Origin of the sequence: Methylorubrum podarium, assembly GCF_040270385.1 — a bacterium.
Taxonomy (GTDB): Bacteria; Pseudomonadota; Alphaproteobacteria; order Rhizobiales; family Beijerinckiaceae; genus Methylobacterium; species Methylobacterium podarium.
On record NZ_JBELQE010000094.1, the window covers coordinates 1 to 56633 of the forward strand.

At 71.0% G+C, this 56633-nt stretch carries 52 protein-coding genes (1 of these 52 running past the window's edge); 31 read left to right on the forward strand and 21 right to left on the reverse strand.

The window, feature by feature from the left end; genetic code table 11:
- Positions 1–111: 111 nt before the first annotated feature.
- The 6 genes from ABS772_RS18735 to ABS772_RS18760 all read left to right on the forward strand — a co-directional run bounded on the left by ABS772_RS18735 (position 112) and on the right by ABS772_RS18760 (position 6383).
- Positions 112–528, forward strand: a complete 417-nt coding sequence (locus ABS772_RS18735) for an HIT domain-containing protein (RefSeq protein ID WP_350396327.1) — start codon at positions 112–114, stop codon at positions 526–528.
- 10 nt (positions 529–538) lie between these two features.
- Positions 539–1498, forward strand: coding sequence for an NAD(+) diphosphatase (gene nudC, locus ABS772_RS18740; RefSeq protein ID WP_350396328.1), 960 nt, complete (start codon positions 539–541; stop codon positions 1496–1498).
- 146 nt (positions 1499–1644) lie between these two features.
- Positions 1645–2487: a tryptophan synthase subunit alpha gene (gene trpA / locus ABS772_RS18745; protein ID WP_350396330.1), complete on the forward strand. Its 843-nt coding sequence runs from the start codon at positions 1645–1647 to the stop codon at positions 2485–2487.
- A 136-nt stretch (positions 2488–2623) separates the two neighbouring features.
- The gene (gene accD, locus ABS772_RS18750; protein WP_238254910.1) at positions 2624–3544 is read left to right on the forward strand and encodes an acetyl-CoA carboxylase, carboxyltransferase subunit beta; all 921 of its coding nucleotides are present in this window, start codon (positions 2624–2626) and stop codon (positions 3542–3544) included.
- A gap of 174 nt (positions 3545–3718) precedes the next feature.
- Positions 3719–5044 (forward strand): bifunctional folylpolyglutamate synthase/dihydrofolate synthase, encoded by a 1326-nt coding sequence (locus tag ABS772_RS18755; RefSeq protein ID WP_238254911.1) that lies wholly within the window; start codon positions 3719–3721, stop codon positions 5042–5044.
- Positions 5045–5474: 430 nt separating this feature from the next.
- Entirely contained in the window at positions 5475–6383 is a 909-nt protein-coding gene (locus tag ABS772_RS18760; RefSeq protein WP_238254912.1) for an outer membrane protein, read from the forward strand.
- A gap of 186 nt (positions 6384–6569) precedes the next feature.
- Here ABS772_RS18760 and trxA read toward each other — a convergent pair whose 3' ends face one another.
- On the reverse strand, positions 6570–6890 hold the full coding sequence (gene trxA / locus ABS772_RS18765; RefSeq protein WP_012456650.1) for a thioredoxin: 321 nt from the start codon (positions 6888–6890) through the stop codon (positions 6570–6572).
- Positions 6891–7224: 334 nt separating this feature from the next.
- Between trxA and ABS772_RS18770 the strand changes: the two genes are divergently transcribed.
- The gene (locus ABS772_RS18770) at positions 7225–8520 is read left to right on the forward strand and encodes a PQQ-dependent sugar dehydrogenase (protein WP_350396331.1); all 1296 of its coding nucleotides are present in this window, start codon (positions 7225–7227) and stop codon (positions 8518–8520) included.
- A 6-nt stretch (positions 8521–8526) separates the two neighbouring features.
- Here the strand turns inward: ABS772_RS18770 and ABS772_RS18775 are convergent, their stop codons facing one another.
- Genes ABS772_RS18775 through addB form a run of 3 tightly spaced genes read right to left on the reverse strand, consistent with a single transcriptional unit; the run spans position 8527 to position 16165 of the window.
- Positions 8527–9564, reverse strand: a complete 1038-nt coding sequence (locus ABS772_RS18775; protein WP_350396332.1) for a hypothetical protein — start codon at positions 9562–9564, stop codon at positions 8527–8529.
- 41 nt (positions 9565–9605) lie between these two features.
- Positions 9606–13031 carry a double-strand break repair helicase AddA gene (addA, locus tag ABS772_RS18780; protein ID WP_350396334.1) on the reverse strand — a complete coding sequence of 1142 codons (3426 nt, stop codon included), beginning with the start codon at positions 13029–13031 and terminating at the stop codon, positions 9606–9608.
- Positions 13028–16165, reverse strand: coding sequence for a double-strand break repair protein AddB (addB, locus tag ABS772_RS18785; protein ID WP_350396335.1), 3138 nt, complete (start codon positions 16163–16165; stop codon positions 13028–13030). The genes addA and addB overlap by 4 nt, the downstream gene beginning before the upstream one ends.
- A gap of 226 nt (positions 16166–16391) precedes the next feature.
- On the opposite strand from addB, the gene ABS772_RS18790 reads away from it, so the two are divergent.
- On the forward strand, positions 16392–17828 hold the full coding sequence (locus ABS772_RS18790) for a phospholipase D-like domain-containing protein (protein WP_350396336.1): 1437 nt from the start codon (positions 16392–16394) through the stop codon (positions 17826–17828).
- Here ABS772_RS18790 and ABS772_RS18795 read toward each other — a convergent pair.
- Together ABS772_RS18795 and ABS772_RS18800 are read right to left on the reverse strand one after the other, a co-directional pair.
- Complete coding sequence (locus tag ABS772_RS18795; RefSeq protein ID WP_350396337.1) at positions 17722–18498, reverse strand: endonuclease/exonuclease/phosphatase family protein; 777 nt, start codon at positions 18496–18498, stop codon at positions 17722–17724. The genes ABS772_RS18790 and ABS772_RS18795 overlap by 107 nt on opposite strands.
- Before the next feature lie 79 nt (positions 18499–18577).
- On the reverse strand, positions 18578–19369 hold the full coding sequence (locus ABS772_RS18800; protein ID WP_350396338.1) for an enoyl-CoA hydratase: 792 nt from the start codon (positions 19367–19369) through the stop codon (positions 18578–18580).
- 143 nt (positions 19370–19512) lie between these two features.
- Between ABS772_RS18800 and ABS772_RS18805 the strand changes: the two genes are divergently transcribed.
- The 11 genes from ABS772_RS18805 to ABS772_RS18855 all read left to right on the forward strand — a co-directional run bounded on the left by ABS772_RS18805 (position 19513) and on the right by ABS772_RS18855 (position 34631).
- Complete coding sequence (locus tag ABS772_RS18805) at positions 19513–20124, forward strand: nitroreductase family protein (RefSeq protein WP_350396340.1); 612 nt, start codon at positions 19513–19515, stop codon at positions 20122–20124.
- A gap of 143 nt (positions 20125–20267) precedes the next feature.
- Positions 20268–21887 carry an AMP-binding protein gene (locus ABS772_RS18810; RefSeq protein WP_350396375.1) on the forward strand — a complete coding sequence of 540 codons (1620 nt, stop codon included), beginning with the start codon at positions 20268–20270 and terminating at the stop codon, positions 21885–21887.
- Between the two features lie 61 nt (positions 21888–21948).
- Positions 21949–22428, forward strand: a complete 480-nt coding sequence (locus tag ABS772_RS18815; RefSeq protein ID WP_350396341.1) for a hypothetical protein — start codon at positions 21949–21951, stop codon at positions 22426–22428.
- A gap of 212 nt (positions 22429–22640) precedes the next feature.
- A complete protein-coding gene (gene ahcY, locus ABS772_RS18820) occupies positions 22641–24047 on the forward strand; it encodes an adenosylhomocysteinase (RefSeq protein ID WP_238255854.1) in 1407 nt (468 codons plus the stop codon).
- 494 nt (positions 24048–24541) lie between these two features.
- A complete protein-coding gene (locus ABS772_RS18825; RefSeq protein WP_350396343.1) occupies positions 24542–27067 on the forward strand; it encodes a sensor histidine kinase in 2526 nt (841 codons plus the stop codon).
- Between the two features lie 156 nt (positions 27068–27223).
- On the forward strand, positions 27224–28846 hold the full coding sequence (gene tsaE, locus ABS772_RS18830; RefSeq protein ID WP_350396344.1) for a tRNA (adenosine(37)-N6)-threonylcarbamoyltransferase complex ATPase subunit type 1 TsaE: 1623 nt from the start codon (positions 27224–27226) through the stop codon (positions 28844–28846).
- Between the two features lie 32 nt (positions 28847–28878).
- On the forward strand, positions 28879–29625 hold the full coding sequence (locus tag ABS772_RS18835) for a nucleotidyltransferase family protein (protein ID WP_350396345.1): 747 nt from the start codon (positions 28879–28881) through the stop codon (positions 29623–29625).
- A 59-nt stretch (positions 29626–29684) separates the two neighbouring features.
- Entirely contained in the window at positions 29685–30134 is a 450-nt protein-coding gene (locus tag ABS772_RS18840) for a tellurite resistance TerB family protein (RefSeq protein WP_350396346.1), read from the forward strand.
- Positions 30135–30709: 575 nt separating this feature from the next.
- Positions 30710–32752, forward strand: coding sequence for an ATP-binding protein (locus tag ABS772_RS18845; RefSeq protein ID WP_350396347.1), 2043 nt, complete (start codon positions 30710–30712; stop codon positions 32750–32752).
- A gap of 218 nt (positions 32753–32970) precedes the next feature.
- Entirely contained in the window at positions 32971–33174 is a 204-nt protein-coding gene (locus ABS772_RS18850) for a DUF3311 domain-containing protein (protein WP_350396348.1), read from the forward strand.
- Entirely contained in the window at positions 33171–34631 is a 1461-nt protein-coding gene (locus ABS772_RS18855) for a sodium:solute symporter family protein (protein WP_350396349.1), read from the forward strand. Before ABS772_RS18850 ends, ABS772_RS18855 begins: the two co-directional genes overlap by 4 nt.
- 25 nt (positions 34632–34656) lie before the next feature.
- Here ABS772_RS18855 and ABS772_RS18860 read toward each other — a convergent pair whose 3' ends face one another.
- The 5 genes from ABS772_RS18860 to ABS772_RS18880 form a co-directional block, all read right to left on the reverse strand.
- Positions 34657–35541 (reverse strand): metallophosphoesterase family protein, encoded by an 885-nt coding sequence (locus tag ABS772_RS18860; RefSeq protein WP_238257426.1) that lies wholly within the window; start codon positions 35539–35541, stop codon positions 34657–34659.
- Positions 35538–36491 carry a diacylglycerol/lipid kinase family protein gene (locus ABS772_RS18865; RefSeq protein ID WP_350396350.1) on the reverse strand — a complete coding sequence of 318 codons (954 nt, stop codon included), beginning with the start codon at positions 36489–36491 and terminating at the stop codon, positions 35538–35540. Before ABS772_RS18865 ends, ABS772_RS18860 begins: the two co-directional genes overlap by 4 nt.
- A 70-nt stretch (positions 36492–36561) precedes the next feature.
- Positions 36562–37080 carry a DUF3016 domain-containing protein gene (locus ABS772_RS18870; protein WP_350396351.1) on the reverse strand — a complete coding sequence of 173 codons (519 nt, stop codon included), beginning with the start codon at positions 37078–37080 and terminating at the stop codon, positions 36562–36564.
- The gene (locus ABS772_RS18875) at positions 37077–37292 is read right to left on the reverse strand and encodes a hypothetical protein (protein ID WP_012456626.1); all 216 of its coding nucleotides are present in this window, start codon (positions 37290–37292) and stop codon (positions 37077–37079) included. Before ABS772_RS18875 ends, ABS772_RS18870 begins: the two co-directional genes overlap by 4 nt.
- A gap of 197 nt (positions 37293–37489) precedes the next feature.
- Positions 37490–38056: a ComEA family DNA-binding protein gene (locus tag ABS772_RS18880; RefSeq protein WP_350396353.1), complete on the reverse strand. Its 567-nt coding sequence runs from the start codon at positions 38054–38056 to the stop codon at positions 37490–37492.
- A gap of 344 nt (positions 38057–38400) precedes the next feature.
- On the opposite strand from ABS772_RS18880, the gene ABS772_RS18885 reads away from it, so the two are divergent.
- A complete protein-coding gene (locus tag ABS772_RS18885) occupies positions 38401–39594 on the forward strand; it encodes a patatin-like phospholipase family protein (protein WP_238257422.1) in 1194 nt (397 codons plus the stop codon).
- 122 nt (positions 39595–39716) lie between these two features.
- Here ABS772_RS18885 and ABS772_RS18890 read toward each other — a convergent pair whose 3' ends face one another.
- The 5 genes from ABS772_RS18890 to ABS772_RS18910 form a co-directional block, all read right to left on the reverse strand.
- A complete protein-coding gene (locus ABS772_RS18890; RefSeq protein ID WP_350396354.1) occupies positions 39717–39965 on the reverse strand; it encodes a hypothetical protein in 249 nt (82 codons plus the stop codon).
- Between the two features lie 223 nt (positions 39966–40188).
- Complete coding sequence (locus ABS772_RS18895) at positions 40189–40317, reverse strand: TFIIS helical bundle-like domain containing protein (RefSeq protein WP_238256264.1); 129 nt, start codon at positions 40315–40317, stop codon at positions 40189–40191.
- Between the two features lie 98 nt (positions 40318–40415).
- Positions 40416–41585: an MFS transporter gene (locus ABS772_RS18900; protein ID WP_350396356.1), complete on the reverse strand. Its 1170-nt coding sequence runs from the start codon at positions 41583–41585 to the stop codon at positions 40416–40418.
- Positions 41586–41660: 75 nt separating this feature from the next.
- Complete coding sequence (locus tag ABS772_RS18905; RefSeq protein WP_350396376.1) at positions 41661–42659, reverse strand: GNAT family N-acetyltransferase; 999 nt, start codon at positions 42657–42659, stop codon at positions 41661–41663.
- Positions 42660–42872: 213 nt separating this feature from the next.
- On the reverse strand, positions 42873–43259 hold the full coding sequence (locus ABS772_RS18910; RefSeq protein WP_350396357.1) for a DUF2267 domain-containing protein: 387 nt from the start codon (positions 43257–43259) through the stop codon (positions 42873–42875).
- Between the two features lie 149 nt (positions 43260–43408).
- Between ABS772_RS18910 and ABS772_RS18915 the strand changes: the two genes are divergently transcribed.
- From ABS772_RS18915 to ABS772_RS18955, 9 genes are all read left to right on the forward strand, one after another.
- The gene (locus tag ABS772_RS18915) at positions 43409–44968 is read left to right on the forward strand and encodes a helicase HerA-like domain-containing protein (protein WP_350396358.1); all 1560 of its coding nucleotides are present in this window, start codon (positions 43409–43411) and stop codon (positions 44966–44968) included.
- 43 nt (positions 44969–45011) lie between these two features.
- On the forward strand, positions 45012–45347 hold the full coding sequence (locus ABS772_RS18920) for a hypothetical protein (RefSeq protein ID WP_350396359.1): 336 nt from the start codon (positions 45012–45014) through the stop codon (positions 45345–45347).
- Positions 45337–45762 (forward strand): helix-turn-helix domain-containing protein, encoded by a 426-nt coding sequence (locus ABS772_RS18925; protein WP_350396360.1) that lies wholly within the window; start codon positions 45337–45339, stop codon positions 45760–45762. The genes ABS772_RS18920 and ABS772_RS18925 overlap by 11 nt, the downstream gene beginning before the upstream one ends.
- Positions 45763–45937: 175 nt before the next feature.
- Positions 45938–46330 (forward strand): 50S ribosomal protein L21, encoded by a 393-nt coding sequence (rplU, locus tag ABS772_RS18930; RefSeq protein ID WP_238257107.1) that lies wholly within the window; start codon positions 45938–45940, stop codon positions 46328–46330.
- Between the two features lie 49 nt (positions 46331–46379).
- On the forward strand, positions 46380–46646 hold the full coding sequence (rpmA, locus tag ABS772_RS18935; RefSeq protein WP_238257106.1) for a 50S ribosomal protein L27: 267 nt from the start codon (positions 46380–46382) through the stop codon (positions 46644–46646).
- A 187-nt stretch (positions 46647–46833) separates the two neighbouring features.
- Positions 46834–47433, forward strand: a complete 600-nt coding sequence (locus ABS772_RS18940) for a GNAT family N-acetyltransferase (protein ID WP_238257105.1) — start codon at positions 46834–46836, stop codon at positions 47431–47433.
- The gene (locus ABS772_RS18945; protein ID WP_350396361.1) at positions 47430–47909 is read left to right on the forward strand and encodes a hypothetical protein; all 480 of its coding nucleotides are present in this window, start codon (positions 47430–47432) and stop codon (positions 47907–47909) included. The genes ABS772_RS18940 and ABS772_RS18945 overlap by 4 nt, the downstream gene beginning before the upstream one ends.
- A 31-nt stretch (positions 47910–47940) precedes the next feature.
- Positions 47941–48975, forward strand: a complete 1035-nt coding sequence (gene obgE, locus ABS772_RS18950; RefSeq protein WP_350396362.1) for a GTPase ObgE — start codon at positions 47941–47943, stop codon at positions 48973–48975.
- 148 nt (positions 48976–49123) lie between these two features.
- On the forward strand, positions 49124–49567 hold the full coding sequence (locus ABS772_RS18955; RefSeq protein ID WP_238257102.1) for a hypothetical protein: 444 nt from the start codon (positions 49124–49126) through the stop codon (positions 49565–49567).
- Positions 49568–49639: 72 nt separating this feature from the next.
- Here ABS772_RS18955 and ABS772_RS18960 read toward each other — a convergent pair whose 3' ends face one another.
- Positions 49640–50557 (reverse strand): LysR family transcriptional regulator, encoded by a 918-nt coding sequence (locus ABS772_RS18960; protein WP_238257101.1) that lies wholly within the window; start codon positions 50555–50557, stop codon positions 49640–49642.
- A gap of 100 nt (positions 50558–50657) precedes the next feature.
- On the opposite strand from ABS772_RS18960, the gene ABS772_RS18965 reads away from it, so the two are divergent.
- Together ABS772_RS18965 and ABS772_RS18970 are read left to right on the forward strand one after the other, a co-directional pair.
- Complete coding sequence (locus ABS772_RS18965) at positions 50658–50855, forward strand: toxin-antitoxin system TumE family protein (protein ID WP_350396377.1); 198 nt, start codon at positions 50658–50660, stop codon at positions 50853–50855.
- Positions 50852–51208, forward strand: a complete 357-nt coding sequence (locus tag ABS772_RS18970; RefSeq protein WP_350396363.1) for an HVO_A0114 family putative DNA-binding protein — start codon at positions 50852–50854, stop codon at positions 51206–51208. The genes ABS772_RS18965 and ABS772_RS18970 overlap by 4 nt, the downstream gene beginning before the upstream one ends.
- Before the next feature lie 37 nt (positions 51209–51245).
- Here the strand turns inward: ABS772_RS18970 and ABS772_RS18975 are convergent, their stop codons facing one another.
- The 4 genes from ABS772_RS18975 to ABS772_RS18990 form a co-directional block, all read right to left on the reverse strand.
- Positions 51246–51536: a formate dehydrogenase subunit delta gene (locus ABS772_RS18975; protein WP_350396364.1), complete on the reverse strand. Its 291-nt coding sequence runs from the start codon at positions 51534–51536 to the stop codon at positions 51246–51248.
- 222 nt (positions 51537–51758) lie between these two features.
- Entirely contained in the window at positions 51759–54611 is a 2853-nt protein-coding gene (gene fdhF, locus ABS772_RS18980) for a formate dehydrogenase subunit alpha (RefSeq protein WP_350396365.1), read from the reverse strand.
- Positions 54612–54623: 12 nt separating this feature from the next.
- Complete coding sequence (locus ABS772_RS18985) at positions 54624–56183, reverse strand: formate dehydrogenase beta subunit (RefSeq protein WP_238256994.1); 1560 nt, start codon at positions 56181–56183, stop codon at positions 54624–54626.
- Positions 56180–56633 carry the 3' portion of a formate dehydrogenase subunit gamma gene (locus tag ABS772_RS18990; RefSeq protein ID WP_238256995.1) on the reverse strand. Its footprint extends 20 nt past the window's final position, so only the last 454 of its 474 coding nucleotides appear in the window; its start codon lies off the right edge, out of view; its stop codon occupies positions 56180–56182. Before ABS772_RS18990 ends, ABS772_RS18985 begins: the two co-directional genes overlap by 4 nt.

Below are 56633 nucleotides of genomic sequence, written 5' to 3' on the forward strand. Positions count from 1 at the left end.
CTCTGCCGAAAACCGGCCGCCACTTTTCGGGCCGGTGCCGGTCTCCCGCCTCGCACCGGCTCTGCCGAAAACCGGCCGCCACTTTTCGGGCCGGTGCGCTAGATCCCCGGCATGACCGACGCCTTCTCCATCGATCCGCGGCTCGCCGCCGACACCCACCCCGTGGGCGATCTCGCCCTGTGCTCCGTCCTGCTGATGGACGACGCGCGCTTTCCCTGGCTGATCCTGGTGCCGCGGCGGCCGGGCTTGAGTGAGCTCACCGACCTCGCCCCGGAGGAGGCAGGCCTCGCCTTCGAGGAAATCCGTCTCGCGGTCGGGGTCGTGCAGGCGCTCGCCCGGCCGGACAAGGTGAACGTGGCGAGCCTCGGCAACGTGGTGCCGCAGCTTCACATCCACGTCGTCGCCCGCTTCCGCTCGGACCCGGCCTGGCCGGGGCCGGTCTGGGGGGTCGGCGAGCGCAGCCCCTATCCGCCGCACGCCCGCGCCGCCCTGCTCGAACGGGCCGCCGCCCTGTTCGTGGCCGCCTGAGGCGCACGCCATGACCGGCTCGCCCGACACCACCGGCCGGGACGCGCTCGCCTACGCCGCGAGCCGCCTCGTGCGCCACTCCGCCGAGTTCGGTCCGCCCCCCTCCCTCGCCGGGGCCGGACCGGAGGCCCGCCTCGTGCTGATGGCGGGCGAGGCGGTGATCCTGCGCGCCGACCCGCACCTGACCGGGACGGCCCTCCTGACACCGGACGAAGCGGAGCGGGCGGGCGAGCGCGCCGTCGAGATCTTCCTCGGCCGGGTCGAGGAGCGGCCGGTCTTCGCCGGCGCGGTCACGGAGGAGGCGGCCTCCCTGTTTCCGGCGCCCGGCTACCGCGCCCTCGACCTGCGCGCGCTCGTCGGCGAGGGCGCGGTCGCCCGCGAGGAGCAGGGGCTCATCGCCACCGCCAAGTCGCTGCTGGCCTGGCACGCGCGGCACCGCTTCTGCGGCAATTGCGGCAGCCCCACCGTCGTCGCCGCCGGAGGCTTCCGGCGGGAATGCGGAGGGTGCGGGCTGCACCACTTCCCGCGCACCGATCCGGTGGCGATCATGCTGGTGCGGCGGGGCGATGCCTGCCTGCTCGGGCGCGGCCCGCACTTCAAGCCGGGGATGTATTCCTGCCTCGCCGGCTTCATCGAGCCCGGCGAGACGGTCGAGGACGCGGTGCGCCGCGAGACCCGCGAGGAGACCGGCGTCGCGGTCGGCGCCGTCGCCTATCACGCCTCGCAGCCCTGGCCGTTCCCGGCCTCGCTGATGATCGGCTGCGTGGCGGAGGGGCTCACGGAGACCGTCCGGACCGATCCCGACGAGCTGGAGGATGCGCGCTGGTTCTCGCGCGCCGAGGTGGCGCGGATGATCGCGGGCGCTCACCCGGAGGGGCTGACCGTGCCGCCGCCGACGGCCATCGCCCACCTGCTGCTGCACGACTGGGTCGAGGGCGTCATCGCCGCCGCGCCGCGTCCCCAGGCGTGAGCGCCGCGCGCTCGCGCTTCACGGACGCGAGCGGATGGTGTAGGCGCCCCCACTTGGCCGGGAAACCAGCCCTGCGCGGCGGCCCGGTCCCGGGGACGCCGCGTCCCGGGCAGCAAAGGCCGGACGTGCCGCCGGGAGCGAGAACCATGACCGCCCGCATCGATGCCGCCTTCGCCCGCTGCCGCGCGGAAGGACGGGCCGCCCTCGTCACCTACGTCATGGCGGGCGATCCCGATCCGGAGACCTCGCTCAGAGTGCTCGAAGCCCTGCCGAAGTCCGGCGCCGACATCGTCGAGTTCGGCCTGCCGTTCACCGATCCCATGGCCGACGGGCCGGCGATCCAGGCGGCGGGCCTGCGGGCGCTGAAGGCGGGCCAGGACCTGAGCGGCACGCTGGCCCTGGTACGCCGCTTCCGCGAGGGCGACGACCGGACGCCCGTGGTGCTGATGGGCTACTACAACCCGATCCACACCTACGGCGTGCCCCGCTTCCTGGAGGATGCGCAGGCCGCCGGCATCGACGGCCTCATCGTCGTCGATCTGCCGCCGGAGGAGGACGAGGAACTCTGCCTGCCGGCCCGCGAGAAGGGCCTCGCCTTCATCCGCCTCGCGACCCCGACCACCGACGACCGGCGCCTGCCGGCCGTGCTCGCGAACACGGCGGGCTTCGTCTACTACGTGTCGATCACCGGCGTGACCGGCACCGCCACCCCCGATTTCGGTAAGGTCTCCCAGGCGGTCGGCCGGATCGCGGCGCAGACCGACCTGCCCGTCGTCGTCGGCTTCGGCGTCAAGACCGGCGCGCACGCCGCCGAGATCGCCCGCGGCGCCGACGGCGTGGTGGTCGGGTCGGCCCTGGTCGACGCGCTGGCCCGCAGCCTCGAACCCGGCGATCGCGCCGGCGACGGCACGGTGGAGGCGGTCGCCGGCCTCGTGCGCGAGCTGGCCGAGGGCGTGCGCAGCGCCGTCAAGGCGCCGGCCGGAGCCTGAGCGTCCCTCATCCGCCGCTTCCCGCCCGCGGGCGCCTCGATCCGGGAATGCCGTCGGCATCAGGGCTTGGCATCGGGGCGGCGGCGATCCGATATCAGCATGCAAGTGAACGCGGTCAGACAGGGAGTCCGACGCCATGGTCGAGCCGATGAACTGGATCTCGGAGGTCGTGCGGCCCCGGATCAAGACGCTGTTCAAGCGCGAGACGCCGGAGAACCTCTGGATCAAGTGTCCCGACACCGGCCAGATGGTCTTCCATAAGGAAGTCGAGCAGAACCACTGGGTCATCCCGGGCTCCGAGCACCATCTCAAGATGAGCGCGACGGCGCGCCTGAAGATGATGTTCGACGAGGGCACCTGGATCGACGTGCCGCTGCCCGAGGTCGCGGCCGACCCGCTCAAGTTCCGCGACGAGAAGCGCTACGCCGACCGCCTCAAGGAGGCACGGGCCAAGACCGGCATGCCGGACGCCTTCAAGATCGGCTTCGGCCGCGTCGGCGGCCTGCCGATGACGATCGCGGCCCAGGAATTCGGCTTCATGGCCGGCTCGCTCGGCATGGCCGGCGGCGAGGCCTTCGTCCGCGGCGCGGAGACGGCGCTGGAGAAGCGCACCCCCTACATCCTGTTCGCGGCCTCCGGCGGGGCGCGGATGCAGGAGGGCATCCTCTCGCTGATGCAGATGCCGCGCACCACCGTGGCCGTGCGCCGGCTCAACGCCGCGCGGCTGCCCTACATCGTGGTGCTGACGAACCCGACCACGGGGGGCGTGACCGCCTCCTACGCCATGCTCGGCGACGTGCATCTGGCCGAGCCCGGCGCGCTGATCTGCTTCGCCGGCCCCCGCGTCATCGAGCAGACGATCCGCGAAAAGCTGCCGGACGGCTTCCAGAGGGCCGAATACCTGCGCGAGCACGGCATGGTCGATCAGGTCGTGCACCGCCACCAGCTCAAGGAGACGATCAGCCGGCTCTGCGGCCTGCTGATGAATGTGCGGCAGGCCCCTGCCGGAAAGCCGCCGGCGCCGCCGGCCCCCGAGCCGCTGCCGGACGCGGCCTGAAACGCCGTCCGCTTGCTCAACGCGGCCAGCGTTCGAGCAAGCCCGCGCGGCGCTTGAGGAAGGCACCCGTCGCGCCAACGCGATGGGTGCCCGCCGGAACCGAGATCCGTCGTCCCGAAGGGATCGGTCGGATGTCGAACGAGAACAATCCGCGACAGAAGGTCTTCGCGCGAGATGGAATCCTCCGACGCGCTCATGGCGCGCTTCCTCGCCCTGCATCCGCGCACGATCGACCTGTCGCTCGGGCGCATCGAGCGCCTGCTCGCGGCCCTCAACCATCCCGAGCGGCGGCTGCCGCCGGTGATCCATGTCGCGGGCACCAACGGCAAGGGCTCGACCATCGCCTTCATGCGGGCGATCGTGGAGGCGGGGGGCTTGGCCGCCCACGTCTACACCTCGCCCCACCTCGTGCGCTTCCACGAGCGCATCCGGCTCGGGGGCATCGGCGGCGGCCATTACGTCGCCGAGGACCGGCTCGCCGACGCCTTCGCCCGCTGCGAGGCGGCCAACAAGGGCGACCCGATCACCGTCTTCGAGATCACCACGGCGGCGGCCCTGCTGCTGTTCTCGGAGAGCCCCGCCGACGTGCTGCTGCTCGAAGTCGGCCTCGGCGGACGGGTCGACGCCACCAACGTCATCGACCACCCGGCCTGTGCCGTCGTCACCCCGATTGGGCGCGACCATGCGGAGTATCTCGGCGACACCGTCGAGGCGGTGGCGATGGAGAAGGCCGGCATCTTCAAGCGCGGCTGCCCGGCGGTCATCGCCGCCCAGGACTATGCCGGCGCGGATGCCGTACTCTGCCGCCAGGCCGAGCGTGTCGGCGCGGTGCCGGTGCGGGTCGGCAACCAGGAATTCTCCGTCCACGAGGAGAGCGGGCGGCTCGTCTACCAGGACGAGACCGACCTGTTCGACCTGCCCCGCCCCCGGCTGGCCGGGCGCCATCAGTTCACCAATGCCGCCACCGCCATCGCGGCCCTGCGCGCGGCGGGATTCGGCGATATCGGCACGGCGGCCCTCGAAGCGGGCCTGCGCAACGTCGACTGGCCGGGCCGGCTCCAGCGACTCGTGCGCGGCGCGCTCGCCGAGCGGATGCCCAGGGACGCCGAGCTGTGGCTCGACGGCGGCCACAACGCCGACGGCGGACGCATCCTCGCCGCGGCGATGGCCGATCTCGGCGAGCGCAGCGACGCGCCGCTGGTCCTGATCGTCGGCCTGCTCGGCACCAAGGACGCGGAAGGCTTCCTGAAGAATTTCGTCGGCCTCGCCCGCTCGCTCATCGCGGTGCCCATCACCGGCCAGGTGGCCGCGCGGCCCGCCGAAGAGGTGGCGGGAATCGCCCGCACGGTCGGCCTCCCGGCGGAGGTCGCCCCGAGCGTCGAGGCGGCGGTCGAAGGCCTATCGGATACGATCTTCGAGCGTCCGCCCCGCGTCCTGATCTGCGGATCGCTCTATCTGGCGGGGGCCGTCCTCGAATCCAACGGCACGATCCCGACTTGACAAGATGTCCGCCCGACGAGGGCGGATCGGCGACAGACGAAGACGCCGAGTCCTGCGTCGAGGGCAACACATCGGCGGCGCGAGACGATCGAGCCGAGATCGCGAAAGCCCGGCTCGACTTGCCCGAATCTCGCGACGACGCTCCCCCGTCGAGCCGCCGCGCGGCGCTAGATCGTCATCGCCCCGCGCTCATCCTGAGCCTGGCCCGTCGATACCGTCAATCGACCGGCCGCCCCGCCCCGATGTCCTGAGAATCGGCGCGCCCAAAACCTCCGCCGTCCCGCGAAGTCTGGTTTCGGCATCGCTCGGAAGGGGTTGCAACCACTCCTCAGCCGGTTTGTCGCGCGGCGGGTGTGACCCGCCCGCTACATCTCGCGCTGAGGAAATGGTCTAGCTTGCCGGCGATCGGGTTTCTGCTGGGGATCAACAAATGAAAAAGCTTCTCACCTCTCTTGCCGCCTTCACGGCCCTGACCGCCGCCGCTTCCGCCGCCGACCTGCCGCGCCGCGCCGCTCCGCCGGTCTTCACGCCCGTCCCGGTGTTCACCTGGACCGGTTTCTACGCCGGTCTCAACGCCGGTTACGGCTTCGGCGTCGAAGACTCCCTGGCTCCGACGCAGGTTGTCACGATCGATCGCCGCGTCGTCGGCGGCCCGGTCGGCGCGATCGCCGGCTTCGCCTTCGACAACGGCGGCCGCAGCGACGGCTTCGTCGGCGGTGGTCAGATCGGCTACAACTATCAGTTCACCCCGGGCTCGGGCGTCGTGATCGGTATCGAAGCTGACGCGCAGTACGCCGACCTCGGCGGCCGCTTCGGCCGTAACGGCGGCTGCGGCACCGGCGGCATCGCCTGCGCCGTCACCCCGGGCGGCTTCGTGCAGCCGGGCGTGACCCTGATCAACCCGACCGGTCTCCAGGGCCTCGACTTCTTCGGCACCGTCCGCGGCCGTATCGGTTACGCCTTCGACCGCGTCCTGTTCTACGGCACCGGCGGCTTCGCCTACGGCAGCTTCGGTGGCGGCCGCGCCGTCGACACCGACGACTTCAAGACCGGCTACGCGGCTGGCGGCGGCGTCGAGTACGCGCTCCCGACCGACTCGTTCCTGAACTTCTTCCGCTCCTCGGCGGTGACGCTCAAGGTCGAAGGTCTGTACGTGAACTTCGACGGCAACAACAGCCGCTACGGCTTCGCCAACGCCAACGGCGTGATCGTGACCGCGACCCCGCTGGCCGCCGTCGGCCCGGGCACCTCCTCGGTCATCCTGAACAACACCGCCCGTCGCGACGTCGATTTCGCCGTCATCCGCGCCGGCCTGAACTACAAGTTCGGCAGCTACTAAGCCGAACCTCCGATAAGGGTCTCGAAACCAGGAAGCCCGGCCGCAAGGCCGGGCTTCTTGCGTTTCGAGGATCCGCCGCGGCCGCCCGCCCGGCGCTGCAGACAACGCGGCGGCCGGCGCGCATGAAAAAGCCCGGCCTCGCGGCCGGGCTGTGTCGGTCCGATCCGCCGGGAAGGCGGCGTGGCGTCAGGCGCTCGCCTGGATCCAGCGGGACAGGTCGCCCTTGGGGGCGGCACCGACCTTCTGGCTGGCGAGCTTGCCGTCCTTGAAGATCATCAGCGTCGGGATCGAGCGGATGCCGTAGGTCGAGGCGATGCCGGGATTCTCATCGACGTTGACCTTGGCGATCTTCACCTTGCCCTGGAGATCGACGGAGATCTCCTCCAGCGCCGGGCCGATCTGCCGACAGGGGCCGCACCACTCCGCCCAAAAATCCACTACGACGGGCTCGGCGGACTGCAGAACGTCCTGCTCGAAGCTCGCATCGGTCACTTTCACGGTCGCCATCGTACGTCCTTTCGACACGCGGTCCCACGCGGGCCCATGGCAGGCCCCAGCATGGTCGGCGCCTTGGAGTGGGTTCGGCGCCTCACGGTCGCTGAGAATTGGCGACGCCCCACCGCCCGGTCAAGGCGTCGCGCCCCGGCCGCGGGTCTGACGCGCCGAACCCACATGGATGGGCAGCCGCTCGTCCCCGCAATCCCCGCCCGCAATCCCCGCACCCGCGATCCCCCCGCGAAGCCGCCGCCTTCGGGCGCCTGCGGCGCCGCGACCCTCGCCGTGGGCCGCCCGCGCCCCATTTGGCGGGCAGGATCGGCGACCCGCACAAGGATCAATCGACGTGACGCGCACCCTTTCCCTTCTGCTCGCCACCGTCGCGGCCCTCGGCCTCGATGCCTCCGCCTACGCGCAAGCGCCGTCCGGCCAGGGCGGCGAGGACACGCGCGCCCCGCGCATCCAGGGCGAGTCGTTCCAGGCCCCGGCCGCGCCGAGCGCCGGAACGTCGATTGCCGAGAAGGAGCCGCCGAACACCGATTACAAGCCGCTCCTGCCGAACCAGACGCGGGCGCCCGAGCCCGCGCAGAAGGCCGAGATCGAGACCGCGGTCGTGGCGAAGGGCCTGGACAGCCCCTGGGCGATGGAGTTCCTGCCCGACGGGCGCATGATCGTGACCGAGAAGGCCGGCAAGATCCGCATCGTGGCCAAGGACGGCACGGTGGGGCAGCCGGTGGCGGGGGTGCCGAAGGTCGATTCGCGGGGGCAGGGCGGTCTGCTCGACATCGCGCTGAGCCCGAGCTTCGCGGCCGACCGCACGGTCTATTTCAGCTACAGCGAGCCGCGGGACAAGGGCAACGGCACGACGGTGGCCAAGGCCAAGCTGGTCGAGAGCGACGGCAAGGCGCGGCTCGACGAGTTCAAGATCATCTTCCGCCAGATGCCGACCTATGACGGCGACAAGCATTTCGGCTCGCGCCTCGTCTTCGCGCCGGACGGCAAGCTGTTCGTGACCGTGGGCGAGCGCTCCGACAAGCAGACCCGCGGCCAGGCGCAGGACCTGACCAGCGGCCTCGGCAAGGTCTTCCGCATCGACACCGACGGCAACGCGCCGAAGGACAACCCCTTCACCGGCGGCGAGAAGGCCAAGCCCGAGATCTGGTCCTACGGCCACCGCAACGTCCAGGCCGCCGCCCTGGACAACCAGGGCCGGCTCTGGACCGTGGAGCACGGCCCCCGCGGCGGCGACGAGCTGAACCGGCCGCGCCCCGGCCTCAACTACGGCTGGCCCGTCGTCACCTACGGCATCGAGTATTCCGGCGAGAAGATCGGCGACGGCCAGACCCAGGCCGGCGGAACCGTGCAGCCGGTCTACTACTGGGATCCGGTGATCGGCCCTTCGGGCATGGCGCTCTACGACAAGGATCTGTTTCCGGCCTGGAAGAACCAGTTCCTCATCGGCGGCCTCGTCAGCACCGGCCTCGTCCTGCTGAAGCTCGACGGCGACAAGGTCGTCACCGAGGAGCGCATTCCGCTGGAGCACCGCGTCCGCGACGTGCGGGTCGGTCCGGACGGCGCCGTCTACGCGGTGACGGAGGATGACGGCCAGATCGTCAAGCTGACGCCGAAGAAGAGCAGCTGAGGCGCCTCAGAGCCTTCCCTCACCGAGGGAAGGCCCCGCTGGCCAGACGAGGACATCATCGAACGCAAGTTCCCGCCGCATCGCGCCGCGGAGGATGGCCACGGTCAGAGCGATCGTCAGGCCCATCTGGCCATCTTCGCTCTGCCGGATGCGCTCCACGGCGTCTGCGAGCAGGGTGTCGAGCGGGATGGCATCGGGATCAGAACCCTTTGCATCAGGGTTTTCAGCGGACCGCGCGATTGCGATCGGTCCGACGAGTCGATCGCGGCGATCAGGGAAGGTGCTGTTGGGGCGTTGCGACTCGCGCGCCATCTCCCAGATTCGAAGCGCCTCCCAGAAAACGGTATCCTTCTGCGCTTCCGCGAGAATTTCGGCCATCCGCGTCTGAAAGCGCTCAGCGGAATTCCTCAGCTGTTCGGCCTGCCGAATTCGTGCAGCTCTTTCCTCTTCCTGGCGCGCCTTTTCGCGCTGCCAGTCCGCCTCCGGCAGGAACGTTACGCCCGGCTCTCGACCGTCGCGCCAGTACAGGAAGCCGGCTGCTTCGCGGCGAGCCAGTCGCAAGCGTTCGTAGAACGCCGGGGTGACGACGGCTCGGCGATCATCAAACGGCATCGGCTCCCTCTGACCGCTATCGATCCAATCAGAGATCGCAGGTTCCAATCCGTACGGCCAAGATGAGGAGCTGTGTGTCTCGCCGATTCCATGCATAAGATCATATAGAGCGAGGCGTGGATTGCGGTCGAGGAGGCCTTGGTAGCTGCCTTTCCACGCCTGCCATCTGCGAAGCAGGCCCAGGGAGATGCACTTACGATGGTTCTCTCCTGCGTTGGCAAAATTGAAAGCGCTTTCCGCTTCAATCGAAAATGGAGAAATGTAGCGCTCTATTGAAGCAAGTTGGTCGTACGTGTCGAGTGCCAATTTCTCGAACTGCTCACGCGCCTCATGCTCGTTGGCTGTCAACGAGAAGTACAATTCCAGTCTCGCACGCTGCTTCTTCAAGAACTCTTCGCGGGGGAGCCGTTCGGCTGGCACGTCATTCCGCATCCGTTTTCGTCCCGCATCGGCGGCCTCTCGTCAGAGGCTTTTCACTCCACCCGCCGCACCACGGGCCCCGAGGTCCAGACCAGCAGGGCCGTGATCCGGTGCTCGGGCCAGATCGCGGCGGCGAGCCGGGCGTAGAGCGCGACCTGCGCCGCCTCGCGCTCCGGGAGCGGCGCGTCGTCCGCGGGCGGGCGGCCGGTCTTGAAATCGCACAGGATCACCCGGCCGTCCTCCACGACGAGGCGGTCGATCCGGCCGGTGACGTCGCGCGCGATGCCATCGACGAGGATCCGCCCCGACAGGGCCACCTCGGCCCGCGCCTGCGCCGAGAACAGCGGCGCGAGATCCGGCGCCTCGATCAAGCGGAGCACCGCGCGCACGAGCTCCTTGCGCTTGCCCTCCTCCAGGGCCGGCGCGCGGGCGCGGGTGAAGCGCTCGGCAGCTTCCGCCCGGCGGGCCGGCTCGATCCGCGGCAGGTGTTCGAGGAGCAAGTGGATCAGGGCGCCGCGGCGGCGGGCCTCGGCGTCGCCCAGGCGGCGCCGGGGCTGGCGCTGGCCATCGGCCGCGCCGAGCGCACCGGAGGGACTCAGGGGCGGGGCGGCCTCGGCCTCCGGCGCGGCGTTCGAGAACAGCCAGTCCGGAACCGCTTCGGGCTCGGGCGGAGCCGTGGTCTCCGCCGCGGCGGCGAGCGCGGCGGCCGAGCCGTCGCGCCAGATCGTGACCGGCCCGTGCTCGGTCTCGACTGCCTCGCCTGGCCCCAGCCCCCGTTCCAGGCCGATGCGGACCATCTCGCACCATGAGGCCGGCGTCTCCCGCGTCGCCCCGCGATAGGGGGCGATGACGAGGTGGTCGGCCGCCCGGGTCATGGCGACGTAGAGCAGGCGGTTGTGCTCCTCCCGCGCCCGCGCCTGGAGGGCGGAGCGGGCGGCCAGCGTCGCCGCGCAATCCTGCGTCCGCCCCCCGGTCCAGACCGGCGGCAGCGGGCCGTCGGCGGCGGGGTCGAGGCCGAGCAGCGGCGGGTCGTTGCGGCCGAGCGGCTCGCAGCCGTCGATGACGACGACGACCGGCGCCTCCAGGCCCTTGGCGCCGTGGACCGTCATCACCCGCACCTCGTCGCGGCCGGCCTCCAGGTCGCGCTTGACCGAGAGGCCGCTCTTCCCGCGGCCGGGCCGCACGACGTAATCGGCCAGGAACGCGTCGAGGCAGGGGGCGTCGCCCCCGGTCTCGGCCTCCGCGGCCTGGGCGAGGAACACGTCGATGGCGTCGCCCGCCTCGCCGCCGAGCCGCGCCACCAGCCGGCTGCGCCCGCCATGGGCTCCGAGCAGGGCGGCGTAGAAGCCGAACGGGCCGTTCTCCGCGGCCAACCGGATCCAGAGCTGCAGGGCCGCGTGGCCGCGGATCGCGGCAGCGTCGCCGGCCTCCGCGTGGCGGGTCAGCGCGTCCTCCAGGGTCTCGGAGAAGGGGCGGCGGGCGGCGATGCGGGTCAGGTCGTCGTCGGTGAGGCCGACGAGCGGCGTCTTGAGCGCGGTGGCAAGCGTCAGGTCGTCGGCGGGCAGGAGCCCGGCGCGGCCGACCGCGACGAGGTCGAGCACGGCGATGTGGCCCGCCACTTCGAGACGGTCCTGGCCCGCCACCGGCACGCCGAGCCCTTTGAGCGCCCGGATCACCTCCTCGAAGGCGGCCGAGCGCTTGCGCACGAGGATGAGCACGTCGCCCGGCCGCCAGACCCGGCCGCAGGCATCGCCCTTCGTCGTCCAGGTCCTGACCGCGCGGGCGATGCGGCGGGCGACCACGATGGCCGGGGCGTTGGGCTCCGGCGCATCGACGGGGGCGGCCCAGGCATCGGGCTCCTCGGCCTCCGCCGGCTCCTCGATGCCCCACAGCTCGACCGCGCCGGGCACCCCGGCGCGGGCGGAGGCGTGGACCGTGCCCGCCGCCCCGGCATCGAAGGAGAGGCCGGCGAAGTGCTCCGGCACAGCGAACACGGCATCGACCGCCGCGAGGACGTGGCTCGCGGTGCGGAACGAGAGCCGCAGGCTGACATCGGCGAAATCGTGCCCGGCCCCCTCCGCCGCCCGGCCCCAGGCGCGGCGGGTGAGCTCGAATTCCCGCGGGTCGGCGCCCTGGAAGCTGTAGATCGACTGCTTGGGGTCGCCCACGGCGAAGCGGGTGCGGGTGAGGCCGCGCGCGCCTTCGCCTGCCGCGAACTCGGCGGTCAGCGTGCGCAGGATCTCCCATTGCTGCGGGTTGGTGTCCTGCGCCTCGTCGACGAGGACGTGATCGACGCCGCGGTCGAGCTTGTACAGGACCCAGGACGCGCCGACCCGCGAGAGCAGGTCGAGGGTCTTGTGGATCAGGTCGTCGAAGTCGAGGGCGCCGAGCCGGGTTTTCTGGGCCTCGACCCGGCGGTGGATCTCGGCGGCGAGGCGAAACAGTCCCCGCGTCCGGGCGAGTGCGCGGGCGGCGCGCAGGTCGTCGAAGAGCGGAATCAGCCGCGCCTGCTCGTCGAGCAGCGCCTGCTTGACGTCCTCCGGCACCGCCTTGGTGCCGAAGGATTTGGCCGCGCGCGGCTCGTCCTTGTCGGTGAAGAAGACCGAGCGGTAGGGCGCGAGCGCCTTGCCCGCCTCGAGGGCGGCCTGCGCCTCCACGAGCCCGTCGGCGAGCCGTTCGTCGGTGCTCCTGCCGGTCCGCAGGCGCTTCGCGATCTCCAGCCAGTCGCCGAGGCTGCTCCCTCGAAGGATCTCCGCCTCGATGGTCTCGACGCTGGCGCCGTCCCGCAGCGCCAGGGCGCGCGGCAGGCGGGCGAGCGCCGGCTCCAGGGCGCGGTGGTCGGAGAACAGGGCGCGGGTCCGCATGGCGGCGCGGATCGCCTCGCGCAGGGCATCGCCGGAGGCTTCCGCGCCGACCACGGCGAGCGCCTCGGAGAGGGCCTGATCGCCGCCGAGGATCGCGTCGGCGAGCACGTTGTCGGTCTCGATCTCGAACGCCTCGCGCGACTGGTTGTCGTCGAGCACGACGAAGCGGGCCGGCACGTTGGCCTCGAACGGGAACATGTGCAGCAGCCGCTCGCACAGGGCGTGCAGCGTCTCGATCTTGAGGCCCCCAGGCGTCTCGACGGCGCGGGCGAACAGGCGGCGGGCGAGCCTGAGGGTGTCGCGGCCGGGCCGCTCGCCGGTGAGTTCGGTGAGTTCGGCGGTCAAGGCCGCGTCGTCCAGCGTCACCCAGCGGCCGAGGCGCTGGAACACCCGGATCGACATGTTGGCGGCGGCCGCCTTGGTGAAGGTGAGGCAGAGGATGCGGCCGGGTGGCGCCCCGTCGAGGAGCAGGCGCAACACCCGGTCAGTGAGCACCTTGGTCTTGCCCGCGCCCGCATTGGCCGAGACCCAGGCCGAGAGGCGCGGGTCGGCCGCCCGGCGCTGGGCCGCCTTGGTCAGGTCATCGACGGTGAAGCCGGTCAGCGGCGCGTTCACGCGGCCTCTCCTTCACCGGCCAGGGACCATTCGAGCACGCGGGCGAGGTGGTCGTACTCGTTGTAGGCGCGAACATATTGCGGATAGGGGCGCGATGGATAGGAGGCCTCGCCGGTCATGTAGCGGGCGATCAGCCCGCGCAGGCGCTCGAGATGCTCGGCGACGATGGCCTCCACCGCCCGCGCATCGCCCGGCGGCGGCTTGATCGGGATCGGCCGGAACGGCTCGCGCCCGCCCGAGGCGTGGACGTAGAGCAGATCCGGGGGGGAGACCGCCTTCAGCCCCTCGAAGGCGCCGTGCATCAGCATCGCCGCCTCCAGGGTGAGCTGGGGCGAGAAGCCGGCGAAGACCGTGCGGTTGCTCGGCGGCGTGCCGGTCTTGAAGTCGACGATGCAGTAGCCGCCGTCGTCGCGGGCCTCGATCCGGTCGGCCCGGGCCGAGAGGGTGAAGGTCCTCTCGCCCAGAGGAATCACCAGCTTGCCCGAGCGCTCGGCGTGGATTTCGCGCAGGCCCTGCCGCTGGCTCGCCTCCCATTCGAGGAAGGCGACCGCCATCCGCTCGTAGCGGGGGAACCACTCGGCGTAGAGTTCCGGGTACTGGTCCTGGAGCGGGCCGAAGGCGTCGAGGGCGATGGCGTAGAGCAGCGTCTCCGCCCCCGCCGGCAGCGGGCCGGGATGGGCCTGCGAGAAGTCGCCGAGGATCTTGTGGATCAGGCTGCCGCGCTCGGCCGCGCCGGGCACCACGGCCATCGGCTCCAGCGCCTCCAGCCCGAGAATGTGCCGGGCGAAGATCGAGTACGGGTCGCGCACCAGGGTCTCGATCTCGGTGACGCTGAGGCGCGACGGGAACAGGTCGGGATCGGGCCGCGGCGCGGGGCGGGTCAGGCGCGGCGGCGGCGCCTCCCGGCCCCGGTCGAGAATCGCCGCGAGCCGGCGCAGGCGCTGCCCGCGGGCGATGGCGCCGGCCCAGACCGCATCGCCGCCGAAGGCGCGCAGGCGCTGGAGGAAGCGCGAGGGCACGGTCGGCGAGCCCTCGCGCTTGGCCGCGCGGGTGACGACGGCGTCGTGGGTGCCGAGGCCCTGCACGAAGTCGTGGGCGGCCTGGCCGATCCGGCGCTCCGGCGGGCTCAGGCCCACTTCGCCGCGCATCGGCCGGTTGAGGAAGGCGTCGGTGGTCTGTCGCACCGGCCAGACCGCCTCGTCGAGGCCGCCGAGCACGATCCGGTCGACGGAGAGCAGGCGCGCTTCGAGCGGCCCGAGGATGCGCAGGCGCGGATGCGCGTTCCGCTGCGCGCAGGCCACGGTGCGGTCGCGGGCGAGGGCGGTGAAGAAGGCGGCGTAGTCGGAAAACCGGCCCGGCAGCTCTTCCTGCTCGGCCGATTCGAGGTCGTCGAACAGCCCGTCGAGGGTATCGAGGGAAGGGTCGTCGATGGACTCGTCCTCCTCGACGCCGCCCATCATCCGCTCGCAGGCTTCGCGGTGCCCGGCCGCGAGCGCCACGAGGTTGCCGGTGGCGGGCTGAAGGTCGGTGCGGAAATCGTCGAGGGCGATCTCCAGCCGGTCGAGAATGGTCTCGGCGAGATCCCAGTCGATCGGCTTCAGGCGTTTCTTGGCGCGCGGCATCCGCTCGGTGGCGTTGCGCTGGAGCGCCACCGCGGCGCGCATGCCCTCGAAACTGTTCTTCGGGATCGGCGCGGGGCCGCGCAGGCCGCCGATCTCCAGGGCGGCGGCCGCGCGCACCACTTCGCTGCGGCTCAATCCCAGCCGGACGAAGGGGTGGGCCAGCAGGGCGATGACGCGGGCGGGCGCCACCTCGGCGGCGAGTTCGGCGACGAGCCGGGCGAAGCGGCCTCCTTGCGAGCGGGCAAGGCTCAGGCCCGCCGAATCCTCCGCCGCGATGCCCCAGCGGGCGAGTTCGGCGGAGACGCGCAGCGCCAGCCCGCGGTCGGGCGTGACCAGAGCCGCGGTGGCGCCGGGCGTCTCCAGGGTCTCGCGCAGCGCCAGGGCGGCGACCAGCGCCTCCTCGCGCTCGTCGGCGGCCTCGACCACGGCGAGGCCCGCCATGCCCTCCCGCGCGAGCGTCAGCCGCTCGGCCGCGTCGAGCCGGGCCCAGGCATCGGTGGTCTCGGCCGGGCGCAGCGCCTGCGACAGGAGCCGTTCCCGCGCCACCGCCTCGGGCGGGAGCGCGCCGAGGGTCTCGACCTCCGCCCGGCCGACGGCGAGCCCCCGCGGCCCGGTCAGCGCCCGCAGGATCGCCTGCGGATGGCCGTGGGCGATCTCCTCCCGCGTGCCGCCCGCGCCGTCGATCGCCTCCCAGCCCTCTTCGTCAAGGGTGAGGTCGAGCCCCGGCAGCACCACGGCGCCGCGGGGGAGGCGGGCCACCGCCGCGATCAGCCGGGCGGTGGCGGGCACCGAGCCGGTGGAGCCGGCGACGATCACCGGATCGTCCGGCCGGTCGCGAGAGAGCCGGTCGGCCTCGGCCAGCACGAGGCGGCGGGCCCGGGCGGTGGGGTCGGCGAGGGAGCGGGCGGCGAGGATCTCGGGCCAGTGCTCGGCGGCGATCCTCAGGAAGTCGAGGGTGAGGCGGAAGTAGCGGGAATGCTCGGCCTCCACCGCGGCGGCGATCTCGCTCCAGGGCAGACCCTCGACGGTGAGCGCGTCCATCAGCCCTTCGAGGTCGGCGGCGAGCGCCACCGCGTCGGCGGGAGAGGAGGGGACGATGAACGGCACCTCGTCGTCGATCGGCAGCAATTCGCGGTCCACCGACTCCGCCCATTTCTGCACGAGCCGGGCCAGGATCAGCCGCCGCTCCAGCGCGGGGATCGAGGGGTAGAGCAGGTCTTCGGGCGTCTCGAGCAGGGTGCCGGCCGAGAGGTCGAGTTCGGCCTCGTCGGCCTCGCCCAGCGGGATCATCCGCGGCAGCAGCGCCGCCCCGCCGAGGCGTTGCGCCAGCACGGTCGAGAGCGCGCGCACCGCCCGCTGCGTCGGCAGGTAGAGCGTGACCGCGGCGAGCGCGAAGGGATCGCCGCCGACCGCGCCGACGAGGCGGCCCGAGACGAGGGCGTCCGCCAGCGTCGGCAGGAACGGGGCGCCGGGGGGAATCGTGAAGACGCGGGGAGCGACGCGCGCGGACATGTTCGACGATGTGAGACCTGACGCTCGGAAGTCGTGACCGACCACCTGAGGACAAGATGGTGAAGGCTTTCGAAAGGCGCGACCGCCGGACCCGGCCGGCCCGCCTCACGTTCGAGGTTTGTTCTAGCACGCGGCACCGATTTGTGGCGAGCCGCCTGTTCGCCGCGCGAGGCTTGGCTTATCTCGGCCGTTCCTCGGCGGGGCAGGGCGGCAGGCAGGCGGACAGGTGGAAGAAGTCCTCACCCGGTGGCTCGGCACGACGGCCTCGCTTCGCACCGAACTCGTCGCGGCCATCGGCCTCGTGATCTCGCTCGGCGTCAGCGTCCACGTGCTGCTGCGCAAGCGGGTGGTGGGCGCGGCGATCGGCTGGATCGGGCTCGCCTGGCTCGCGCCGGTCTTCGGCAGCCTGCTCTACGTCACCTTCGGCATCAACCGGGTCGAGCGGCGCGCCCGGAAGCTGAAGCGGCGCCCGTCGCAGGCGATCGACGACACGCCGCAGCCCTCCGCCCACGTGCCGGAGGCCTACCGGGCCCTCGACCGGGCGGTGCAGGCGATCACCGGCCTGCCGACGGTGGCCGGCAACCGGGTCGCGATGTTCCGCAACGGCGACGAGGCCTATCCGGCGATGCTGGCGGCGATCGGCGAGGCGCGCCGCAGCGTCGCCCTGTCGAGCTACATTTTTCGCGACGACACGATCGGCCGGGCTTTCTGCGACGCCTTGAAGGCGGCCCAGGACCGGGGCGCCGACGTGCGCGTCATCCTCGACGGCATCGGCAGCGGCTACTTCTATCCCGCCGCGTGGCGGCGGCTGCGCCGGCTCGGCGTGCCGGCCGGCCTGTTCATGCATTCCGCTCTGCCTTGGCGGATGCCGTTCCTGAACCTGCGCACCCACAAGAAGCTGCTGATCCTCGACGGCCGTGTCGCCTTCACCGGCGGCGTCAACATCTCCGACGGCAACCGCGTCGCGGAGAAGCCGGACTTCCCGATCCGCGACACCCATTTCCGGATCGAGGGGCCGGTGGTCGAGCACCTGACCCAGGCCTTCATCGCCGACTGGCTGTTCGTCAGCGACGAGGAACTCGAGGGCGAGGCGTGGCTGCCGCCGCTGTCGCCCGCCGGCGACGTCACCGCCCGCGTCGTCACCTCCGGGCCCGACGCCGACATCGAGAAGATCGCGACGGTGATCCTCCAGGCGATCACCTGCGCCCGCTCGTCGATCCGGCTGACGACGCCCTACTTCCTGCCCAATGATCTCATCGTGAACGCGCTCTGCCTCGCGGCGACGCGCGGCATCGAGGTCGACGTGGTCATCCCCAAGACGAGCGATCACCGCTTCGTCGATTGGGCGACCCGCGGCCACATCGATCCGCTGCTCAAGAGCGGCGTGCGGATCTGGATCGACGGCCCGCCCTTCGACCATTCGAAGGCGATGACCGTCGATGGGCAATGGTGCTTCATCGGCAGCGCCAACTGGGATTCGCGCAGCTTCCGCCTGAACTTCGAGCTCAACGTCGAGATCTACGACACGGCGCTCGCCCGGACGCTCGAACGCTTCATCATGGGGAAGCGCCAGACCCGTCTGACGCGGGACGACCTCGACGCCCGCCTGCTCCCCGTACGCCTGCGCGACGCAGCCGTCCGACTGCTTCTGCCATACCTCTGAGCCGCCCGACCGCGGCGGCGCCCTCCGGCGCGGGCGAGAGACGCACCACGATCGGGTGGTGATCGGACAGGCCGCGGGGCAGCACCAGACGCTCGTGGCAGACGAGCCCGCGCACGAGGCAGCGGTCGAGCCGCAGCGGCAGCACGTCGACCATGGCATGGGTCGGCCGCCGGGGGCCGACGTCGCGGAAGCCCGGCAGCAGGGCCGGGCCGACGATGTTGTAGTCGCCGAGCACCGCCGCGCGCACCGGAAGGTGGCTCTCGATGCGCCGGAGCTGGCGCCGGTTCAGCACCTGCCCGTGCGAGAGATGGACGTTGGCGACGCCAAACGCGCCCCAATCGAGCACCTGGCAGACCCGGTCGATCAGGACGCCCGGCGGCAGGGTGACGATCTCGGGCGCCTTCGTCCACTCGGTCGGGCTCCACATCGCCAGCCCGTGGATGCGGCCGGGCAGCTGCGCCCAGGCATAGACGCCGCCGACCCGCTCCTTCAGGCCGGCGATCTCCTTCGTCGCCTCCTGCATCAGCAGCAGGTCGGGCCGCTCCTGCTCGATCAGGGTGACGAGGCAATCCACCGCCGCGCCGGTGCGGCGCAGCAGGTTCCAGCTGACGATTTTTTTGGAGTCGGGGCCAGGCACGGGAAGCATCGGCGGGGAGCGTCTGAGGAGCATGCGAGTCCATTTGCCCAGGGCTCGTGACGGCTTCAGGGCGGCGCGTAGGCAATGCGCAGGCCGCCGATCGGTTCGTGCCTCAGCGCGCCTTTCGGCCGAGGAACGCGCCGATCCCCTCTTCCGCCGCCCGCGCCAGCATGTTCTCCGTCATCACCCGGCCGGCATGGGCGTAGGCCTCGGCCAGCGGCATCTCCAGCTGCTCGTAGAAGGCCCGCTTGCCGACTCCCACGGCATAGGGACTGCGCGCGGCGATTGCCCCGGCGAGCGCCTGCGCGGCGGCGAGGGCACCGCCCGCCTCCACCACGTCGTTGACGAGGCCGAGGCGCCGCGCCTCCTCCGCATCCGCCATGTCGGCGGTGAGCAGCATCCGCATCGCCGCCTTGCGCGAGAGGTTGCGCGAGAGCGCCACCATCGGCGTCGAGCAGAACAGGCCGATCTGCACGCCCGGCGTGGCGAAGCGCGCCTCGGCGCCCGCCACCGCGAGATCGCAGGAGGCGACGAGCTGGCAGCCGGCGGCCGTCGCGACGCCCTCCACCGCCGCGATCACCGGCTGGGGCAGGGCGGGAATCGCCATCATCACGCCCGAGCACAGCGCGAACAGGTCTTCGAACGCCTCCGCGCCGCGGTCGCTCTCGGCGCGGTAGCCGGTCATCTCCTTGAGGTCGTGTCCGGCGCAGAAGGCGGGACCGACCGCCGCGAGCACCACGGCGCGCACGTTTTCATCCTCGGACAGGGCGGCGAAGGCCTCGCGCAGGGCTTCGAGCAGGGCGCGGGAGAGGGCGTTGCGGGCACCCGGCCGGTTCAGCGTGAGGGTGGCGACGCCGTCGCGGTCCTCGCGTAGCAGAATAGAGCTCGATCCGGTCTCGCTCATGGGCATCCTCGCGATCGCTGATGTCGGCCGCACTGTTTTCGCGTGTCGTGAGAGGCGCGGCAACGCCACCCCCTAGCCCGCTCTTGTGCACTGCCATACCGTGCGCCGCACGAGAGACCGCCCAAGCCTGGAGACCGCCCCCGGTGACCGACGAGACGACCCGCCCCAGCACCCGCACGCCCGACCACGCCATCGACCCGATCTTCACCGAGCGCTGGTCGCCGCGCGCCTTCACCGGGGAGGCGGTGCCCGAAGCGGAGCTGCTGCGGATGTTCGAGGCGGCGCGCTGGTCGCCCTCCTCCTACAATTCGCAGCCCTGGCGATTCGTGTACGCCCTGCGCGGCACGCCGGAATGGGACCGCTTCTTCGACCTCCTGGTGCCGGGCAACCAGAAATGGGCCGACGGCACCGGCGCCCTGGTCATCCTCGTCTCGAACACGCGGATGAAGGTCGGCGACGAGTTCAAGCCGTCCGCCAGCCATTCCCTCGATGCCGGCGCCGCCTCGCTCGCCTTCGCGCTCCAGGCCAACCGGCAGGGCTGGCACGTCCACGGCATGGGCGGCTTCGACAAGGAGCGGGCGGTGACGGTGCTGAACGTGCCCGAGCATCACCGCGTCGAGGCGGCCTACGCGGTCGGACGCGCCGCGCCGTGGGCCGAACTGACCGAGGAGCAACGGGCCAAGGAGCAACCGAACGCCCGCCGCCCGATCACCGACTTCGCCTTCCGCGGCGGCTTTCCGCAACGCGAAGACTGAGCTGCTAGAACTGCGGGCAGGACGCGGATTGTGCCTGCCCGAGCGCGGGCGGATGAGAGACGGCCGGCTCCACTGCGACGCGGCGGCCGGCAGGACGAAACAGGACCGGCGCGGGGGGCCGCCGCAGGTTCGAGGACATGGCCGTGCCGGAGCCGGCGGACACTTACGAAAGACTCGTCGCGGATTTCCGCTGGGAGATCCCTGAGCGCACCAACATCGCGGCCGACGTCTGCGACCGCTGGGCGCTGACCGAGCCCGACCGCACCGCGCTTCTCGTGCTCGATGCACGGAACCGCCCGGAGCCGGTGAGCTACGGCCGGCTGCGCGCGGATTCCCTGCGGCTCGCATCGGCTCTGGCCGCGCGCGGCGTCGCGCCGGGCGACCGGGTGGCGGTGCTGCTGCCGCAATCGGCGGCGGTGGTGGTGACCCACTTCGCCGCCTACCGGCTCGGGGCGGTCGCGCTCCCGCTCGCCGGCCTGTTCGGGGAGGAGGCCCTGCGCCACCGCCTCGCCGATTCGGGCGCCCGGGCCATCGTCACCGACGTGGCCGGGCTGGCCAAGCTGGGGCGGCTGCGCGCCGACCTGCCGGACCTCGCCACGATCCTCTCGGTCGACGGCGCCACGGAAACCGCGGAGGACTTTTTCGCGGTTCTGGACGGCGCCTCGGAGGCGTTCGAGACGCGGGCGACCGGGCCGGACGATCCGGCGCTGATGATCTACACCTCCGGCACCACCGGCCTCGCCAAGGGGGCGCTGCATGGCCACCGGGTCCTGCTCGGCCACCTGCCGGGCTGGACCCTGATGCACGGGTTTCCGCCCGAAGGCACCGGGCTGATGTGGACACCCTCCGACTGGGCCTGGGCCGGCGGCCTGCTCAACGTGCTGATGCCGTCCCTGCGCCTCGGCATGCCGGTGGTCGCCCGACCCTCCGGCCGGTTCGAGCCGGAGGCGGCGTTCCGGCTGATGGCGGATCTTCGCGTCACCCACGCCTTCCTGCCGCCGACGGCGCTGCGGATGCTGCGCGGCGTCGCCGAGCCGCGAAAAAACTTCGACCTCTCCGCCTTGCGCAACATCGCCTCGGCCGGCGAGGCGCTCGGGGCCGAGACCTTCGAATGGGCGAAGCATGCCCTCGGCCTCACCATCGGCGAGGCCTACGGCCAGACCGAGTGCAACCTCGTGCTCGCCTCCTGCGCGCGGGTCGGCGTCGCGCGGGCCGGCGCCACGGGCAAGCCGGTGCCCGGTCACCGCGTCGCCGTCCTGCGCGCGGACGGAACCGAGGCGGACACCGACGAGACCGGCGAGATCGCCGTGCAGGCGCCCGACCCGGTGCTGTTCCTCGGCTACTGGCGCCAGCCGGAGGCGACCGCGAAAAAGTTTCGCGACGGCTGGTGGATGACCGGTGACCAGGCGCGGCGCGACGCGGACGGCTACATCCGCTTCGTCGGCCGCGAGGACGACCTCATCACCTCGGCGGCCTACCGGATCGGCCCGGCGGAGATCGAAGCCTGCCTCTGCGCCCACCCGGCGGTGGCGCTCGCCGCCGCGGTCGGCGTGCCCGACGCCCTGCGCACCGAGGTCGTGAAGGCGTTCGTCACCCTGCGCGCCGGATTCGCGCCCTCCGAGGCGCTCGCCGCCGAGATCCTCGCCTTCGCCAAGGCGCGGCTCTCCGCCCACGAGGTGCCCCGCGCGCTGGCCTTTCGTGAAACCCTGCCGATGACGACGAGCGGCAAGATCATCCGGCGACAGTTGCGGGACGAGGGGTGACGCAACCGCAGAGAGGGGCGTATCTTCGACGGACCTGCCGATCGTCGCGGGATGCCGACGCATGAAGGGCCGAACCTTCGTCCTCTGCTTTATTAGCGCCATCCTTCTGACCCTGGCGGCGATGATCGCGCTGCCGGCCGTGGCACTTCTGGGAATGCGCGCGCCTCCGCTGACACCGGCGACGCCTCCGCTGCTGCAGGGCGTCAAGGCCGCGGGCGGCTGGTTCAGCGAAGGGTGTCGAGACCCCGCGGCCGCGACGGTCTTCGCCGGTCTGCGGGAAGCGGTTTCTCCCGATCTGACGACCCGGCTCGCGAGCACCTTTCCGGCAGGCAGCGAGGCCGATGCTCTCCAGGCGGCCCTGCTCGCCCAGGGCTTCCGAATGAAGGAGCCTTGCAGGGATGATCCTGCGGTGCATCGCGCCGCCTTCGTCCAGACGGGCGGCGGGTTGGCCTTCCCCGTTCGCGCCGTCGTGGCCTGGAAGCGGACGGCAACCGGGCAGATCGCATGGGTGAAGGGCTTCGTCTCCTACCAGGGCCTGTGACCGGGCGCCGCCACCGGCACCGCTCGCCGGCAGCCTGGAATTAAACGCATAAAGACATCTTTATGTCTTGATTGCTCCGTAAGCCGCGCCCTGCTACAGGGATGGCCGACCCGGCCGGGCGAACCGGCCGACGGATCGGGCCAATGCGCCGGGCCGACGTGCCGGAACGACCGGCCGTTTCGCGCCGGCCGCGACTGAAAAGGGATACCGAGATGGCAGCTGCCAACGATTACATCGTCCGCGACATCGGGCTGGCCGATTACGGCCGCAAGGAAATCTCGATCGCCGAGACCGAGATGCCGGGCCTGATGGCGACCCGCGCCGAATACGGCGCGAGCCAGCCGCTCAAGGGCGCCAAGATCGCCGGCTCGCTGCACATGACGATCCAGACCGCGGTGCTGATCGAGACCCTCAAGGCGCTCGGCGCCGACATCCGCTGGGTGTCGTGCAACATCTACTCGACCCAGGACCACGCCGCCGCCGCCATCGCCGCCGCCGGCATCCCGGTCTTCGCCGTGAAGGGCGAGACCTTGGAGGAGTACTGGGACTACACCTCGCGCCTGTTCGACTGGCATGACGGCGGCCTGCCGAACATGATCCTCGACGACGGCGGCGACGCCACCATGTTCGTCCATCTGGGCCTGCGCGCCGAGAACGGCGACACCGCCTTCCTCGACAAGCCGGAATCCGAGGAGGAGGAGATCTTCTTCGCGCTCCTCAAGAAGAAGCTCGCCGAGAAGCCGAAGGGCTGGTTCGCGGGTCTCGCCGACTCGATCAAGGGCGTCTCCGAGGAGACGACGACCGGCGTGCACCGCCTCTACAACCTCGCCAAGGAGGGCAAGCTGCTCTTCCCGGCGATCAACGTGAACGACTCGGTCACCAAGTCGAAGTTCGACAACCTCTACGGCTGCAAGGAGTCGCTGGTCGACGGCATCCGCCGCGGCACCGACGTGATGATGGCCGGCAAGGTCGCCATGGTCGCGGGCTTCGGCGACGTGGGCAAGGGCTCGGCCGCCTCGCTCCGCAACGCCGGCTGCCGCGTGCTCGTCTCCGAGATCGATCCGATCTGCGCTCTGCAGGCGGCGATGGAGGGCTACGAGGTCGTCACGATGGAAGATGCCGCGCCGCGCGCCGACATCTTCGTGACCGCCACCGGCAACAAGGACATCATCACCATCGAGCACATGCGGGCGATGAAGGACCGCGCCATCGTGTGCAACATCGGCCACTTCGACAACGAGATTCAGGTCGCGGGTCTCAAGAACCTCAAGTGGACCAACATCAAGCCGCAGGTCGACGAGATCGAGTTCGCCGACGGCCACCGCATCATCCTCCTCTCGGAGGGCCGCCTGGTGAACCTCGGCAACGCGACGGGCCACCCGTCCTTCGTGATGTCGGCCTCCTTCACCAACCAGACGCTCGCCCAGATCGAGCTGTGGACCAACCCCGGCAAGTACGAGCGGCAGGTCTACACGCTGCCCAAGACCCTCGACGAGAAGGTCGCGGCCCTGCACCTCGAGAAGATCGGCGTGAAGCTCTCGAAGCTCCGCCCCGATCAGGCGTCCTATATCGGCGTTCCGCAGAACGGCCCGTTCAAGCCGGAGCACTACCGCTACTGATCGGCGCTCGCGCACCCGGCTTCGCAGGAAGCCGGGTCGTTGGCCCCATCGGCTCCGAGACAAGATTCGCGGCGGAAGCCCGGCCCCTGGCCGGGCTTTTTCCGTTCCGGAGACGCTCCTCGCCGGCACCCGGCAGCGAGAGCGCGTCCGGCGAAACTGTTTTCCCGGTCGCCCCGGAAGCGCGGCCATAGATTTCGGCACCCTCCCGCGCGCCGATCATTCTCAAGACTTCGTCAAGAGGCCATTTCGGTGGTGTGGCTTTTGGGTGCTGTGCGGCGCCGGAATGCAGGGCGAAACCGTTCGGGGCCATAAAGGCGCTTCCTGCCGGAATCGACCCCGCGTTACAGTGGCGCGAATCTTCGGAAGCAGGTGCCCGCGCGGCGGCGGCAAGCCGAACGCGGCGGCAGGCATTTGCCCGGCGCTTTCCGGGAGCTTCCAGGCTGTGGGCGCGAGCTCCGCGGAGCGCCGGGCATGGGTTGGGTTGGGGGCGGGACATGGGTCTGGAACGGGCGGCGCGCGTTCTGTCGCGCGTCGGCGTCCTCGTCGTCGCGGCACCGGTCGTGGCACTCGCCGAGGGCGGTCCGTCCATCGAAGCGAGGCCGATGCTGGGAGCGATGCACACGCACAACGTCGCCGGCCTCGCCGTCATCCTCGGCCTCATCCTGTTCGCGACCATCCTGTCGCTGGTCTACCTGCGCGAGCGCGTCGGCTGGACGCGCAAGGAACGCGTCTTCCAGGACGAACTGGCCCAGCTGCGCGGCGCGCACGACCGGGCCGAGATGCTGCTCCACTCCGAGCGCCAGGTTCTCGTCTCCTGGGCCGGTCGCGGCGAGCCGAGCATCGTCGGCGATGCGGGCTTCGCCCAGGATCTCCGGGATCTGCGGCATCAGGAGGCTTGGTCGCCGGACGCGCGCGGTTCGCGGCACCTGCTGACCTTCGGCACGTGGCTCACGCCCCAGGATGCGCAGCTCCTCGAGGCGGCGGTCGCGACGCTGCGCGAGCGCGGCACCGGTTTCCGGATGAACCTGCGCAGCTTGGCCGGGCGCTTCATCGAGGCGCAGGGGCAGGCGGTGGGCGGGCGGGCGCTGCTGCGCCTGCGTGAGACCACCGAGGAGCGCCGCGAGCTGATCGAGCTGCGCCACAGGCTGGACGAGGCCAAGCGCGGGTTCGCCGCACTCGCCGGCCTGCTCGACGCGCTGCCGCAGCCGGTCTGGCACCGGACGCCGGACGGGGCGCTCGCCTTCGTCAACAATGCCTACGCCGCCGCCGTCGAGGCCCCGAACCGCGAGGCCGCCCTGAGCCACGGCCTGGAGCTGCTCGACCGCGGCGCCCGCGAGCAGATCGCCCGCCAGCCGCGGCGGCACGGCCTCGCCCCCCAGCCCTTGCGCCTCTCGGCGGTGGTGGCGGGCGCGCGCCGCACCCTCGACGTCAGCGAGAGCACCCTGGAGACCGGCCGCGTCGGCATCGCCGTCGACGTCTCGGAACTGGAGAGCGTGCGCGCCGACCTGCAGCGGCAGATGGATGCCAACGTGCGCACCCTCGATCAGCTGCCGACCGCGGTGGCGATGTTCGACGCGCGCCAGCGCCTGATCTTCCACAACGCCGCCTACCAGCGCCTGTGGGATCTCGACCCGGCCTTCCTCGAAGGCCGCCCGCTCGACGGCGAGATCCTCGACCGCCTGCGCGCCGCCCGCAAGCTGCCCGAGCAGGCCGATTTCCGCTCGTGGAAGGCCGATGTCCTCGCCGCCTACCGCGCGGTCGAGCCCACCGACACGCCGTGGTACCTGCCCGACGGGCGGACGCTGCGCGTCGTCGCCGACCCCAACCCGCAGGGCGGCCTGACCTATCTCTACCACGACGTCTCGGAGAGCATGAAGCTCGCCTCGCGCTACGACGCGCTGATGAAGGAGCAGGCCGAGACGCTGGAGGCGCTCAAGGAGCCGGTGGCGGTGTTCGGCGCCGACGGGCGCCTGACGGTGGCCAACCGCGCCTTCGCCGTCACCTGGCGCCTCGACCCGGCGACGCTCGCGGGCAAGCCGCATGTCGACGCGGTGATCGCCGCCTGCCGGACGATGACGCCCGACCAGAGCCCCTGGGCCGGCATCCGCCAGTCGATCACCGGCCTCTCCGAGACCCGCAGCGGCCATGCCTGCCGCCTCGACATCAACGACGGCACGGTGCTCGACTGCTCCTCGCAGCCGCTGCCGCTCGGCGCCACGCTCCTGACCTTCATCGACGTGACCGCGAGCGCCAACGTCGAGCGGGCGCTGACCGAGAAGAACGACGCCCTGGAGCGCGCCTCGCAGCTGCGCGACACCTTCGTGCACCACGTCTCCTACGAGCTGCGCTCGCCGCTCACCAACATCATCGGCTTCACCCAGCTGCTGGGCGACGAGACCGTCGGCGCGCTGAACGAGCGCCAGCGCGAATATTCCGAGCACATCATGCGCTCGTCCGCCGCGCTGCTCGTCATCATCAACGACATCCTCGACCTCGCCTCGATCGATGCCGGCTCGCTCGAACTCCAGCGCGAGACCATCGACGTGCGCTCCACCGTGGAAGCCGCCGCCCGCGGCATCGAGGACCGGCTGGCGGAATCCGATATCGGCCTCGACCTCGACGTGCCGGAGGACATCGGCAGCGTGTTCGCCGACGGCAAGCGCGTGCGCCAGATCCTGTTCAACCTGCTCTCCAACGCGGTCGGCTTCTCCGAGCCCGGCCAGCAGGTCCGCGTCGAGGCGCGGCGCGAGGGGACGGCGCTGCGGCTGACGGTGATCGACCGCGGCCGCGGCATCGCGCCCGAGGTCATCGACCGGGTGTTCGACCGCTTCGAGAGCAACACGCTGGGCACCAAGCACCGCGGCGTCGGCCTCGGCCTCTCGATCGTGCGCTCCTTCGTCGAGCTGCATGGCGGCCGGGTCGAGATCCACTCGGCGCCGGGAGCGGGCACCCGCGTCACCTGCCTGTTCCCGGTCGAGACGCCGCCGGACAATGGCGGCCTCGCCGAGGCCGCCGAGTAGGGACGGGCGCTCGCGGAATCGGGTTCGGGTCGGCGGGCGCCGAAGGGCGGGGGCTCACCGCGGGTGCGGAAAAAGGGTTAAACATCCCCCGCTAGGATGGTTGAGGCTTAACCCTGACCGGGGTGGCCGTTCGCGGCTTTGCAGAGGATTGGGGCGTTGAGCGAGGTTCCGGACAGCACGGCGGGAAGCCCGCGGCCCGGCCCGTCGCAGGGTGAGGCGCAGCCGGCATCGCCGCGGCGCGCCGCCTGGGAGGTGCTGCTGCCCGAGGAGGGCGCGACCGAGGACATGGCCGCCTTCCTCGCCGGCATCCTCATGCCCGGCGACCTCGTCGCCCTGTCCGGCGGGCTCGGCGCGGGCAAGACCACGCTCGCCCGCGCGATGATCCGCGAGCTGGCCGGCGACCCCGCCCTCGAAGTGCCGAGCCCGACCTTCACGCTGATGCAGCCCTACGAGACCCACTCCGGCCGCACGGTGATCCACGCCGACCTCTACCGCCTACGCGGACCCGACGAGCTGGTGGAACTCGGCTTCGACGAACTCTCCGAGACCGCGATCACCCTGGTCGAGTGGCCCGAGCGGCTGGGTGCGCGCGAGAACCCCACGCTCACCGTCGAGCTGTCCCTGCGGCCGGAATTCGGCGAGGAGGCGCGCCTCGTGCGGATCGACGGCACCGGCGACATGCGCGAGCGGCTGGAGCGGGCTCGCGCCGTCCGGGCGCTGCTCGCCCGCAGCGGCTGGGACGAGGCCGAGCGGGTGCTGATGCAGGGCGACGCCTCCTCGCGCGCCTACGAGCGGCTTGTGAAGCCGGACGGCGAGACCGCGGTGCTGATGATCTCGCCGCCCCGGCCCGACGGGCCGCCGGTCAAGGACGGGAAGCCCTACAGCGCGGTCGTCAAGCTCGCCGAGAGCATCCACGCCTTCGTCGGCATGGACCGGGCGCTGCGGGCGATCGGCTTCTCGGCGCCGAAGATCCTGGGCGAGAACCTCAATGCCGGCCTCCTGATCCTGGAGGATCTCGGCGCCGAGCCGGTGACCGAGAACGGGGCGCCGCGGCCGGAGCGCTACGCCGAGGCCGTCCGGCTGCTGGCGAAGCTCCACGCCACCGATCTGCCGACGACCGTGCCGGTGAGCGAGGGGATCGACCACGCCATCCCGCCCTACGACCTGGAAGCCCTGCTGTTCGAGGCGGACCTTCTGCCCGAATGGTACGCCCCGGCGATCCGCGGCGCGACTCTGTCGCCGGAGGCCCGCGGCGCCTTCCGCGACCTCTGGGCCGAGGCGCTGAAGGATCTGATCGCCGAGCCCGCCACCTGGACCCTGCGCGACTACCACTCGCCCAACCTGATCTGGCTCCCCGAGCGGACCGGGCTCGAGCGGGTCGGCGTGATCGACTTCCAGGACGCGGTGATGGGCCACCCGGCCTACGACGTCGCCTCGCTGCTGCAGGACGCCCGGGTCGATGCCAGCGCCGATTTCGAGCTGCGGCTGCTCGGGCTCTACATCCGCGAGCGCCGCGGCCGGGACATCGGCTTCGACATGCAGGCCTTCGCCCGCGCCTACGCGGTGCTGGCAGCGCAGCGCGCCACCAAGATCCTCGGCATCTTCGCCCGCCTCGACAGGCGCGACGGCAAGCCGGGCTACCTCGCCCACCTGCCGCGCGTGGAAGGCTATCTCGCCCGCAACCTCGCCCATCCGGCGCTGGCGGGCCTGCGCGCGTGGCACGAAACCCACCTGCCGAGCCTCGTCGCAGCGCGGCCGGACGTCGACCCCACCCCCTGACCGCTCCACCCGAACCGGCCCGTGAACGCGTCATGAGCGACGAGCAGACTCCCAAGAGAATCACCCGCGCCTTCGTGCTCGCGGCGGGCCTGGGCAAGCGCATGCGCCCGATCACCGCGACAGTGCCGAAGCCCCTGGTCGAGGTGGCCGGCAAGGCGCTGATCGACCACGCCCTCGACCGGGCGGCGCAGGGCGGCATCGAAACGGCGGTGGTCAACGTCCACTGGCTCGCCGACCTGATGGAGGGCCATCTCTCCCACCGAAGCGGCGCACCGGCCATCGTCGTCTCCGACGAGCGGGAGGCGCTGCTGGAGACCGGCGGCGGGGTGAAGAAGGCGCTCGACCGGTTCGAGGGCGAGCCCTTCGTGGTGTTCAACTCGGATTCGTTCTGGCTGGAAGGGCCGCGGCCCAATCTCGGCCGCCTGATCGAGGCCTGGGATCCCGAGACGATGGACATCCTGCTCCTCGTCGCCCCCACGGCGACGAGCCTCGGCTACGAGGGGGCGGGCGACTTCGACATGGACCCGGACGGCCGCCTGAGCTGGCGCGGCGAGCGCGAGGTCGCGCCCTTCATCTATGCCGGCGTGGCGATCCTGAAGCCGGAGCTGTTCGCTGACACGCCGGAGGGCTCCTTCTCCCTGACCCTGCTGTTCGACCGGGCGATCAAGCGCAACCGGCTGCAGGGCCTGCGCCTCGACGGGCAGTGGCTGCATGTCGGAACGCCGGACGCGATCCAGGCCGCCGAGGCGCGCGTGCGGGAGAGCGCGCAGATCGTTTGAGCAGCGCCCGCGTTGTCGGGACTCTTCTACCGGGCTCTGCGGCAAGGCTTTCTCACGACATGAGCTTTCTCCACGACGCGGTCGAGCGGTTCCGCACCACGCTCAAGGCCTATGCCGGCGACGAGACGCTGATGCAGGCAGCGGTCTCGGCCTGCGCCAACGTCGCGGTCGCCGACGGCGAGCTGCTGACCGAGGAGTTCGAGACGGCGCTCGCCGGGATCCGGGCGAACCCGATCATCGAGAAGGGCTACGACAGCCTGATGCTGGAACACGCCCTCTACGAGGCGCTCGGCCGCGCCCGCACGCGTGCCGGCCGCGCGGAGAACCTCGTGCGGATCGGCGCGATCGCCGACCGCCCGGAGGAGCAGCGCCGCAACGTCTTCCTCGTCGCGGCGGATGTCGCTGACCACGAGGGCATCGGCCGCGAGGAGCACGCCGCCCTGGCCGAGGTCGGCGCCGCGCTCCGGCTCGACGGGGACGCGCTGCTGAGGCGGTTTCCGGAGGTGTGAGCCGGCTTCCGGTTGATCACTTCGGGCATTGCCCCTCTCCTCCCCCTTGTGGGGAGGAGGCAGGAGGTGGGGGTGGTTCAGGATGAGGCGATGCGGTGCCTTCTGCACCACCCCCACCCCGAGCCCCTCCCCACGAGGGGGAGGGGACAGGCCATGCCTTGACCGACGCGATCAACCGGACACCGTATGAGCCGGCTTGCGCTTAATCGCTTCGGTCTCTCCTCCGTCATTGCGAGGCGAAGCCGTGGCAATCCAGGGCGCGACCTTTCCGGAGAGGTCGCGCTCTGGATCGCTTCGCTACCGCTCGCGATGACGGTGTGAGGCGAAATCCGAGGTGATCGGCAGGGAAGCGTGTCACCTGTTTCAGGGTGCATCGGCTCGGTTGCGTGCTGTCCTTCCCACCGCACGCGAGGAGAGGAAACTCCGTCGCACCCAACCGGCAAAAACCCACCGGTCCGGCTCATCCCCCCTTAAGCGTCTTTCTCAAGTGCCGCTTCACGCGCGGCTGTCACTGTCGTTCCCCTGACGAGCCGGGTTTGCGGCTCGAGCCGGCCTTGGGGACTTGCGTGGAACCGATGACCCTTGCGGTGAGCGTGATGGGCCTGAGCATCGCGGCCGCGATGCTGGCGCTGATCGTGGTATCGCTCCGCCGCCGCGAGCCCGTCGTGCCGGATTCCGATATGACCGAGGCGCTTCAGGACCGGCTCTGGCAGATCGCCGAGAGCGAGGAGCGCTACCGGGTGCTGGTCGAGGCCACGACCCAGGCCGTGGTGCAACGGGACGGGCAGGGGCGGATCACCTTCGCCAGCGAGGGTTTCGCCGCGCTGCTCGGCGTGAAGCCGCTGGAACTGATCGGCTCGACCCTGACCCCGGAGGTGATCGAGCGCGGCGCGGTCGAGCAGCGCCCCGACGGCGTGCGGGTGGTCGAGGAGCGCCTGGTGCCGGTGGACGGCGTGCCGCGCTGGTTCTCCTTCATCGAGATGCCGGTGAACGGCAGCACGGCCGGCCCGAACTGGCTGCGGGCGGGTCAGGACGTCACCGAGCGCGTCGAGGCGGCGCGCTCCCTCGACGAGGCGAAGAGCCGGGCGGAGACCGCCAACGTCGCCAAGTCCCGCTTCCTCGCCACCGTCAGCCACGAATTGCGCACGCCGCTGAACGGCATCCTCGGCATGGCCGACCTGCTGCTCGAAACCCGTCTCGACCCCGAGCAGCGCACCTATGTCGAGGCGTTCCGCACCAGCGGCAAGGCGCTGCTCGGCCTCGTCGACGGCATCCTCGACTTCTCCCGCATCGAGGCCGGCCGCCTCGACCTCGCCGCCGAGCCCTTCGACGTCGCCGCCCTGGTCGAGGGCGTGGTCGAGTTGCTGGCGCCGCGCGCGCAGGACAAGGGCCTGGAGATCGCCCTCGACATCGCCGACGACCTCGTGGCCTCGCGCGTCGGCGACGCCGACCGGGTGCGGCAGATCCTGGTGAACTTGGCCGGCAACGCCATCAAGTTCACCCAGGCCGGCGGCGTCGGCGTCAGCCTCGCCGCGGCGGGGGAGGGGCTCGTCCTCACCGTCGAGGATACCGGGCCGGGCATTCCGGAGGAGCGCATCCCGATCCTGTTCGAGGAGTTCGAGCAGGGCGAGGATAGCGCGAGCCACGAGGGGACGGGACTGGGGCTCGCCATCACCCGCCGCCTCGTGGAGCGCATGAACGGCACGATCGAGGCGCGCTCGACGGTGGGGCGCGGCTCGACCTTCCGGGTCGTGCTGCCGCTGCCCGCGACGGAGGGCGCGACGGCTCCCACAATCCCCGGCCTTGCATCGCGAAAAGTGCTGATCGTGGCCGGCTCGCCGTTCCAGGCGCCGTTCCTGGCGCGGCGGCTCAGCCGCTCGGGCGCGGCGGCGGTGGTCGTCGGCAGCGCGGAGGCCGGCCTCGACGCCCTCTCGGGCGTCGCCTTCGACGCGCTCATCGCCGACCGCAGCCTGGGCGACGCCGCCGTGCGCCGGCTCGCGGCCGAGGCCGCCCGCTGCGGCGTGCGCTGCAGCCTGATCCTGCTCTCGCCCTTCGACCGGCGGGAATTCGGCGCCCCGAACGCGGCGGGCTTCGACAGCTACCTGATCAAGCCGGTGCGCGCCCGCTCGCTGTTCGACCGCCTGCTGGAGCCGCGGCCCGCCCCGGCCCGCGGCCCCGCCGAGGCGCCGGCGCAGTCCGTGCCGGACGAGCCGGCCCGTGCGAAGACCGCCGCGCCGGGCCGCCGGGTGCTGCTGGCGGAGGACAATTCGATCAACGCACTGCTCGCCACCAAGGCGCTGGAGCGGCTCGGCGCGCAGGTGATCCTGGCCCGCGACGGGCTCGAGGCGCTGGCGGCGGCGGAAGGGCAGGGGCCGTTCGATCTCGCGCTGATCGACATCCGCATGCCCGGCCTCGACGGCCTGGAGGCCGCCCGCCGCATCCGCGCCCGCGAGGCCGAAACCGGCGCGCCGCCGCTCCATCTCGTAGCGCTCACCGCCAATACCGGTCGCGAGGACGTCGCCGCGGCCTTCGCCGCCGGCTTCGACGGCTTCCTGCCGAAGCCCCTCAACCTGCGCGCCCTGCCGGACCTGCTGGACCGCCGCGCCGCCGCGGCGTGAGGCGCGGCCTGAGGGGCGGCCCGGACGGAAAAGAGGAATTCCTCCCCTCGCCCTGGTGCGAATTCTGCCTCATGGTCCCCGCGCCGAAGCGACGGGGAACGCATGACCGCACCACGAAAGCATCGTCCCGAACGGTGGTTGCCGGCTTTCGGAGAAAGACGGCGCCCCCTCAGGAACCGAGAGCCTCGTCCTGAGACATCGCCGGGGAGGATCCGGCGATGCGGCTGATCCCATGGCTCGCGGCCCTGCCCGCCCTCGGGATGCTGGCGGGGCCGTTCTTCCTCAACCGGGTCGAGCCGCTGGTGTTCGGCATGCCGCTGCTGCTGGCCTGGCTCGTCGGCTGCACCGCGGCGACCTCGGCGATCATGGCGCTGATTTACCTCACCGATCCCGCCAACCGGGAACCGGGAGAGGGACCATGAACGCGGCGCTTCCGATCATCGCGCTCGCCGTCGTGGTGGCGCTCGGCCTGGGGCTCAGGGCGCGGTCGGGCCACGACATGGACATGGAGCAGTGGAGCGTGGGAAAGCGCGGCTTCGGCACGCTGCTCGTCTTCCTGCTCATGGCGGGCGAGATCTACACCACCTTCACCTTCCTCGGCGGCTCCGGCTGGGCCTACGGCAAGGGCGGCCCGACCTACTACATCCTCTGCTACCTGACGCTGATCTACGTCATCTCCTACTGGATCCTGCCGCCGGCCTGGCGCTTCGCCAACGAGCGCAACCTGTTCTCGCAGCCCGATTATTTCGCGGCGCGCTACGACAGCCGGAGCCTCGGCATCCTGGTGGCGCTCGTCGGGATCGTGGCGCTGGTCCCCTACATGGTGCTGCAGCTCAAGGGGCTGGGCATCATCGTCGCCACCGCCTCCTACGGGGCGATCTCGCCGACGCTGGCGATCTGGATCGGCGCGGCGGTGCTGACCGTCTACGTCATGGTCTCGGGCGTGCGCGGCTCGGCCTGGACCGCCGTGCTCAAGGATTTCATGATCCTGTTCGTGGTGATTTTTTTGGGAATCTATCTCCCGTATCACTACTACGGCGGCATCGGCGCGATGTTCACCGCGATCGATGGGGCCAAGCCCGGCTTCCTCGCGCTGCCGGACCGCGGCCAGAGCGCGACCTGGTTCGCCTCGACGACGCTGCTGACCGCGCTCGGCGGCTGGATGTTCCCGCACATCTTCGCCTCGATCTACACCGCGAGCGATGCGCGCACCTTCCGCCGCAACGCGGTCTTCCTGCCGCTCTACCAGCTCATGCTGCTGTTCGTGTTCTTCGCGGGCTTCGCGGCGGTGCTGCAGGTACCGGGGCTGACGGGGCCGGACGTCGATCTCTCGCTGTTCAAGATCGCGCTGCAGACCTTCCCGCCCTGGTTCGTCGGCGTCATCGGCGCCACCGGCGTGCTGACCGCCCTGGTGCCGGGCTCGATGATTCTGATCGCCGGCTCGACCCTGATCGCGCAGAACCTCTACCGGCCGCTGGCGCGCAACGCGACCGACGCCTCCACGGGTCGGCTCGCCAAGGGCATCGCGCCGCTGCTGGCGCTCGCCTGCGTCGGCTTCACCCTCTACGGCGGCGAGACCATCGTGCAGCTGCTGCTGATCGGCTACGCCGTCGTCACGCAGCTCTTCCCCGCCTTCTTCTTCAGTCTCCTGCCCAACAACCCGCTGACCCGGGCGGGGGCGATGGCGGGCATCCTGGCCGGTGTGGCCGCGGTGGCGGTGACGGTGGTCGGCGGCTACACCCTCGCCAAGCTGTTCCCCGGCCTGCCGGGTCCGGTGCAGGATCTCAACATCGGCGTCGTGGCGCTGGCGCTCAACCTCGCGGTCGCCTTCGCCGTCAGCCTCGCGGGCGGCGGCGCGCGGCGGGCGGCGCTGCCCTGACCCTCCGGACGGCGGCGCCGGGCGGTCAGCGCCCGGCCGGCTCCGCCTCGCCGGTCCGCTCCCCGGCCGGAGCGGGCACGGCCTCGTCCTCCCGCGCGTCCTCGAACGCCGCGCCGGTCCAGACCCGCACGGTGACGGTCGCCCGGCCGCCGTCGACGACGATGCGGTTGTAGGCGTTGGGCTCGTTGCCGCGCAGCCGCGTCGAGGTGGCCGAGCCCGCCTGCACGGCGAGCAGCCGCGCCCCGCCCGCCTGCGCCCGGCCGCGATCGACGGCGACCCTGTCGGGCTCGGTGCCGGTCTCCGGCGCCTCGGCGAAACGGGCGTAGTGGCGGTGGAGATGGCCGGCGAGCGTCAGCCCGACGCCGTGGCGGCGGAAGGCGTCCAGCGCCTCGTCGGCGCGACCGACGAGGCGGGCCTCCGCGTCCCAGGGCGGCGGCATGAACGGGTGGTGGCCGACCACGATCCGGAAGACATGGTCCGGCAGGGCCGCCAGCCGCTCCTCGGTGCGGGCGATCTGCGCCCGGGTGATCTTGCCTTGGGACCAGTCCGTCTCCGGCGCCCAGGTCCGCACCGTGTTGAGGCAGACCACCGCGATCTCGTCGTCGAGGAAGGTCGGCTCGGTGTCCCGCGCGATGAAGCGCCGGTAGCGGCCGAACGGGTGGAAGAAGCGGGTGAGGAGCTTGAAATAGGCGATGTCGTGGTTGCCCGGCACCGCGATCCAGGGCGCCGTGAGCCGGTCGAGGAAGGCGCGCGCCTCCGCATATTCCTTGCGCCGCGCCCGCATGGTGAAGTCGCCGGAGGCGACGATCAGGTCCGGCGCATCGCGGTTCAGCTCCGCGACGAGCCCCTCGACCACCGCCGGTTCGGTGCGCCCGAAATGCAGGTCGGAGATGTGGGCGAGCCGTCTCACCGCTCGGGCTCCGGCACGATCACCGTGAGGGCGCGGGGCATCAGGCGGTAGCGCAGGGGCGGGGCGATCAAGCGGACCTCTCCATCGTTCATCACCCGCAGCGCGCGCCTCCGGGCGGAGACGGCGAAGCGGGTCGCACTGCGGCGCTCCAGGCCCGGCAGGCGGCGCCAGCGGCCGAGCCCGAACCCGAGCGCCAGCCGGACGACGCGCCACGGCGAGAGCCGGCGGGCGATGTAGAGCGTCAACTCGCCGCCATCGACCTGGCTCCGCTCCAGAATCTTTCCCGGCCCCTCCGCGTAGTCGTTGTTGACCACCGCGAGCAGGCGGACGCGCAGCCGCGTCCGCCGCCCGCCTTCCGAGAGCACGGCGGAAAGGCGCGGATAGGGGCCGAGATGGCGCAGGGTCGCCGCCGCGAGCCGAAGCAGCGCCGGCATACCGAGCCGCCGTCCGCGAAAAACCTCGCGGTGGCGGACCATGCGGGCGGGCATGCCGAGCACCGAGTTGATGAGGAAGAGGTGGCCGTTGACGCTGCCGACATCGACGGCGCGGGCATGCCCCGCCCGGAGCACCGCGACCGCGCCGTCGAGGTCGAGCGGGATGCCGAGATCCTTGGCCAGCAGGTTCATGGTGCCCAGCGGCAGGATGCCGAGGGCCACGCCGCTGCCCGCGAGCACGCCAGCCGCGCAGTTGAGCGTGCCGTCCCCACCCGCCACCGCCACGGCCGCGACGCCCTCCGTGCGCAGGGCGGCCCGCAGGCGCTCGAGCAGGGGGAGGGTCTCGTCCGGCTCGGGAAGGAGGTCGAGCCCCGCGGCCCTGAGCCGCGCGCGGATCGCGTCCGGCGTGGGGCCATCGGCGAAGGAGCCCGACGCGGCGTTGGCGACGAGGACGATCCGCATGTCTTCCGGCGTTCCCCAGCCCCCTGACGGCGCGGGCTTGAGCGTCGCCGCCATCCGCCATCCCGAAGGGATCGATCGGATGGCGTATGACAGGCGCGGGCGTCGGACGTGTGACGGGGCCGGATCAGCCCGGCGGCGGGCGGCCCTGCACGAAGCGCGTCCGGAACCAGTCGCGCAGAACCTCGCGCTCGTAGAAGAAGGTCTGCCCGGAGGAGAGGCGGTTGGCCCGCAGCAGGAAATTGATGTCGGTGACCGTCTCCTCCGCCGCCCGCACCGTGCGTCCGCGCTCCTTCAGGGCGTAGCGCAGACGGAAGCGGGGCGGGGTGATGTCGGTGACCACCCGCACGCCCTGGGCCGCGCCGAAGCTCGGTCGGTCGAGGCCGGCGAGGTCGATGTCGAGCACCGCGATGTCGAGCGTCTGGCCCGGCGCCAGGACCGGGTTGCCGAGCATCTCGAACAGGCGGCGCATTTCGGCCAGCACGACCCGCGGCGACAGGCCCGAGCCGTAGCGGTTCTCGGCATCGGTGTAGCGCTCGGGCGCGGCGAAGGTCACCCGCACCTGCGCCGCCGCGGGCGCGGCGGCGAGCGGAGCGGAGAGCGGCGCGGCCAGGACCGCGAGCAGGCCGAGCGCCGCCGCCCTCATTGCTGCGAGCGCTTGAGGATCGCCTGCAGGGCGCGGGCGACCGGCTCGGTGATCGTGCGCCGGTACTTGCGGTGGACGAGCTGGCCGTTGTGGTAGATGTCCTGCTCGACGTAGAGCCGCTCGCCGTCCCAGCGGACGATGTTGTCGGATTCCGTCGTCTCCTCGACGCCCAGATCCCGGCGGAGGATCGGTGCGCCGGATGTCGTTTGCATGGAGCGGCCTCGGCCTTCGATTGGGGAAATGCCCACCCTGTTTAGGGCCTCGGCGCGCGCTGTGCCAGGGTCGGATGCACGGCGCGACCGCCGGAGACCGGTCCGCCGGTTTCTCTCGGGCCCGGTTGTCGCCTGCTCGTCCATCGGAATGCGACCGCGGAATCCGGCGATGACCCTTCGCGACGGGCCCGAGGCCGTCACTGCACCGTCACCTGATCCTTGATGCGCTGGTAGGTGGAACGGTTGAGGACGCGCTTGCTCAGGAGTTGATCGACGGAGGCGTAGGGCCGGTGCTGGATGATGGCGCGGCCGATGGCGCCGCCGCCCTTCAGCCCGTTCAGCTCGCCGAGCGAGGCCGTGTTGAGGTCGATCAGGGCGACGGCCGCCGGCGGAGCGTTCTCCTCGGCTTCGGCCACCGGGTCGGGCTCGGGCGGCGTCTGCGCCGCCGGCGGCGGGACCGGCACGGGCGCGGCGGCAGGCGGTGCGGGCGGAGGCGGTGCCTCGGCGACCGGCCGGACCGGCTCTCTTGCAGGCTCCCTTGCAGGTTCTCTCGCGGGCTCGGACGGTTTCACCACCCGCACCGGCTCGGACCGAGACGGCGCGGACGCCGCATCCGCTGGCCGGGCGGGTGTCGTCGTCATGGCGGCCGGTGCCGCGGTCCCCGGCTCGGAGCCGCGAAGCCAGATCGATTGGATGACCCAGGCCAGACCCGCCGCCGCCGCGATCAGGAGGACGACCCGCAGGATCGCCGATCCGCTCAGCATGAACGCCTCCCGACCGAAACGCGGACGCGAGACAGGATCGAGGTCTCGGCTCCGGACATCGCGGGCATCCTAACCTGCGGGCACAGCTCGAACATATGACAAATCCGAGAGATCGAACACGGCGCCTCGCCGGGCAGCCGGGCTCTTCCCGCGCCAGCGAAGGCACCGAAGGAGCCGCGCCGACGGGCCTTGTGGAGGATCCGTCCGAACCCATCCCCCGCAGGTTGTGACGCCCCGGCACCGGTGACCGCGCAAGCACCGCAGCCATGTGCGGGAACGCAATACGGCCAAGCTCGTTTCGTGTAGGCTGGCCCCATTCCACCGGGCTTGTTCGGGTCATGTCGATGCCAAAGCGTTTCCGCTGGTCGCGCCTGCTCCTTGCCGCGGCGGTTGCCGGGCAGGCCGCGGCCTGCTCCTCGCTGCCGCGAACGAGCTACACCAAGGACCAGGCGGATGCCGCGACCGTGCCCGGCATGGTCGGCGTCCGGGCCTATGCCGACGCCAGCGCCGCCGAGTTCGTGGCGATGGCCGCGGGCCCGCAGAAGAAGCGCCAGACCTTCAGCTACCTCGCCCTGTCCGGCGGCGGCGGCGACGGCGCCTACGGCGCGGGCGTGCTCAACGGCTGGACCGCCTCGGGCAAGCGGCCGGACTTCACCATCGTCTCCGGCGTCTCGACCGGCGCCCTGATCGCGCCCTTCGCCTTCCTCGGGCCGGCCTACGACTCCTATCTCACCGACATCTACACCAGCGGCATCGCCGAATCCCTGGTGCAGAGCCCGAGCCTCGCCAACGTGCTGTTCGGCTCAGGCCTGTTCGGCGACGGGCGGCTGCGCAACCTGATCGCCCGCTACGTCACCCCCGACCTGCTCCAGGCCGTCGCCGAGGAGCACGCCAAGGGCCGCCGCCTGCTCGTCGTGACGACGAACCTCGACACGCAGCGCGCGGTGATCTGGAACATGGGCGCCATCGCCGCGAGCGGCGCGCCCAACGCGGTCTCGCTCTTCACCGACGTGCTCACCGCCTCCGCCAGCATCCCGGCGGTGTTCCCGCCCCAGCTCCTCGACGTGCAGGCCGAGGGCCGCGCCTTCCAGGAGATGCACGTGGACGGCTCGGTGGTGACGCCGGTCTTCACCCTGCCGCAGTCCTTCCTGGTGCGCGACGGGCGCTTCCGCAGCGCCGGCAAGGCCGACATCTACGTGGTCATCAACGGGCGGCTGGAGCCCGAATTCGACGTGACCAAGAACAACACCCTGTCGATCGTCGAGAAATCCTTCACCACAGCGAGCCGCGCCCGCTCCCGGGCGACGCTGGTGGCCACCGACGCGTTCGCCCGGCGCAACGGGATCGGCTTCAACCTGACCTATATCGACGAGAGCGCACCGCGGACGAGCACGGCCCGCGGGTTCGACACCGGCTACATGCGCAGCCTCTACCAGTTCGGCTACGAGGCCGGCCGCACCGGCCAGTTCTGGCACCCGAGCGTTCCGGCGGAGCCGCTGGTCAAGAGCGTGGTGCGGGAGGCGGTGGCGGGGCGATGAGCCCCCGCGCCGATCGCATCCAACATCCGATCGATCCCTTCGGGATGGCGGATGTCGGCTTCGCTCAAGCGCCGCGCGGTCTTGCCGATCCGGTTCCCGCTCCGATCGGAGCGGGAACCGGATCACAGCGCGATGCGCAGAGGCTCGGCGCTGAGACGCACCGCGCCCGCGCGGCGTCCGGTCTCGCTCACCGCGTAGTGAAACGCCGCCTCGCGGCTCCGGAAATAGCCCCCGCCGAGGCCGTGGCTTTCCAGGGCGACCCAGCGGCCCTGCCCGTCCTGGCCGACGACGTAGCTGGGCAGGCTGTTGCCCGCATCTGTTCCGGCCTCCGCGGGTTCGGCGGCCGGGGCAAGTTGGTGCAAGGGGGACATGATCTGATCGGGTGGCGCGGTCCGGTGAGGTGAACCGCGGCAGAAACCTGGGCCTTGGCCCGTGAGGATTCGAGAGCGGGGAAGGGGCCGGGGCATGAAGGTCTCATCAGGAAAAGACCACCCCGCAAAAGCCCCCCGCACGGCGAGGCCGGCGGCGGGCATGAAAAAGGGCCGCGCCGCCCTTTCGGGCGGCCGGCCCTCGGGTCGTCGCCGCGCGGCGGGACTACTTGCGCAGGATCTTCGTCACGAGGCGGCCGATCGGGCTGCTCGAATCGGCGTTGCGGTCGTCGCGGGCGACGGCGCGGTCGTCGGTGCCGAGGATCTTGGTGACGATGCGTCCGATGAGGCTCATGGTTCGTGCTCCTTCGTCGTGGGGCCGGGACAACGGTGCAGCTTCGACAGAGATAACGGATGCCGCCGGGGCCGCGTTCCGTGCCGCGCGACCGATCCTCAGCCCGCGCGTCCCCGCAGGAGGCTTCGCACCACCGGCACCGCGTAGATCGCGAAGAGCAGGCTCATGGCGACGGCGAAGCCCTGGGGCGGGGCGAGGTCCATGCCGCCGCCGATGAGCGGCGGCCCGAGCATCAGCCCGGCATTGTAGAGCATCACGAAGGCGGCGTTGGCGCCGGCCAGATCCGGCCCGCGCAAGCTGGATCCGAGATGGGCGAGGCCCACCGTGTAGAGCGTGCCGACGATCCCGCCCCAGGCGAAGAGCAGGGCGGTGAGCCCCGGCAGGGAGGCGGAGGCCGCCGGGATCAGCGCTGCCCCGAGCGCCCCCGCGAGGCTGGCGCCGAGCAGGACGAGGCGACGGTCCACCCGGTCGGCGAGGAGGCCGACGGGGATCTGGAACAGCACGTTGCCGAGCGCCACCGCGCTCACCAGGGCGGCGGCGACCTGCCCGTCAAGGCCGATGCGCAGGCCGTAGAGCGGCAGGATCGCGAAGGCGCCCGCCTCCACCGCCCCGTAGAGGGCGGCGGCCAGCACCGCGAGCGGCGCGAGGCGCAGATAGGTCACGATCCCGGCGCCCTCGTCGTGCCCGAGCGCGGGCGAGAGGTTGCGGGCGAGCACGAGGGGGGTGAGGCCGAGGAAGAACAGGGCCGAGCCGGCGAGGTACGGCGCGAAGCCCTCCGTCCCGAGCAGCGTCAGCAGGGTCGGCCCGATGGCGAAGCCGATCGCCAGCACCGTCGCGTAGATGCCCATCACGAGCCCGCGCCGCTCGGGCGGGGCCGCGTCGTTGATCCAGTACTCGGAGAGCACGAACAGCACGCCCATCGTCGTCGAGAAGACGAAGCGCAGGGGGAACCACAGGACGAGGTTCGGAAGCAGCTTGAAGGCGGTGAGGCACAGGCCGCCGAGCACGATCGCCAGGATCAGCAGGCGCACCACGCCGACCCTTGCCGCGAGCCGCGGCACGAAGGGCACCGTGACGATCGCCGCGAACCCGGCGATCGCCGTGTTGAGGCCGATGACGACGCTCGAGGCGCCCATCCGCTCCATTTCCAGGGACAGGAGCGGGATCGACAGGCCGAGCCCCGTGCCCACCACCGCCACGCAGGCGATCGCGGCGGTCATCGCGCCGAGCCGGTCGCGATCGGAGACGGGGGCGGAGACGGCGGACATGACCTTGCGACGGGGCGTCAGGGGTGGGAGGGGCCTGCCTGACCCGGCTTCACCCCGCTCCGCAACCCGCCGCGATCAGGCGGCGTGCCGATCCGCACCCGCGCCGAAATGGCCGATATAGCGCGCCGAGATCGCCGAGACCGGCAGCACCACGAGCACGTCTGTGGTGCCGAACTGGCGGTCGACCACCGCGCCGTCGCCGAAGGTCGCCCCGACCCGGAGATAGCCCTTCACCAGCGGCGGCAGCGCCATCAGCGCGGCCTTCGGATCGACCGATTCCTTCGACAGCCGGTCCATGGCGACGAAGCGCTCCGGCAGGGCGCGGGCCCGCCACGCCTCGGGGGCGCGGGCGTGGTGGTGGAGGAAGCTCAAGGGCAGCGCCAGACGGTCCGGATCGGTCCCCTCCAGGCTGGCGCAGCCGAGCATCGCGTCGATGCGGTGGTGCAGCACGTAGGTCCAGATGCCGTGCCACAGCAGTTCGACGGTGCGCTTGGTGCGGTAGGGCTTCAGCACGCAGGAGCGGCCGAGTTCGAGGAAGCGCTTTCCCGGATGGCGCTCGAGCAGTGGCGCGAGGTCGTACTCGCCCGAGGAGTAGAAGCCGAAATGCGCCTCCGCCCGGTCCTGGCGCAGGAGCCGGTAGGTGCCGACCACCTTCGGGCGGGCCTTGCGGAACGGCTTCGCCTCGGTCGCGGCGTGGTCGATGACCAGGAGGTGGTCGCAGATCGCGTCGTAGGCATCGACGTCCCGGCGCTTGAGCGCGGCCATGCCGGTCGGCACCGCCGACATCTCTTCGTAGAACACGCGGAAGCGCAGGCGCTGCGCCCGCCGGATCTCGGACTTGGTGGTGGCGAGCCGCACTTCGAGCGCGCCGATGCGGCCGAGGCTGGGATCGAGCCCCGGCTCCAGCAGGAAGCGCTTGGCGCGGGCTTTCAGCAGGATCGGCGCCGCCCCCGGCAGGGCGAGGTCGCCGCCCTCGAAGGTCTGGCGGAAGCGGGCGAAGGGTGCCTGGACCTTGGTCTCCCAGCCGGCCTTCCACGCGGCCGTCGCCTCGCGCGGGGAAAAATTCGGCAGCATGGTCGACACGATCCCGTCGCGGCGGAGGCAGCGCGATGCGTCCTCTTGCGCGGCGACAACATCATGAAGGCCGCACGCTTTTATGACGGAGAACTTCGTGTTTTGACAGAGACTTGCGCGCAGCCGTCGTCGGGCCTCGCGCAAGGCTTTCGTGGTAGCCGGCGAACGAAACCGGCTAAGGATCACAAGGGCTTGGCGTCGATCCCTGACGGTTCAGACGAACTGGTTCAGCCCCGGGATCGAGCCGACGATCGGACCCATCACGTCCTCGCCCGCCTTCTCGCGGCCGTAGGCGAAGAGCTCCTGGCCGAGCGGCTGCATCTGATTCATCGGTACGCCGGCCGAGATCAGCTTCTGCCCGAGCGCCATCACGCCGCCGCCCATCATCCCGCCGAGCATGCCCATCAGGCCGCCGCCGCCTTCCGACGCATTCGCCTCGGCGAGCGCCGCCTCGGACCCCGGCAGGGCGGCCATCAGCTGGCTCACCTCGGTCGCCGGCCCCTCCTTCTGCAGGAAGGCGAGGATGTGCCCGATCGCGGTCTTGGCGGTCGCGGCGTCGAGGCCCGTGCGGTTGGTCACGCGGGCAATCAGCTCTTCCATGAAACGCTTCCTCTCTGGCAGGTTTTTCGTCTGTCCGACGGGGCGGCGGCGAAATCAAGGGTTGCCCGCCGCGCGCAGGCTCTGGATCGGGCGGGTGCGGCGCCATACCCTGTCTCGCACGACGGTCACGGTTCGAGCGAGGGTGCGCGATGGCGGGCGAGGGGACGATTCTGGTCGGCCGGAGCACGGGCCCGCAGCCGAAGCCCGAGGTGCTGACCCTGCGGCTCGCCAACCGCCACGGCCTCGTGGCGGGCGCCACCGGCACCGGCAAGACCGTGACGCTGCAGGTGCTGGCGGAAGGTTTTTCCAACGCGGGCGTCCCGGTCTTCGCCGCCGACATCAAGGGCGACCTCTCGGGGCTCGCCGCCGCGGGCGAGGCCAAGCCGCATTTCGTCAAGCGGGCGGAAGAGCTCGGGATCGCCTACGAGCCCGACCGCTTCCCGACGGTGTTCTGGGACGTGTTCGGCGAGCAGGGCCACCCGATCCGCTGCACCGTCACCGAGATGGGTCCGCTCCTGCTCGCCCGCCTGCTCGAACTCAACGACACCCAGGAGGGCGTGCTCAACATCGCTTTCCGCGTCGCCGACGAGAATCAGTGGCCGCTGATCGACCTGAAGGACCTGCGCGCGCTCCTCACCTTCCTGTCGGAGAACGCCAAGGAGCTGTCGGCCACCTACGGCAACGTCTCCGGCGCCTCGATCGGCGCGATCCAGCGGGCGCTCCTCGTGCTGGAGAACCAGGGCGCCGACCAATTCCTCGGCGAGCCGGCGCTCAACCTCGAAGACTTCATGCGCACCGACCGGGAGGGCAGGGGCTTCGTCAATATTCTGGCCGCCGACAAGCTGATGCAGCGGCCGCGCCTCTACGCCTCGTTCCTGCTGTGGATGCTCTCCGAGCTGTTCGAGCAGCTCCCCGAGGTCGGCGATCTCGACAAGCCCAAGCTCGTGTTCTTCTTCGACGAGGCGCATCTGCTGTTCAACGACGCCCCCAAGGCGCTCCTCGACGCGGTGGAGCAGGTGGTGCGCCTGATCCGCTCGAAGGGCGTCGGCGTCTACTTCGTGACGCAGAACCCCCTCGACGTGCCGGAGACGGTGCTCGGCCAGCTCGGCAACCGGGTGCAGCACGCGCTGCGCGCCTTCACCCCCCGCGACCAGCGCGCCGTGCGCGCCGCCGCCGAGACCTTCCGGCAGAATCCCGGCTTCGATGTCGGAAAGGCGATTACCGAACTCGCCGTCGGCGAGGCGCTGGTGAGCTTCCTGGAGGCCAAGGGCACGCCCTCCATGGTCGAGCGGGCGCTGATCGCCCCGCCCCAGGGCCGGGTCGGGCCGCTGACGTCGGCGGAGCGCGCCGCGATCATCGGGCAGAGCCCGATGCGCGGGAAATACGACGAGGCGGTCGACAACGAGAGCGCCTACGAGATGCTGGCCCAGCGCAAGGGGCTGGATACCGCCCCGGCCGAGGCGGCGGCCCAGAGCGAGGGCGGGCTCTCCGGGATGCTCGGCGGGCTGCTCGGCGGCCTGTTCGGGAGCGGCGAGGAAGCGCCGAAGGGCAAAGGGGCGGGCAAGGGAACCGGCCGCACCAGGCGCCCGCCGCCGAGCCTCGCCGAGCAGGTCATCGGCAACGCCGCCCGCTCGATGGCGCGCAAGGTCGGCACCGAGGTGGGCAACGCGATCCTGCGGAATGTGCTGGGGGGACTGACGAAGCGGTAGGCGTCGGTTATGGCCCCTTCCAATCTATACGCGTGAAGCGTATATGTGGGGTCTCGACGACGTCTCGATCGAGATCTGCTTCGTCGATCGTGACGTCATGCTCGTCGCGATCGCGACCCCGGTCGGCACGTTCGAATTGATCGGAGAGGTCCGCATCCGCGCCGGGCTTCTCGTCATCGCGAACGCGCATATCCAAGGTCTCGAACCGGGTGCCCTCGGCCGGCAAGGGCTCAACACGGTCGCCCGGAAGATGATGGTGGAAGCCGATGTCCAAGGGCTTGTCGTTGAAGGAGGCACTCGCACGACGGGGCGCACCCGCGGCCGCCGACAGCGCCCCTTCCGGTTCCCCCATCCGTCTTCGTCTCGCGATGACGGATGACATCGGCCGGCCCGTCGATCTGGTCCGCCTCCTGAGCGCGCACGGCTTGTCGCTGAAGCGGTCGCATTCCGTCCTGAACCGGATCGCGGAGGGCGAGGCTGTGGCCGTCCGCCTCTGGAGCAAGACGCCCGACGCGCTTGTCGCCCAGCTCCGCTCGCTCGGTGTCGACGCACGGCCGCTGAGCGTGCCCGACGTGGACACGAAGGCGATTCGCAGCCGCCTCAACCTGTCCCAGGCCGACTTCGCCGTCCGCTTCGGCTTCGAACTCGACACGGTTCAGAATTGGGACCAGGGGCGACACGTGCCCGATCCGGCCACGCGGGTGCTGCTCGCGGTCATCGACCGCGATCCGGGCCTGGTCGATGCCGTGCTGGCCGCTCGCGGTCCGGCCGGCCGGCGCGACCGCGCGGATTGACAGACCAGCGATCCACCACTATCCGACCAACGCAACGCGCGGCTTCCTCGACGAAGTCCGCGCGTTTCGCGTTCGCGCGCTCACGGCCAAGCCCGGGTGACGCGGATGACCTGAACAAGAAGACGGCCCAGGCGCCTCGAGCGCCGGAGGCCGGCAGAGAACACGAGAGACAACGATGTTCGCAGTCATCAAGACCGGCGGCAAGCAGTACCGCGTTGCCGCCAACGACGTCATCACCGTGGCCACCCTCGAGGGCGAGGCCGGCGCCTCCGTCACCTTCGGCGACGTGCTGCTCTTCACGGATGGCGATGCCACCCAGATCGGCACCCCGCTCCTGTCGGGCGTCGGCGTCACCGGCGAGATCGTCCAGCACGGCCGCACCCGGAAGGTCATCGCCTTCAAGAAGCGCCGCCGCCAGAACTCGCGTCGCCGCCGCGGCCACCGTCAGGACTTCACGGTCGTGCGCATCACCGAGATCAGCGCCGGCGGCAAGACCTCGAAGGCCGAGCCGCGCAAGACCCGGAAGGCCGAGCCGGCCGCCGAGTCCGCCCCGGCCGCCGCCGAGTAAGACCGGCCGCACGCCTCGAACGCAGATCTAGAAATTCCGGAGCAATCCCATGGCACACAAAAAAGCAGGCGGCTCGTCCCGCAACGGCCGCGACTCCGCCGGCCGGCGCCTCGGCGTCAAGAAGTTCGGCTCGGAGGCCGTCATTCCGGGCAACATCATCGTGCGCCAGCGCGGCACGAAGTGGCATCCCGGCACCAATGTCGGCATGGGCAAGGACCACACCCTGTTCGCCCTGACCGAGGGCAAGGTGCAGTTCGAGACCCGGCGCGGCCGCGCGTTCGTCACCGTCGTACCAGTGGCCCAGGCCGCGGAGTAACGGCGGACGCTTGTCGCTGACGACGAAGCGAGCGTCCCGCCGGTGTCCCACACCGAACCGGCGGACGATCGCTGCGGCTTCAGGCGAAGCTTCGAGCGGATCGGAACACGGGGGAGGATGGGGCACCATCCTCCCCCTTCGTCGTCCCGGACGGCGCCGCACGGCGCTCTTCACTCACCGGCTCACGATGTTCCCCGATCTCACCCGCGACGATGTCTTCCGCATCGAGACGCGACGGCTCTGGCTGCGCTGGCCCATGGCCCGCGACGCCGAGGCCGTCTCGCGGCTCGCCGGCGATCCGGCCGTGGCCGAGAGGACCGCGCGGATCCCGACGCCGCTCCCGCTGCACGAGGCGGAGCGCTTCGTGATCCGGGCACGCGCCGCGAACACCGCGGGCGACGGGCTGATCATGGCCCTGTGCCGGCGGGCCTCGCCCGCGAACCTGATCGGGATCGTCTCGGTCGAGACCCGGCCGGACGAGCCGGAGCCGCATCTCGGCTACTGGCTCGGGCGCCCGTTCTGGGGCGAGGGACTGATGACCGAGGCGGCCGAGGCGCTGGTGGATGCCACCTTCGCCTATGCCGGCGGGCGGGTGCTCGCCTCGGCGGCGATGATCGGCAACACGGGTTCGCGGCGCGTGCTGGAGAAGTGCGGGTTCCGCCTCACCGGGGAATCGGCGCCGGTCTTCCCGGCACGCGGCGGAATCGTCCCGAGCCACACTTTCCGGCTCGACCGGGCGGCGTGGCTCGACCGGCACGGGACGGCGGCGGGGAGGCCCTCGCCGTGAGGACGCGAACGGTCGCCGGCATCGGAGCCGGCCTCACCGCGATCGCCCTCGGCAGCCTGATCTTCGCGATCACCCGCGAGGAGCCGCCGCCGCCGATCGAGCCCGTGGCCGCGCCCGCCCCGAAACCTCGGGGAGAGAGCCGGCTCTACTGCGAGTTCTACAACTTCGCCGGCCGCACGCCGAAGGTCGGCTTCTACTTCGCCTCCCCCGCGGGCGGCGGCACCGCCTACGGGCAGCTGTTCCAGCGGGAGGCGGACGGATCGCAGACGCTGTTCGACGAGCGCCCGAACTGGACCTACGATCGTTCGGGCGAGGCACCGACCCTGCGCTCGCCGGACGGGGCGATCCAGATCAACCTCTACGGCGACGGCGGCGCCAACGGCCGCCAGCCGGATGCCGGCGGGTGGTTCGAGGCGGGCCTGCGCAGCATCCAGTACCTCAACCTCGACGGCCAGTGCCGTCGCACCGAAAGCTGACCGGTCTCCGGTCCGAACAAGGCTAAGCACCGTGAAATTCCTCGACGAAGCCAAGGTCTACGTCCGCTCCGGCGACGGCGGTCCCGGCTGCGTCTCGTTCCGGCGGGAAAAGTTCATCGAGTTCGGCGGCCCGAACGGCGGCGACGGCGGGCGGGGCGGCGACGTCTGGATCGAGTGCGTGCAGGGGCTCAACACCCTGATCGACTACCGCTACCGCCAGCACTTCAAGGCGCGGAAGGGCGAGCACGGCATGGGCTCGAACTGCCACGGCGCCAAGGGCGAGGACGCGGTGCTCCAGGTGCCGGCGGGCACGCAGGTTCTCGCCGAGGACGGCGAGACCCTGATCGCCGACATGACCGAGGTCGGCCAGCGGGTGCGGCTCGCCAAGGGCGGGAACGGCGGCTTCGGCAACGCCTACTTCACCACCTCCACCAACCGCGCCCCGCGCCACGCCAATCCCGGCCAGGAGGGCCAGGAGATGTGGCTGATCCTGCGCCTCAAGCTCATCGCCGATGCCGGCCTCGTCGGCCTGCCGAACGCGGGCAAGTCGACCTTCCTGGCGACCGTCACCGCGGCCAAGCCGAAGATCGCTGACTACCCCTTCACCACGCTGCATCCCGGCCTCGGCGTGGTGCGCTCGGATGCCCGCGAGTTCGTGCTCGCCGACATTCCCGGCCTGATCGAGGGTGCCCACGAGGGCGTGGGCCTCGGCGACCGCTTCCTCGCCCATGTCGAGCGCTGCCGGGTGCTGCTCCACCTCGTGGAGGGCACCAGCGAGCACGCCGGCAAGGCCTACAAGCTGGTGCGGCGCGAACTCGAAGCCTATGGCGGGGGGCTGGCCGACAAGCCGGAGATCGTGGTTTTGTCCAAGGCGGACGCGCTCGACGCCGAGACGCTCAAGCAGCAGGTCGCCCGGCTCAAGCGCGCGGCGGGCGGCAAGCCGCTCGTGCTCTCGGCGGCCTCGGGGCAGGGGGTGCAGGAGGCTCTGCGCGCGATCCAGGCCCAACTCGACGGACAGGACGCGACGGAGGAGGCGGACGGGCCCGCCGAGCCGTGGCATCCCTAGTGCATCGTCCCGAAAGGTGGTCGCCGGCTTTCGGAAAACGACGATGCAACATCAATGATCGAGCGCATCGGCACCCCTGTCCGGAGCGGCGCTACGCCTCAGCGCGCGACCGGAGACGGGACTTGCCGCTTCGGCCTAACATCGGGCCATGCGCAGCGCTCTCGCCCTTCTCCTCGTCCTCGCCGCCTCCCCCGCCGTGGCGGAGCCGTCCTGCGCCGACCTGATCGAGCGGGTGCGGGCCGCGACCAAGGCCGAGGTCGCCGAGCGCGGCGCCGATTTCGCCCGGTTCGACGCCGGCCCGCGGACCGGGCTGACGCTCTCCTGCGCCGGAGACCAATCCTCCGTCGGCGCACAGTACAAGGGCGAGACCGCGCCGGCGGACTACGAGACGCTGTTCGTGCAGGCGGGCCACGCCGTGACGGGGATCGCGCCGGATCGCCTGCGCGAGGCGGCGCGGCAGGCCCAGGACGGGGCGCAGGCCAAGCGCCACAGCACGGTCGACGTGGACGGCGCCCGCGTCACCTGCGCCTCCATGCGGAGGGAGCAGGGTGCGCTCACCCAGTGCGCCCTGCTTCAGCGGCCGAGCACCTGATTCCTCCCGAGGGAAGTCGGGGCGCTGCCCCGACGGCCCCGCCAAAGGGATGATCCCTCTGGGATCCCGGCTTCAGGGTGCGCCCTGCACCAGGTCGTCCGCATCCAGCGTGCGGGCCACGGTGCGGGCGACGTTGACCAGCGCGGTCACCATCGGCGTGGCCGGGTCGCGGCGGGGGGCGACGAGGCCGATGGCGTGGCGCAGGTCCGGCTCGACGATCGGGATCGCCCGCAACCCCTCGGTCGGCCCCAGCGCGTCGGCGAGGATCGCCGGCATCACGCTCGCCCATTGCAGCGTGCGCACATGGGTCATCAGCACGACCATGGAGTTCGATTCCAGCGTCGGCGCCGGCTCGCCGCCGGCCGCGCGGAGCTGCTGGTCGATGATCCGCCGGTTCTGCATGTTCGGCGTCAGCAGGCAGAGCGGAATCCTCGCGAGCTCCGCCCAGGTGACGCTGGCCCGGTCGTCGTAGGGGCCGCCGGCCGCGGTGAGAAGCTGATAGTGCTCGGTGTAGAGCGGCACGGCGATGACGCGCCCGAGCGGCTCGTTGTCGAGATAGGTCAGCCCCGCATCGGCCTCGAGGTTGTCGATCAGCGAGAAGATCTCTTCCGAGGTCGTGGAGATGACGCTGAAGCGCACGTTCGGGTAGCGCGCCCGGTAGGGCGTAGTCAGCGCGGCCACCATGGGCAGCGCGGTCGGTACCGCGGCGATGCGCAGGTGGCCCGTCAGGCCGCGGCGCAGGGCCGCGACGTCGTCCTGCATGGCGCGGGCGTCGCCGACGATGCGCCGGCCCCAGGCGAGCACCCGGTCGCCCTCCGGCGTGAACCCCTGGAAGCGCGAGCCGCGCTGGACGAGGCGCACGCCGAAGCGGTCCTCCAGGCTCTTCACCCCCGCCGACAGGGTCTGCTGGGTGACGCCGCAGGCCTCGGCCGCGCGCCCGAAATGCTGCTCGCGGGCGAGCGCCAGCAGGAATTCCAGCTTGTCGATCACGGCCCCGGTCCCTGCGGCGCCGGTTCTTGGCCGGCTGAGGGTTGGTATGATGGCCGGCACGTCCTTGACAACGGCGACACGTGTTGTCAGCGATAACAACATGAGGGCCGTACTTCTCGAACGATCCCGGACAGTCCTCAGCGACGAAGCGTTTGTCGAGCTCAGCATGCGCTACGACAACGAGCGCGGGAAGGGCGATCATCGCCACCACGGCGAGCGGGAGGAGCCCTTCATGTTCACCACTCTGGGGGCGTTGCTGGACGCCTTCGAAGCGGATGTCGAGAGGATGCTGAGATGACGATGCTCTCGATCGGAATCGGCGGCATGGCCGATGCCAAGACCCGCATCCTCACCGCCGATGCCGGGCTGGAAGCGGCCGATACCGAGACCGGCGCGTGGCTCTATTTCGCGAGCTACGACGACATGCATCGGGTTCTCGCCCCGTCCCGCCTCGCCATCGTCAGAGCCATGGCGGGGCAAGGACCGCTGGCGATCCGCGAAGTCGCCCGGCGGGTCGGACGGGACGTCCAGGCGGTGCACCGCGACGTCGTCACGCTTGCGCAGGCCGGCGTGATCGATCGCTCCGATCAGGGCGTGACGTTCCCCTACGACCAGATCCGCTTCGCCTTCGAACTCGGCGTCGCCGCCTGACGCACAGCCCGGGAGGTCGTCCCGACCTGCGACGATCTCACCCCGCGTCGCTGGCACCCTCGCCCGCGAGCTGCGGATTGCGGGTGGCCGGGCGGACCGGGCTCTCGGCCGCGGGCTGCTCGTGGAGCGCCTTGTGGACCAGCGCGTTGAGCCGGTCGCCGGCCTCGTCGCTGTAGCCTTCGAGGTCGCGGCGCATTTTCGGCGTCCAGAACGCCACGATGTGGTTGTGGATGCCCGCCACCGCCTCGTCCTCCGGGTAGGACTGGAAGAACAGGGCGATCTGGTTGGCCATCCGCACCAGCTTGTCGTTCGGATTCGTCGCGCTCATCGGCTGCTCGGGCTCTGAATTTTGAACTTGATACCGTTCCAGGCGGATCGGCTTCCCGTCATTGCGAGCGAATGCGAAGCAATCCGGTCGCGCGACCTCTCCGGATCGGGCGGCGCACTGGATCGCTTCGGCTCCGCCTCGCAGTGACGGGGATAGGCGGCCGCTCCGTCACATCGGGCTCCATGAGCCGGGCAGGCCGAGGTCCGCCCGACTCCAGAAGATTTACTCCGCGGCTTCGGCGATGCGGGTGAGCGAGAAGTCTTCCTCGTAGAACTTCGCCTGCCAGTCGGAGGGCCGGTTCGTGCGCCGCACCTGCACCGCCGTCACCTTGTATTCCGGGCAGTTGGTGGCCCAGTCCGAATAGTCGGTGGTGATGACGTTGGCGCCGGTCTTGGCGTGGTGGAAGGTCGTGTAGACGATCCCCGGCTGCATCCGCTCGGTGACCTTGGCCTTCAGCGCGATATCACCGGACCGGCTCTCCAACGCGACGAGGTCGCCGTCGACGATGCCGCGCATCTCCGCGTCGAAGGGGTGGATCTCCAGCACGTCCTCCTCGTGCCAGCGGGAATTCTCGGTGCGCCGGGTCTGCGCGCCGACATTGTACTGGGAGAGGATGCGGCCGGTGGTCAGGATCAGCGGGAACTTGCCCGTGGTCCGCTCGTCGGTGGGCACGTATTCCGTGATCATGAAGCGGCCCTTGCCGCGCACGAACCGGTCGACGTGCATCATCGGGGTGCCGAGCGGCGCCTTCTCGTTGCACGGCCACTGGATCGAGCCGAGTTCCTCCAGCTTCTCGTAGGAGACGCCGGCGAAGCTCGGGGTGAGGCGGGCGATCTCGTCCATGATCTCGGACGGATGCGTGTAGTTCATCTCGTAGCCCAGCGCGCGGGCGAGCAGGATCGTGCCCTCCCAGTCGCCGTAGCCGCCGAGCGGGGACATCACCTTGCGCACGCGGCTGATGCGCCGCTCCGCGTTGGTGAAGGTGCCGTCCTTCTCCAGGAACGAGGCGCCCGGCAGGAAGACGTGGGCGTACTTGGCCGTCTCGTTCAGGAAGATGTCCTGGATCACGATGCACTCCATGGCCTTGAGGCCGGAGGTCACGTGGTGGGTGTCGGGGTCGGACTGGGCGATGTCCTCGCCCTGGATGTACATGCCCTTGAACGTGCCGCCGACGGCCTCGTCCAGCATGTTGGTGATGCGCAGGCCCGGCGCGTTGTCGAGCTTGGCCCCCCAGATCGCCTCGAAGCTCTCGCGGGTGGCGTCGTCCGAGACGTGGCGGTAGCCCGGCAGCTCGTGCGGGAACGAGCCCATGTCGCAGGAGCCCTGCACGTTGTTCTGGCCGCGCAGCGGGTTCACGCCGGCACCGACCATGCCGATGTTGCCGGTGGCCATGGCGATGTTGGCCATGCCCATCACCATGGTCGAGCCCTGGCTGTGCTCGGTCACGCCGAGACCGTAGTAGATCGCGGCCTTGCCCCCCGTGGCGTAGAGCCGGGCGGCGGCACGGATCTCCTGCGGATCGACGCCGGTGATCGCCTGCGCGGCCTCCGGAGAGTTGCGCTCCTCGGCGATGAAGCGGGCCCAGGACTCGAACTCGGCGAGGTCGCAGCGCTCGCGCACGTAGTCCTCGGCGACCAGCCCTTCCGTGACGATGACGTGGGCGAAGGCGTTGATGAAGGCGACGTTGGAGCCGGGCTTCAAGGGCAGGTGATGGTCGGCCCGGATGTGGGGCGACTTCACGAGGTCGATCTTGCGAGGGTCGGCGACGATGAGGCGGGCGCCCTCGCGGAGCCGCTTCTTCATCCGCGAGCCGAAGACCGGGTGGCCGTCGGTCGGGTTGGCGCCGATGACGAGGATCACGTCGGATTCCTCGACCGACTTGAAGTCCTGCGTGCCGGCCGAGGTGCCCAGCGTGGACATCAGGCCGTAGCCCGTCGGCGAGTGGCAGACGCGGGCGCAGGTGTCGACGTTGTTGTTGCCGAAGGCGGCGCGCACCAGCTTCTGGACGAGGTAGGCCTCCTCGTTGGTGCAGCGCGACGAGGTGATGCCGCCGACCGAGTCGCGGCCGTACTTCGCCTGGATGCGCTTGAACTCGGAAGCGGCGTGGTTGATCGCCTCCTCCCAGGAGACCTCGCGCCACGGATCCGTGATCTTGGCGCGGATCATCGGCTTGGTGATGCGGTCCTTGTGGGTGGCGTAGCCGTAGGCGAAGCGGCCCTTCACGCAGCTATGGCCCTCGTTCGCCTTGCCGCCCTTGTAGGGCACCATGCGCACGACCTTGTCGCCCTGCATCTCGGCCTTGAAGGCGCAGCCGACGCCGCAATAGGCGCAGGTCGTCACCGCCGCGTGGTCGGGCTGGCCGTACTGGTGGATCGTCTTCTCCTGCAGGGTCGCGGTCGGGCAGGCCTGGACGCAGGCGCCGCAGGACACGCACTCGGACTGCATGAAGTTGGTCGGGCCCGCCGCCACGCGGCTGTCGAAGCCGCGGCCCTCGATGGTCAGCGCGAAGGTGCCCTGCGTCTCCTCGCAGGCGCGGACGCAGCGGTTGCAGACGATGCACTTCGACGGGTCGTAGGTGAAGTAGGGGTTCGACTCGTCCTTCGGCAGGTAGCGGTCGGAGGACGGCTTGACGTGGTTGTCGCCCTCATAGCCGTAGCGCACGTCGCGCAGGCCCACCTGGCCGGCCGTGTCCTGCAGCTCGCAATCGCCGTTGGCGGCGCAGGTCAGGCAGTCGAGCGGGTGGTCGGAGATGTAGAGCTCCATCACGCCCTTGCGCAGGCGATGCAGCTTGTCGGTCTGCGTGTGCACCACCATGCCGTTCTCGGCCGGCGTGGTGCAGGAGGCGGGCGTGCCGCGCCGCCCGTCGATCTCCACGAGGCACATGCGGCAGGAGCCGAAGGGCTCAAGCGAGTCGGTGGCGCAGAGTTTGGGGATCTTGGTCCCCATATGCATCGCCGCGGCCATGACCGAGGTGCCGGCGGGCACCGTCACGCTCTCGCCGTCGATGGTCAGCGTCACCGTCTGCTCGTTGAGCCGGATCGGGGTGCCGTAGTCGATTTCCTTGATGAGGGTCATGTGACGGCCTCCTCACTCGGCCGCGACGGGCAGGTCGCCCGCGCGCCGAAAATCCTCGGGGAAGTTCGTGATCGCGCTCATCACGGGCATCGGCGTCAGGCCGCCCATGGCGCAGAGCGAGCCGTCTGTCATGATCTCGCAGAGATCCTCGACGAGCTTGAGATTGGCCTCCGGGCGGATGCCGGAGATGACCTTGTCCATGGTCTCGACGCCGCGGGTGGCGCCGATGCGGCAGGGGGTGCACTTGCCGCAGGATTCGGTGGCGCAGAACTCGAAGGCGAAGCGGGCCTGACGCGCCATGTCCACGGTGTCGTCGAACACGACGATGCCGCCATGGCCGACGAGGCCCTTCTTGGCCGCCATCGCCTCGTAATCGAGGGGAGTGTCGAGGAGTTCGTCCGGGAAGTAGGCGCCGAGCGGGCCGCCGACCTGCACCGCCCGCACCGGCCGGCCCGACATCGTGCCGCCGCCGAAATCCTCGATGACCTCGCGGATGGTGATGCCGAAGGCGTACTCGATCAGGCCGCCCTGCCGGATGTTGCCGGCGAGCTGGATCGGCAGGGTGCCGAGCGAGCGGCCCATGCCGTACTCGGCATAGGCCTTGGCGCCGTGCTCCATGATCCACGGCACCGCCGTGAAGGTCATGACGTTGTTGACCAGCGTCGGCTTGCCCAGAAAACCCTTCAGCGCCGGGATCGGGGGCTTGGCCCGGACGATGCCGCGCTTGCCCTCGAGGCTCTCCAGGAGCGAGGTCTCCTCGCCGCAGATATAGGCGCCGGCCCCGAGCCGGACTTCCAGATGGAAGTTTTTGCCAGAACCCAGAATGTTGTCGCCGAGCACGCCGGCTTTCACGCCGTTGGCGATGGCGTCGCGCAGGGTCTTGAAGCTCTGCGGATACTCGGAGCGGCAGTAGATGTAGCCCCGCGTCGCGCCGGTCGCGACGGCCGCGATGGTCATGCCCTCGATCAGGTTGAAGGGGTCGCCCTCCATCATGATCCGGTCGGCGAAGGTGCCGGAATCGCCCTCGTCGGCGTTGCAGACCACGTATTTCTGGTCCGACTGGGCCAGCATCACCGTGTTCCACTTGATGCCCGCCGGGAAGCCGGCGCCGCCGCGCCCGCGCAATCCGGAGTCGCGCACCTGGGCGACGACGCCCTCGGCGTCGAGCTTCAGCGCGGCTTCCAGGCCGCGATAGCCGCCATGGGCCCGGTAATCCTCGACGGAGACCGGATCGACCACGCCGCAGCGGTGAAAGGTCAGGCGGTGCTGCTTGGCGAGGAAGGGGATCTTCTCAGGGTCTCCGAGGCGCAGCGCGTGCGCGCCGCCCTCGACGAAGCCGGCATCGAGCAGGCTCTCGACGTCGGCCGGCGTGACCGGGCCGTAGGCGATGCGGCCCTCAGGCGTCGCGACCTCGACCATCGGCTCGAGCCAGAGCATGCCGCGGGTGCCGGTGCGGACGATGCGCAGGTCGAGGCCGCGGGCTTCCGCGCCGGCGAAGATCGCGCGGGCGACGCGGTTGGCGCCGAGGCCCAGGGCGACGGCGTCCTGCGGGACGTAGACGGTGATGCTCACGCGCGGGCCTCCTTGAGGGCGGCGTCGAGGGATTCGGCGGAGAGGCGAGCGAGCGGCTCGTCATCGATCAGGGCGGCCGGCGCGTTGGCGCAGAGGCCCAGGCAGTAGACCGGCTCGACGGTGACGCCGTCGGCGCTGGTGCCGTGCCAGTCGCAGCCCATGCGGGAGAGGATCTCGCCGTGGAGCCGGTCGGAGCCCATCGCCTGGCAGGCCTCGGCCCGGCACAGCTTCACGTGGCGGCGTCCGGCCGGCGGCTCGCGGCGGAAGTCGTGGTAGAAGGTCAGACAGCCATGCACTTCGGCGCGGGACAGATTGAGCGCGTCGGCGATCATCGGCACCGCCTCGGCGTCGACGTAGCCGAACGTCTCCTGCAGAGCATGCAATATAGGGAGAGTTGCCCCTTCCAGAGATTGAAGCTCGGCGACGATCCCGGCGGCGCGGGAGGCGTTC

Coding starts and splice junctions, on each gene's coding strand:
- ABS772_RS18735 (WP_350396327.1), top strand. CDS start 112: ATGACCGACGCCTTCTCCATCGATCCGCGGCTCGCCGCCGACACCCAC.
- nudC (WP_350396328.1), top strand. CDS start 539: ATGACCGGCTCGCCCGACACCACCGGCCGGGACGCGCTCGCCTACGCC.
- trpA (WP_350396330.1), top strand. CDS start 1,645: ATGACCGCCCGCATCGATGCCGCCTTCGCCCGCTGCCGCGCGGAAGGA.
- accD (WP_238254910.1), top strand. CDS start 2,624: ATGGTCGAGCCGATGAACTGGATCTCGGAGGTCGTGCGGCCCCGGATC.
- ABS772_RS18755 (WP_238254911.1), top strand. CDS start 3,719: ATGGAATCCTCCGACGCGCTCATGGCGCGCTTCCTCGCCCTGCATCCG.
- ABS772_RS18760 (WP_238254912.1), top strand. CDS start 5,475: ATGAAAAAGCTTCTCACCTCTCTTGCCGCCTTCACGGCCCTGACCGCC.
- trxA (WP_012456650.1), bottom strand. CDS start 6,890: ATGGCGACCGTGAAAGTGACCGATGCGAGCTTCGAGCAGGACGTTCTG.
- ABS772_RS18775 (WP_350396332.1), bottom strand. CDS start 9,564: ATGCGGAATGACGTGCCAGCCGAACGGCTCCCCCGCGAAGAGTTCTTG.
- addB (WP_350396335.1), bottom strand. CDS start 16,165: ATGTCCGCGCGCGTCGCTCCCCGCGTCTTCACGATTCCCCCCGGCGCC.
- ABS772_RS18795 (WP_350396337.1), bottom strand. CDS start 18,498: ATGCTCCTCAGACGCTCCCCGCCGATGCTTCCCGTGCCTGGCCCCGAC.
- ABS772_RS18800 (WP_350396338.1), bottom strand. CDS start 19,369: ATGAGCGAGACCGGATCGAGCTCTATTCTGCTACGCGAGGACCGCGAC.
- ABS772_RS18815 (WP_350396341.1), top strand. CDS start 21,949: ATGAAGGGCCGAACCTTCGTCCTCTGCTTTATTAGCGCCATCCTTCTG.
- ahcY (WP_238255854.1), top strand. CDS start 22,641: ATGGCAGCTGCCAACGATTACATCGTCCGCGACATCGGGCTGGCCGAT.
- ABS772_RS18825 (WP_350396343.1), top strand. CDS start 24,542: ATGGGTCTGGAACGGGCGGCGCGCGTTCTGTCGCGCGTCGGCGTCCTC.
- ABS772_RS18835 (WP_350396345.1), top strand. CDS start 28,879: ATGAGCGACGAGCAGACTCCCAAGAGAATCACCCGCGCCTTCGTGCTC.
- ABS772_RS18840 (WP_350396346.1), top strand. CDS start 29,685: ATGAGCTTTCTCCACGACGCGGTCGAGCGGTTCCGCACCACGCTCAAG.
- ABS772_RS18845 (WP_350396347.1), top strand. CDS start 30,710: ATGACCCTTGCGGTGAGCGTGATGGGCCTGAGCATCGCGGCCGCGATG.
- ABS772_RS18850 (WP_350396348.1), top strand. CDS start 32,971: ATGCGGCTGATCCCATGGCTCGCGGCCCTGCCCGCCCTCGGGATGCTG.
- ABS772_RS18855 (WP_350396349.1), top strand. CDS start 33,171: ATGAACGCGGCGCTTCCGATCATCGCGCTCGCCGTCGTGGTGGCGCTC.
- ABS772_RS18865 (WP_350396350.1), bottom strand. CDS start 36,491: ATGGCGGCGACGCTCAAGCCCGCGCCGTCAGGGGGCTGGGGAACGCCG.
- ABS772_RS18870 (WP_350396351.1), bottom strand. CDS start 37,080: ATGAGGGCGGCGGCGCTCGGCCTGCTCGCGGTCCTGGCCGCGCCGCTC.
- ABS772_RS18875 (WP_012456626.1), bottom strand. CDS start 37,292: ATGCAAACGACATCCGGCGCACCGATCCTCCGCCGGGATCTGGGCGTC.
- ABS772_RS18880 (WP_350396353.1), bottom strand. CDS start 38,056: ATGCTGAGCGGATCGGCGATCCTGCGGGTCGTCCTCCTGATCGCGGCG.
- ABS772_RS18885 (WP_238257422.1), top strand. CDS start 38,401: ATGCCAAAGCGTTTCCGCTGGTCGCGCCTGCTCCTTGCCGCGGCGGTT.
- ABS772_RS18890 (WP_350396354.1), bottom strand. CDS start 39,965: ATGTCCCCCTTGCACCAACTTGCCCCGGCCGCCGAACCCGCGGAGGCC.
- ABS772_RS18895 (WP_238256264.1), bottom strand. CDS start 40,317: ATGAGCCTCATCGGACGCATCGTCACCAAGATCCTCGGCACCGACGAC.
- ABS772_RS18900 (WP_350396356.1), bottom strand. CDS start 41,585: ATGTCCGCCGTCTCCGCCCCCGTCTCCGATCGCGACCGGCTCGGCGCG.
- ABS772_RS18905 (WP_350396376.1), bottom strand. CDS start 42,659: ATGCTGCCGAATTTTTCCCCGCGCGAGGCGACGGCCGCGTGGAAGGCC.
- ABS772_RS18910 (WP_350396357.1), bottom strand. CDS start 43,259: ATGGAAGAGCTGATTGCCCGCGTGACCAACCGCACGGGCCTCGACGCC.
- ABS772_RS18915 (WP_350396358.1), top strand. CDS start 43,409: ATGGCGGGCGAGGGGACGATTCTGGTCGGCCGGAGCACGGGCCCGCAG.
- ABS772_RS18920 (WP_350396359.1), top strand. CDS start 45,012: ATGTGGGGTCTCGACGACGTCTCGATCGAGATCTGCTTCGTCGATCGT.
- ABS772_RS18925 (WP_350396360.1), top strand. CDS start 45,337: ATGACGGATGACATCGGCCGGCCCGTCGATCTGGTCCGCCTCCTGAGC.
- rplU (WP_238257107.1), top strand. CDS start 45,938: ATGTTCGCAGTCATCAAGACCGGCGGCAAGCAGTACCGCGTTGCCGCC.
- rpmA (WP_238257106.1), top strand. CDS start 46,380: ATGGCACACAAAAAAGCAGGCGGCTCGTCCCGCAACGGCCGCGACTCC.
- ABS772_RS18940 (WP_238257105.1), top strand. CDS start 46,834: ATGTTCCCCGATCTCACCCGCGACGATGTCTTCCGCATCGAGACGCGA.
- ABS772_RS18955 (WP_238257102.1), top strand. CDS start 49,124: ATGCGCAGCGCTCTCGCCCTTCTCCTCGTCCTCGCCGCCTCCCCCGCC.
- ABS772_RS18965 (WP_350396377.1), top strand. CDS start 50,658: ATGAGGGCCGTACTTCTCGAACGATCCCGGACAGTCCTCAGCGACGAA.
- ABS772_RS18970 (WP_350396363.1), top strand. CDS start 50,852: ATGACGATGCTCTCGATCGGAATCGGCGGCATGGCCGATGCCAAGACC.
- ABS772_RS18975 (WP_350396364.1), bottom strand. CDS start 51,536: ATGAGCGCGACGAATCCGAACGACAAGCTGGTGCGGATGGCCAACCAG.
- fdhF (WP_350396365.1), bottom strand. CDS start 54,611: ATGACCCTCATCAAGGAAATCGACTACGGCACCCCGATCCGGCTCAAC.